Consider the following 55,691-nt stretch of genomic DNA (forward strand, 5'->3'; position numbering starts at 1 on the left):
CGGGTGGCACCGCGTTCGCTCACATCGGCAGACAGGGTTTCGATCACGATGTCGGCGGCTGTGGCGGCCGTGCTTTCCACCGGGCAGGTGCAGGTGATGTCGCCCACGGTGCGGAAGCGCACGTCGCGTGATTCCACCACTTCGCCGTCTTTCGGAGGCGTGAGCTCGGTCACGGGAACCAGCAGGCCCTTGCGTTCCACCACATTGCGCTTGTGCGTGTAGTAGAGCGAAGGCAGGGCGATCTTTTCGCGCTCGATGTACTGCCACACGTCCAACTCGGTCCAGTTGGAGATGGGGAACACGCGGAAGTGCTCGCCCGGCTGCAGGCGGGTGTTGAACAGGGTCCACAGTTCGGGGCGCTGGGCCTTGGGCTGCCACTGGCCGAAGCTGTCGCGGTGGCTGAAGATGCGTTCCTTGGCACGGGCCTTTTCTTCGTCCCGGCGGGCGCCACCGATCAGGGCATCGAAGCGGAATTCTTCAATCGCTTCCAGCAGCGTGACCGACTGGTGCACATTGCGGCTCTCGCCCGGATGGGCCAGGCGCACGGTGCCACGCGCCATGGAGTCTTCCACGCTGCGCACGATCAGCTCGGCACCGAGCTCCTTGGCGCGGAAGTCGCGGAAGTCGGTCACTTCGTGGAAGTTGTGGCCGGTGTCAATCATCAGCAGCGGGTAGGGGATGCGGCCCGCGCCAAAGGCTTTTTCGGCGCACTTGAGCATGACCAGTGAATCCTTGCCGCCGGAGAACAGCAGGGTGGGGCGCTCGAAGGCGGCTGCGACTTCGCGCAGGATAAAAATCGTTTCTTCTTCCAGCGCGTCCAGGTGCTGGTTGGAGAGACGCTCGAAGTGGTGTGGGTCTGTCATGGCGTTCATAAATGCTTTATGCGGTGGGCAGTGCCGAGACGGGCAGTGCAGAGACGGCGGCAGAATCGGTGCCGTCGGCGTGTTTGACGTGCAGGCCGCATTCCTTGGCGGCTTCGTCCTCCCACCACCAGCGGCCCGAGCGGAAATCTTCACCCATGCTGATGGCGCGGGTGCAGGGCTCGCAGCCGATGCTGGGGAAGAAGGCGTCATGCAGCGGGTTGTAGGCGACCTTGTTCTCTTTGATGTAGTGCCACACGTCGCCCCAGGTCCAGTTGGCCAGGGGGTTGATCTTGACGCGCTTCTCGGACACGTCCACCAGCGGCACTTCGGCGCGGGCGCCGCTTTGCTCGCGGCGCAGGCCGGTGATCCAGGCTTCCTTGCCTTTGAGGGCGCGCTCCAGCGGCTCCATCTTGCGGATGCCACAGCAGGCCTTGCGCAGGTCAATGCTCTTGTACATGGCGTCCAGGCCTTCCTTGGCCACGAACTGCACTACCGACTCTTCCACCGGCTTGTAGACGGTGACGGGTGCGCGGGAATCGGCCTTGAACTGCTCCAGGAGCTCCAGGGTTTCCTTGTGCAGGCGGCCGGTCTCCAGCACGAAGATGCCGATGTCGAGCTTGAGGCTGTTGATGATGTGGCTGATGACCACGTCCTCGGCGCCCAGGCTGGAGGCCTGGGTGATCAGGGCCGTGCCGCCCTCCGACGCCGCGTACTGGGCCGCCGCTTGCGAGAGCACGCTTTGGGCCTCGGCAATGTGCAGGCTGAAGTCGCGCGAGGGGCGGGCGTTGAGGTCTATGGCGCTCATACGGTGGCTCCTTCGCGGCTGAAGACCGGCTTGGCGGTCACTGCATCACCCTGGTAGAAGGCGCGGTAGCGGTCAAACTGCTTTTGCGCAAAGTCCAGGTTCTGGTCGGCACGCAGCACGGCCACGCTGAAGCCCTGGCGCTCCATCTGTACCAGCTGGTCAATCAGCACATCACCCGTGGCGCGGATTTCGCCCGTGAAGCCGGCGCGGCGGCGCAGGTAAAAGGCTTGCGTGTAAGCGCGGCCATCGGTGAACTTGGGGAAGTGCAGGTCGATGCGCGTCACGCCATCGAGCTTCAAATCACGGACGTCTTCGGTGTTGGCCACCACCAGGGTGTTGGCGGCGGCGTCCGAGGTGCTGGCGTCAGCCGCAGAGAGCAGTTTCATGGTCAGTTGGGTCATCTTGGTATCTACTCTTTCTCAGGCTTCCTGCGCGTCGCGGGCATAGCCGGGCGCCTTGGGCAGTTGGTTCAGTTCGGCATGCGGGTCGACCAGGCGTGCAGCGTTGGCCGCCACCTTGAAGGCATCGAAGCCGACGCGGCGCAGGGTGTCAATAAAGGTCTCGCGGCCCTGGCGTTCTTTGCGGAAAGTGTCCAGCACGGCTTCGATCACGCCGGGGATTTCGGACGCGCCAAACGACGGGCCCACCACTTTGCCGGCAAGGGCCGGGCCGCTGAGGGTGGATCCGTCCGAGCCGCCCAGCGACACCTGGTACCACTCCTTGCCGTCTTTGTCCACGCCCAGGATGCCGATGTGGCCGCTGTGGTGGTGACCACAGGAGTTGATGCAGCCGCTGATGTGCAGGTCAATCTCGCCCAGGTCGTGCAGTTCGTCCATGTCCTGGTAGCGCTCGGTGATGGCTGCGGCCACGGGGATGGAGCGGGCATTGGCCAGGGCGCAGAAATCGCCGCCGGGGCAGGCAATCATGTCGGTGAGCAGGCGCACGTTGGAGCGGGCCAGTCCGGCGTGGCTGGCGGCCACCCACAGGGCGGGCAGGTCGATTGCGCGCACCCAGGGCAGCAGCAGGTTCTGGTCGTGGGTGACGCGCACTTCACCTGCGGAGAACTGGTCGGCCAGGTCGGCTGCGGTGTCGAGCTGGTCGGCATCGGCGTCTCCCGGGGCCTGGCCCAGGCGCTTGTAGGAGAGGGTGACCGAGCGCAGGGCCGGGTTCTTGTGCGCGGCCACGTTTTGCTTGAGCCAGCGCTCATAGTCGCCTTGACGTTCGGCGGGCACCTTGGCAGTGGAGGCGGGTGCGGCGTTCAAGTCCAGCGTGGGCGGCACAAAGCTGGCGGTCACGCGGTCCAGCTCGGCCTGGGTGATGGTGTGGGGTGCGCCGTCAGCTGTGATGATCTGGGTGTACTCGGCTTCCACCTCGTCGATATAGCGCTGGCCCTCGGCCTTCACCAGGATCTTGATGCGGGCCTTGTACAGGTTGTCGCGGCGGCCCCAGCGGTTGTAGACGCGCACCACGGCTTCCAGGTAATTCATGATCTGGTTCCAGGGCAGGAACTCACGGATGACGCTGCCGATCACCGGGGTGCGGCCCATGCCGCCGCCCACCAGCACGCGGAAGCCCAGCTCGCCCGCCTCGTTGTGGATCAGGTGCAGGCCCACGTCATGCCAGTAGGTGGCCGCGCGGTCAGCGGTTGCGCCGGTGATGGCGATCTTGAACTTGCGCGGCAGGAAGGCGAACTCGGGGTGCAGCGTGCTCCACTGGCGCATGATTTCGGCGAAGGGGCGGGGGTCGGCCAGCTCGTCGGGCGCCACACCGGCCAGCTCGTCGCTGGTGATGTTGCGGATGCAGTTGCCGCTGGTCTGAATGCCATGCATGTCCACGGTGGCCAGCAGGTCCATCACGTCGGCGCTCTTGGTCAGCGGAATCCAGTTGAACTGCACGTTCTGGCGCGTGGTGAAGTGGCCATAGCCCACGGGCAGATGGGTAGTGCCCCAGGTGGCCTGGGTACCAATGGCCTTGTCAAACACTTCTTTGGAGGGGTGGTCGTACTCGCGGGCAATGCGGGCCAGCACGCGCAGCTGGCGGCTGGCCAGCTCGCCATAGGGAACGGCCACGCGCAGCATGGGGGCGTAGCGCTGGATGTACCAGCCGTTTTGCAGGCGCAGGGGGCGGAAGTCATCGTCACTCAGGGTGCCTGCCAGGTTGCGCTCCAACTGGTCGCGGTGCTGGTCGGCACGGGAGCGGATGAACTGGCGGTCAAAGTCGGTGTATTGGTACATGGTTCTTCAGGTCCTGTTTACAGGGCAATGAGTTTCAGGCCTGCATAGGCCAACAAAAAGGAAAGGAGCGAGCGTATCAGGCGTTCGGGTGCTTTTGGCGTGAGGTGCGAGCCCACCCAGATGCCGGGGAGCGATCCGCACAGCAGCGCGATCAGCATGGACCAGTCCACCGCACCCAGGGTGGCGTGGCCCAAGCCAGCAACCAATGTGAGTGGCACGGCATAGGCGATGTCGGCCGCAATGATGCGGTGCAGGGGCAGCAAGGGGTAGAGCAGCATCAGCGCGGTCACGCCAATCGCACCGGCGCCGACCGAGGTCAGGGTGACCAATGTGCCAATCACAGCACCAAACAGCAGCGGCAGGCTCCAGTGTTTGGGCGTGGCAGCCACCAGCTCCTGGCCCGCAGCAATGTGCGTCGGGCTGGCCTTGCCGCGCACGGCCTTGTAGAAGGTGGCCGCAGCCGTGAGCAGCAGGGCGCAGCCCAGTGTGGTGGTCATCACGGACTGCACCTGGGGGTTGGCCGGGCCCACGGTGTGCAGCACGTACAGAGTGATGAGCGAGGCCGGAATGCTGCCCATGGACAGATTGCGCACCACAGGCCAGTCAATGCGGTTGGCGCGCGCAAGCTTGACGGTGCCGCCCATCTTGGTGAAGGCTGCAAACAGCAAATCGGTGCCTACGGCCAGATAGGGCTTGATGCCAAAAACAAAGATCAGGATAGGCGTCATGAGCGAGCCGCCTCCCACACCGGTGAGGCCCACAATGGTTCCCACCACAAAACCCGCAATAACAAACGCTAATTCATGCATCCGGGCGACTGTAGTCAGCTAGGCTTAGATTGAAAACGATATTTTGGCTATACCGATATGCGGGAGATGAATAAGCTTCTGCGGAAATTGCAGAAGTGGTGTTCTTACGAGCCTGGTCACCGGCAACCAAGCCGATGTGGGGATTTATGTACCTATTTCCCAGACTGCTGCACAATTCAAGGCACATCCTCCGGAAGTTCCTCCATGTACCAAGCCATTGAAGCCATTTCCAAAGCCGGCGTTATTCAGCCGCTGGAACCCGTCAAGTTCGATGAAAACGAGCATTTGGTGATCCTGCGCCTGTCAAAAGCTTACGTTGACGAGGCAGGCAGCTCCGCGTCGCCTGCAGACTGGAAGAAGTGGTCGGGCGTTCTAAAAGACTCGCCGAATCTAAACGACGACCCAGTATCCACTCAGAACGCCTTGCGCAGTGACTGGGATTGAGTTCCTGCTGGACACCAATATGGTCATTGGCCTGCTCAAGGGCCATGGCCCTGCGTTGGTGCTGGCCGAACAAAGTGGCTTGGCCCTGGAAAGGGCAGCGGTAAGCCAGATCACCCGTATGGAGCTTTTGGGCTATCCGCAACTCACGGACGAAGAAGACAAGGCTATCCAGTCGTTTCTGGCGGCATGTCAGGTACGCATGTTGGACCCGCAAGTGGAAGCCCTTGCGATAACTTTGCGTCGCAGTGGCGCGTTCAAACTCCCTGATGCCATCGTTGCCGCTACGGCCATTTCTGGATCCCTGCGTCTGCTGACATTGGATCAGGCGATGGTCCGCAGGCTTCAGGCTCTTGGCCTATAGGCCAATGCTCTGTCAATAACTCCCCCGCAACTCCCGCATCCGCTCATCAAAATAGCTGCCCACCGTGTAGCGCTCCGACAGCACCACGTCGCGCACGGGGTGCAGGAACAGCGGCAGCGAGATGCGGGGCTTTTGGGCGGCCTCGCCCGTGGGGTTGAGCACCCGGTGCACGGTGGAGGGGAAGTAGTGGCCGGAAGCCTCCTCCAGCATGTCGCCGATGTTCACAATCAGCAGGCCAAAGTCGCAGGGCACGTCGTGCCAGGCGTCGTCCTTGCCCAGCACCTGCAGGCCCGGCTCGGTGGCGGCGGGCAGGATGGTCAGCAGGTTGATGTCGCCGTGGGCGGCGGCGCGCACGGCACCGGGCTCTTCCTGGCCGGTCAGGGGCGGGTAGTGCAGCACTCGCAAAAGCGTGTGGTCGCTGCCCTCCAGCATGCGCGACAGGGGCATGGAATAGCGGGCCTTCACCTCCGGAGGTGAGTTGTCGTCCACCCACTGCAACAGTGTGGTCGCCAGGTGACTGCCCAAGGCGTAGTAGCGGCGTGCGGCGTCCGACACCTCCGTGGGGTAGCGGCCCCAGGGGTAGATGTGAAAGAACTCCTTCACATCCTTCTTGGTGTGGTTCTTGGCGGTTTCCGATACCTTGGGTGAAAAGTAGCCGTCAAACTTCACCGGGTCTTGTGCGTACTTGTTCTTGGCGTCGCTCTGGAAGAAGGCCAACCACTCGTCGTAAATGCCCTGCACCAGGTTCTGGTCCAGCGGGTGGTTCTTGAGCACGCCAAAGCCGGTTTCGTGCAGGCTTTTACAAAAGTCCTGTGGCGCAGTGGGGCTGGTGAAATCAACAATGGGCAGGTGCATCATCGCGCGAGCCACTGGCCCATCAGCGTGGCTTCCAGCACCTGGCTGGCACCCACGGCATCGACTTCCATGCAGGCGTGGGTCATGGACTCTTCGGCTTCCCAACCGGCCTGCGGGTAGTCAATGCGCTTGCGCCGCAGCATGGTCTGGCCCTGGGCCAGGCCGTCCACGGCCACGCGCATGCGACCGCTCTCCAATTGAAAAAGCTCAGGGTTGGTGAGGTAGATAAAGGCCAGCACATCGTGGCCAAAGCAGCCGTGGATCTCGGCCACATGCGGGTACAGGTCGCTGTAGAAATTGGCGTAGAACTTCACCGCATGCAGCAAGGTGTCGGTGGCCACATGCTGCTGGTGTTGGGCAATCTTGCCAAACAGGGTGACCGGCAGGATCACCTGGTGCGTCACGTCCAGGCCCACCATAGTGAGCTTCCAGTCGGCGGTGAACACCAGATCGGCAGCGTGCGGGTCGTTCCAGATATTGGCCTCGGCCACGGGCGATACATTGCCCGGCTCCACCACGGTGCCGCCCATCAGAATCACTTCGCGCACCAGCGTGGGCAACTCGGGTGCGAGCTTCAGCGCGGTGGCTAAATTGCCCAGCGGGCCCACCGCCACCAGGGTGATTTCACCAGGGTGGGCGCGTGCCATGTCCACGATGAACTGGGCCGAGGAGCGCGGGTCCAGCGTGTTGCGGGTGACCTCGCGCACAGGCAGGTTGCCCAGGCCGTCGGCGCCGTGGATGTAATCCGGTGGCGGCTCGGAGGCCTTGACCCAGGGCCGGGCCACGCCCTTGGTCACGGGGATCTCAAAGCCGGCAATGGCGGTAAGGTAGAGCGCATTGGTGGCGGCCTGTTCCACAGTGACATTGCCAAAGGTGGTGGTGATGCCCACCACGTCCACACCGGCGTGGGCCAGTGCGTAGTACAGGGCCATGGCGTCGTCCACGCCGGGGTCGGTGTCGTAGATGACTTTGCGGGGCGCGTTCAGGCTGGCAGTGGGCATGCGGGCTTTCAGTTCAGGCCGCACAGGGCGCGCAGCGCGGCCAGTGCGGTGGGGTTGTTGGTGTCGGCTTGCTGTTGCAGCAGGGTGGCCACTTCAAGTGCAGTGGGTACGCTGCTTTGCGCGCCGAGTTTGGTGCAGGCCAGGGCTGCTGCTGCGCTGGCATACAACAGGGCGTCGGGCAGGCTTTGGCCCTGGCTCAGGGCGGCGCACAGGCTGCCGCAAAAGGTGTCTCCGGCGCCGGTGGTGTCCACCGGGTTCACGGCAAAGGCGGTTTGCCAATGCAGGGTGCCCTGGTGGCGGGCCAGGCAGCCGTGGGAGCCCAGCGTCACCACCACCGTGGGTACGTTCAGTTGGGCCAGGCACTCGGCAATGCTGCCGCTGTGCTGGGCCACGGTAGCCAACTCGCCTTCGTTCACCACCAGGATGTCCACCAGGGCCAGGAGTTCGGGCTCCAGCACCTGGGCGGGGGCGGCATTCAGCACCACAGCCACACCCGCGTGGCGCGCCGCCTGGGCATAGGCCCGCACGGTGTGCAGCGGGGTTTCCAGTTGCAGCAACAAGTGGGTGAAGCCCGTCAGCTTGGGCAAATGCTCAGGCCGCAGACAGGTATTGGCACCGGGCGCCACGGTGATGGCGTTTTCACCGGCCTTGGACAGGCAAATAAAGGCCGTGCCAGTGGGGTGGAAGGGTTCGCGCACGGTGTGCAACTGCACGCCTGCGCCATCCAGCGACTCTTCCAGCGGCTTGGCAAAGGCATCGTTGCCCAGGGCCAGCAGCATGTGGGTGGCGACACCTCCGGCGCGGGCGCAGGCTACGGCCTGGTTGGCGCCCTTGCCGCCGGGGAAGGTCTTGAAGTCGCGCCCCAGCACCGTCTCGCCGGGGGCAGGAATATGGTCGGCCCGCACCACAAAGTCCAGATTGGCGGAGCCTGCTACCAGAATCATTGCGAGCCTTCGTGTTACCTAAAGCGTTGTATTGTGCCGTCTAAACTTCTGTCTAATCTGGCCATGCCCCTGTCTCCCTGCAAACCGTATGTCGCTCTGATCGGCGGCGCCAATCTGGACATCTCTGCCCACTCTCACGCCGCGCCCGTGATGGGTGACTCCAACCCGGGCCGCATCCTGTGCAGCCCTGGCGGCGTGGCCCGCAATGTGGCGGAAAACCTGCTGCGCCTGGGGGTGGATGGGCGCCTGCTCAGCGTGCTGGGGGACGATGCGTTTGCGGCTGTGCTGCGCCAGGCCGCAGCTGCCATCGGTCTGGACCTGGCGGCCTGCGCGACGCTCCCGGGCGAGCGCACGGCCACCTACCTGTCCCTGCACGGGGTGGATGGCGACATGGGCGTGGCGGTGAATGACATGGGTATTCTGGAGCGGCTCACCCCCGCGCTATTGGCCCGGCACGCGGGCTTGTTGACGGCAGCGCAGGCCGTGGTGGTGGACTGCAATGTGCGCCCCGACGTGCTGCACTGGTTGTGCCACGACCTGGCGCACCCGGTGGTGTTTGCCGAAGCCGTTTCGGTGGCCAAATGCCAGAAGCTGCTGCCGGTGCTGGGGCGTCTTCACACGCTCAAGGCCAACCGCATGGAGGCGCAGGCACTCACCGGGCTGGAGATCGTTGACGTGCCCTCTGCCCAATCGGCAGCACAGGCACTGCACCAGCGTGGCGTGCGCCAGGTGGTGCTCAGTCTGGGGGCACAGGGGGCTGTGTGGTGTGATGCGGCGGGCGCCACCGGCCACCACCCGGCGCGGCCGGTACCCATGGCCAGCGCCACCGGGGCGGGCGACGCCTTGCTCAGTGGCCTGGTCTATGGCCATTTGCAGGCCATGCCATTGGAACTGTCGGTGCCATTCGCAATGGCCTGCGCCGAGCTCACCTTATCCAGTACATTCGCCAATGCACCTGAACTGAGTGTGGCCGCCATTCGCGCACACCTTGAAACACACAACACATGACAAGCCAAGCCTTTCTGGACATTGCACCCGAGGTGCAACAAGCCCTTGCCAGCGGCCAAGCCGTGGTGGCACTGGAGTCCACCATCATTTCGCATGGCATGCCCTATCCGCAAAACGTGGCCACGGCCCTGCAGGTGGAAGACGAAGTGCGCCAACACGGTGCCGTGCCCGCCACCATCGCCATCGTGAATGGCCGCCTCAAGGCCGGCCTGTCGCGTGACGAGATCGAGCAACTCGGAAAAGCCGGACACGCTGTCACCAAGGTCAGCCGGCGCGATATTCCTTTCATCGTGGCCAGCAAGGCAACAGGCGCCACCACCGTGGCCGCCACCATGGTGATAGCCGCCATGGCCGGCATACGGGTATTTGCCACCGGTGGCATAGGCGGCGTGCACCGCGGTGCGCAAGAGAGCTTTGATGTCTCGGCCGACCTGCAGGAGCTGGCCCATACGCCGGTGGCAGTGGTCTGTGCCGGTGCCAAGTCCATCCTGGATCTGCGTCTGACGCTGGAGTACCTGGAGACCCACGGCGTGGCTGTGGTGGGCTACCAGACCGATGCCTTGCCCGCCTTCTTTACCCGCGACAGCGCCTTCAAGGTGGACTACCGGCTCGACTCCCCGCAAGCCATAGCCGCCGTGCTCAAGGCCAAATGGACTATGGGCCTGCAGGGTGGCATGGTTGTTGCAAACCCGATTCCCGAGGCCTATGCCATGCCGCGCGCCGCCATTGACCAGGCCATTGAGCAGGCCTTGCAAGAGGCTGCGCAGCAGGGCGTTGCAGGCAAGGAGTCCACGCCGTTTTTGCTGGCGCGGGTAAACCAATTAACCGGGGGTGACAGTCTGGCGTCCAATATCCAACTGGTGCTGAACAACGCACGACTGGCGGCGGCCATTGCCATTGCCTTCAATGCCGGTTAAAGCGCCCGCAGGTATGGCACGCCAGAAAATCATCATTGACACCGACCCCGGGCAGGACGACGCGGTTGCCATTCTGCTGGCGCTGGCCTCACCCGAGCTGGAGGTGTTGGGTATTACCGTGGTGGCGGGCAATGTGCCGCTGCGCTGGACCGAAAAGAATGCGCGCAAGATTTGCGAGCTGGCCGGCAAGCCCCAGACCCGCGTGTTTGCCGGTGCCAGCCGTCCCCTGGTGCGCAACCTGGTGACCGCCGAGCATGTGCACGGACGCACCGGCCTGGACGGCCCGGACCTGCCCGAGCCCACCATGGCCTTGCAAGAGCAGCACGCGGTGGACTTCATTGTGGAAGAGGTCCGACGCCAGCCCGCAGGTGTGGTCACGCTGTGCACCCTGGGGCCGCTGACCAATATCGCCCTGGCCCTGCAGCGCGCGCCCGACATTGCCCTGCGCGTGCAGCAGATCGTCATGATGGGTGGCGGCTTCTCGGAAGGCGGCAACATCACACCGGCGGCCGAGTTCAACATCTATGTAGACCCGCATGCCGCGCATGTGGTGTTTGAAAGCGGCATCCCGCTGGTGGTGATGCCGCTGGATGTGACGCACCAGGTGCTGACCACCAGGAAGCGCATCGCCGCCATTGGTGCACTGGGCACACCGGTGGCCCAGGCCACGGTGGAGCTGCTGGAATTTTTTGAGCGCTATGACGAGCTGAAATACGGCAGTGATGGCGGCCCCCTGCACGACCCCTGCGTGATCGCCTACCTGCTCAAGCCCGAACTGTTTCAGGGCCGCGAATGCAACGTCACCATCGAATGCGGCTCCGAGCTGACCATGGGCATGACCGTGGTGGACTGGTGGGGTATAACCCATCGGCCCATCAACGCCACGGTGATGCGGGTGGTGGATGCCCAAGGGTTTTTCAAGCTGCTGACGCGGCGGCTGAAAACCCTATGAACCTGCAACGCGTTTAGTCTGTACTATCAATTTTTTCAACCTGCAATCAACGGAGATACTTCATGCAAATTCTGAGCAATGTGAAACTGGGAGTGCTGGCCGCGGCGATGGCCACGAGTTTTGCAGCCATGGCCGAACCCGCCATCATTTATGACATGGGCGGCAAGTTTGACAAGTCCTTCAACGAAGCCGCCTACAACGGCATGCAGAAGTGGAAGAAGGAAAGCGGCAAGAAGTACCTCGAATTCGAAGTGACTAACGAATCGCAGCGCGAGCAGTCGGTGCGCCGCATGGCCGAAAAGGGTGCCAGCCCCATCATCAGCGTGGGCTTCTCGCAAGCCTCTGCAGTGGAAAAAGTGGCCAAGGAATTCCCCAAGCTGAACTTCGTGATCGTGGACATGGTGGTGGACCTGCCCAATGTGCAGTCCGTGGTCTTCAAGGAACAGGAAGGCAGCTTCCTGGTCGGCACGATGGCCGCACTGGCCAGCAAGACCGGCAAGGTCGGCTTTGTGGGTGGCATGGACATCCCCCTGATCCGCAAATTTGAGTGCGGCTATGAGCAGGGCGCCAAGTACGCCAACCCCAAGGCCGAGGTGTTCCAGAACATGACCGGCACCACCGGTGCGGCCTGGAACGACCCGGCGCGTGGCGGTGAGTTGGCCAAGGCCCAGTTTGCCAAGGGTGCCGATGTGGTGTTTGCCGCAGCTGGTGGCACTGGCACCGGTGTCTACCAGGCCGCCAAGGACAGCAACATGCTGGCCATTGGTGTAGACAGCAACCAGAACCACCTGCAGCCCGGCACCATGCTCACTTCCATGCTTAAGCGCGTGGATGTGGCGGTGTACAACGTCTCCAAGAAATTCACGCCCGGCATGACCGTGCTGGGTCTGAAAGAGGGCGGAGTGGACTACGCCATGGATGCCAACAACGCCAAACTGGTTACGCCCGCCATGAAGAAGAAGGTGGAAGCCGCCAAGGCTGACATCATCAGCGGCAAGATCAAGGTGGCCGACTACATGGCCGACAACGCCTGCAAGTACTAAAGCAGTGACAGCAGCAGCACCGATTGCGGTGCACATGCGTGGCATCCACAAGCGCTTCGGCGCTGTGCGTGCCAATGTGGACGTGAGCCTCTGTGTGCGCTCGGGCACGGTGCATGGCCTCGTGGGCGAGAACGGCGCGGGTAAGAGCACGCTGATGTCGGTGCTGTACGGGTTTTACCGTGCGGATGCCGGCAGCATTGCGGTCAATGGGCAGGACGCCGACATCCGCAATGCCGACGACGCCATCGCGCTTGGCATTGGCATGGTCCACCAGCACTTCATGCTGGTGGACACACTCACCGCACTGGAAAACGTGATGCTGGGCGCCGAGCCGCACTGGCTGCTGCTGCGCGCCACTGCGCAGGTGCGCGGCAAGCTCGAAGCGCTGATGCAGTCCACTGGCCTGCACGTGCAACTGGACACCCTGGTGGCGGACCTGGCCGTGGGTGACCGGCAGCGACTGGAAATCCTCAAGGCCCTGTACCGTGGCGCCAAGGTGCTGATTCTGGATGAACCCACCGCGGTGCTGACGCCCCAGGAAACGGTGCAGCTCTTCGATGTGCTGCGCGGCCTGCGCGCGCAGGGCACCACCATCATTCTGATCACCCACAAGCTCAAGGAAGTCATGGCCTTGTGCGACTGGGTCACCGTTATGCGTGCTGGTGCGGTGGTGCAGGAGTTGCCCATTGCCCAGGCCACCATTGCCGGCCTGGCCGAGGCCATGGTGGGGCGCAAGGTGAATATGGGGCGTGTGGAGGGAGCCGCGCACACGCCCGGCGAAGTGCTGTTGGCAGCCCGCGGCCTGGAAGTGCGCGACAGCCTGAATGTGCTGCGCCTCTCGGGCATTGATGTGCAGCTGCGTGCCGGTGAAATGGTGGGCATTGCCGGTGTGTCTGGCAATGGCCAGAGCGAGCTGCTCGATGTGCTCAGCGGCCTGCTCACGCCCACGCAGGGCGAACTCACCGTGTGCGGCCAGCGCTTTACGCCACCGCACTGGCTGGACCCGCAAACCGCCCGCAGCCTGGGCCTGGCCCATGTGCCCGAGGACCGCCATGCGCGCGCCTTGGTGATGGCTTTTGCAGCCTGGGAGTCGGCGGTGCTGGGCTACGACGGCCTGCCGCAATACCGCAGCGGGCCCTGGATGCGGCACGTGGGCATGACGACGGCCACCGCCACCATGATGGAGCGATTTGACGTGCGCCCGCGCGATACCAGCCTGCCGTCCAGCAAGTTCTCGGGTGGCAACCAGCAAAAGCTGGTGCTGGCGCGCGAGCTGGGCCAAAGCCCCAAAGTCTTGTTGGTAGGCCAGCCTACACGCGGGGTGGACATAGGCGCCATCGAATTCATTTACAGCCAGCTGCGTGCCATGCGCGATGCGGGATGCGCCGTGCTGGTGGTGTCCAGCGAGCTGGACGAAATTCTGGCCCTGTCGGACCGGGTGATCGTGATGAACCAGGGCCGCATTGCCGGTGAGCTGGCCATTGGCGATTGCACCGAGGCCGGCCTGGGCCTGCTGATGACCGGAGGAAGCCAATGAGTGTGCCTTTGCCCCTGCCGCGCTGGGCCGATCTGGTGCTGCTGCCCGCCGTGTGCCTGGCCGTGGCCTTGCTGGCCGCCGCTGGCGTGGTGGCCATGGTGGGGCAAAGCCCGGTGGAAGTCATGACGGCCCTGGTGCAGGGCGCCTTTGGCACGCTGCGGGGCTTGAGCTATACGCTGTACTACGCCACCACCTTCATCTTTACCGGCCTGGCCGTGGCCGTGGCATTCCATGGCGGCCTGTTCAATATTGGCGGCGAGGGGCAGGCCGTGATGGGTGGCCTGGGCACTGGCCTGGCGGCACTTTTTCTTTCAGCCAGCCTGCCGGCCTGGGCCATGCTGCCCCTCATGCTGCTGGCGGGCATGCTGTTTGGCCTGCTGTGGGCGGCCGTGCCGGCCTACCTGCAGGCCTACCGCGGCAGCCATGTGGTGATCACCACCATCATGTTCAACTTCATTGCCAGCTCCATCCTGGTCTACCTGCTGGTGAACCACCTGCGGCCCAAGGGCATGATGGCGCTGGAGAGCGCCATTTTTGCCGATTCGGCCAAGCTGCCGGGCATGCAGCAGGCACTGGCCTGGGTGGGTGTGGAGTGGCCTGCCTCGCCCCTGAACCTGAGCCTGGTGCTGGCCTTGCTGGCCTGCGTGGGCGTGTACCTGTTTCTGTGGCGCAGCCGCGCGGGTTACCGCTTGCGCGCCGTGGGCTCCAGCCCGAGTGCGGCGGAATATGCCGGCATCAAGTCCCGGCACCAAACCCTGATTGCCATGGCGGTCTCGGGGGCACTGGCGGGCATGGTGGGCATGAACGAGATTGCCGGTGTCAGCGGCAAGCTGATTCTGGAGTTCGTGGGTGGTGCCGGCTTCACCGGCATTGCCGTGGCCCTGATGGGGCGCAACCATCCGGTGGGCATTGTGTTTGCCAGCGTGCTGTTTGGCGCGCTGTTCCAGGGCGGGGCCGAGGTGGCGTTTGACGTGCCGGGCTTCAGCCGCGACATGGTGGTGATGCTGCAGGGCTTTATCGTGCTGTTCTCGGGTGCCATGACCTATGTGATCGCGCCCCTGGTGGCAGCAGGCCTGCGGCTTGTTCCGGGCATTTCGGGAGCACGCCATGGATGAAGCCTCGCTGGGTGCCATGCTGGCCTCCACCTTGCGGCTGGCCACACCGCTGATCCTGTGCGCGCTGGCCGGTCTGTTCTCCGAGCGCTCCGGCGTGGTGGACATAGGGCTGGAGGGCAAGATGCTGTTCGCCGCCTTTGCCGCAGGCGCCGTGGGTGCCGTGTCGGGCTCCACCAGCCTGGCCCTGCTGGCTGCCATGGGCGTGGCGGTGCTGCTGTCCTGGATGCACGGCCTGGCCTGTGTCAGTTACCGGGGCGACCAGGTGGTGTCGGGCGTGGCCATCAACATCATTGCCGTGGGGCTGACGGTGGTGCTGGGCATCGCCTGGTTTGCCCAGGGCGGACAGACGCCGCCGGTGGACACCAGCGTACGCATACAGCCGCTGTTCCCGCAGGCCGGCACGCTGCTGGCCTTCATTCCCTTCATTGGCCGGGTTCTGGGCGAGGGCTTTTTGACGCACAACGCGCTGGTCTACTTTGCCTACGCGCTGGTGCCTGCGGTGTGGTGGCTGCTTTTTCGCACGCGCTTCGGCCTGCGCCTGCGCGCCGTGGGCGAGAACCCGCAGATGGTGGATGCCGCCGGTGTCTCGGTGCTGCGTCTGCGCTACACCGCGCTTGCACTCAACGGCATGCTGTGTGGCCTGGCCGGCAGCTACCTGGTGCTGGCCCAAAGCGCCAATTTCTCCGCCAACATGACGGCCGGGCGCGGCTTCATGGCACTGGCCGCTCTGATTTTTGGCCGCTGGCTGCCCTTTGGCGCGCTGTGGGCCTGCCTGCTGTTCGGCTTTCTGGACGCCGCAGCCATTCGTCTGCAAGGCGTGCCGCTGCCCCTGGTAGGCGAGGTGCCAGTGCAGTTCATCCAGGCCTTGCCCTACGTGCTGACGGTGGTGCTGCTGGCCGGCTTCATTGGCAAGGCAGTGGCGCCGCAGGCGCTGGGCAAGCCGTATCTGAAAGAGCGCTGAGCAGGTCAAGCGGCTCGCAAAGTCTGGCTCAGACAGGTAAGATCATTTGCGAAGGGCGTTCGCTGTTGTGGTCACGAAAATCTGGGGCGGCGAACACGTCTTTGGCCAAAGCTTAGGAGGTACCCATGGGCTATGCTGATCTGATTCGCCAACTGCAAGCTTTGCCTGAAGCCAAGCAGGCTGATGTGTTTGATTTTGTGGAATTGTTGGTTAAGCAAAATCAGACGGTGCAACCAAAAGCCGGTACTTTGGCGCAATCGCCTTTGGCAAAGTGGATTTTGAACCCATTGGTTGTGAATGACTTCAAGCCTCTGAGCCGGGAAGAGGCAAATGAGCGCTAACGTACTGGTGGATACCAATATTTGGCTCTATGCATTTGTCACCAACCCGTTGGACCAGAAACATCAGCGCGCGCAGGGTTTTGTCTTCAGCTTGGACAGGCCCAAAATCAACTCCCAAATCATTCGGGAAACCTGCTGCAATCTCTTGAAGAAGTTCAAGCGAACCGAAGATGACTTGCGGCAGTTTGTGCTCGACTGGAGTGCCACTTGTGAAATCGTGCACACGCCTGTCGCGCAATATGTGCTCGCATCTTAGCTGCGCAATAAAAATGCCTTCAGCTACTGGGACAGCCTGATCGTTGCAGCAGCCCTGGATGCCGGTTGCACCACCCTCTATAGCGAAGACATGCAGCATGGCCAGCGGGTGCTGGACCGGCTGACAATTACCAATCCTTTTCACCCGTGAAATCATGGGCCGTTGCGCCCGCTGTGCGGAAATTGCTGCTCAAGGCCAAGCAACTCAAAGACGCCTCAGAAAAAGCTGGTACGGTATCGGCCTTCTGGAGGTCTCATGAAAAAGTTCGTCGCTCTGCTGGCTCTGGCCGCATCCCTGGCCGCCGTGGCACAGCCCAAGCCCATCAAGATTGGGGAAATCAACAGCTACTCCAGCATTCCGCAGTTCACCGTGCCCTATCGCCAGGGCTGGCAACTGGCAGTGGACGAGGTGAACGCCGCAGGCGGCCTGCTGGGCCGGCCGGTGGAAGTGATCTCGCGGGACGATGCCGGCAAACCCGAAGAGGCCCTGCGCCACGCCATAGAGCTCTCCAGCAGCGAAAAGGTGGATGTGCTGGCCGGTGGCTATCTGTCCAATGTGGGTCTGGCGCTTTCTGACTACGCCAGCAAGAACAAACGCCTGTATGTGGCCAGCGAGCCGTTGACCGACGCGCTGGTATGGGACAAGGGCAACCGCTACACCTTCCGCCTGCGGCCCAGCACCGCCATGCAGGCCGCCATGCTGGTAGATGAGGCCGCCAAACTGCCGGCCAGGCGCTGGGCCACGATAGCCCCCAACTACGAATACGGCCAGAGTGCCGTGGCCACCTTCCGGGAGCAACTCAAGGCCAGGCGCCCGGATGTTGAGTTCGTGGCCGAGCAGTGGCCGGTGCTGGGCAAGCTGGATGCGGGCAGCACGCTGCAGGCCATCACCCAGGCCAAGCCGGACGCCATCTTCAACGTGACCTTTGGTGCGGACCTGGCCAAGCTGGTGCGCGAAGGCAACCAGCGCAATGTGTTCCCCAAAATACCGGTGGTGTCGCTGCTATCCGGCGAGCCGGAATACCTGGATGTACTCAAGGACGAAACGCCCAAGGGCTGGATCGTCACCGGCTACCCTTGGGACCAGATTGACACCCGCGACCATGCCTCCTTTGCCGCCAACTACTACAAGAAATACAACGAGAACCCCAAGATGGGCTCGGTGGTGGGCTATGCCACCCTGCAGGCGATTTTTGCCGCCATCCGCAAGGCCAAGACGGTGGACAACGACAAGCTGGTGCTTGCCATGCGCGGCCTGAAGTTCACCACGCCGTTTGGCGCCACCGAGTTCCGTGCGCTTGACCAGCAGTCCACCATGGGGGCCTATGTGGGCAAACTCGACCTGCGCGGCAACAAGGGCACCATGGTGCAGTGGCGCTATGCCGATGGACGTGACTACCAGCCCACGGACGCCTATGTGAAGAGCCGCCGTCCTGCTGCGGCCATGCAGTAGCCCGATAGACAAGCCTAAGAAACTCCCATGGGACAAACCATCGCCTGGATACGCCGCTTCTCCTGGAGGGACGCGCTGGTGTCGGCACTGCCGGTGGCGCTGCTGCTGGCCGCAGCCGTATGGGCGGCCCTGCACTTTATCGACCCGGCGCCGCGCATGAACGTGGTGATTGCCACCGGCTCCGAGGACAGTGCCTACCTGGAGTTCGCCAAAAGCTATGCCAAACTGCTGGCCGAAGACGGTGTAACGCTGGACGTGCAGACCACCGGCGGCAGCATGGACAACATCAAACGCCTGCGCGACCCGGAAGACTCTGCGCGCGTGGCGTTTTTGCAGGACGGCCTGTCCGACACCGAAGAGAGCCGGGCCAGTGATTCCGACGTGGACCTGGTGTCCCTGGGCGCCGTGTCCTATGACCCGATCTGGATTTTCTACCGCAGCAAGACGGTGCAGACGCGCCTCTCGGCTTTGTTGGGCAAGCGCATTGGTGTGGGCAACAAGGGCACCGGCACCCAGGTGCTGGCCCTGCGCCTGCTCAAGGCCCATGGGATTGACGAGAGCAACAGCCGCCTGGTCTACACGGACCGTGCCCAGGCCCGGCAGCAGTTGCAGGACGGCACGCTGGATGCGGCATTTTTTATAGGCGCGCCGGAGTCACCGCTGGTGCGCGCCCTCGTCGCCTATCCGGGCATCCGGGTGATGAATCTGGACCAGGCCGAAGCCATTGCCCGTCAATTCCCCTATTTGCATCCACTGGTGCTGCCCCATGGCGCCATGGACCTGGCAGGCAACGTGCCCGTTCGCGACCTGCACCTGCTGGCCACCACCACCACGGTGGTGGTAACGCGCAACCTGCACCCGGCCATCGTGGCCCTGTTGATGAAGGCCTTGCAGACCACCCATGCCAATGCCGCCCTGCTGAACGCACCGCACACCTTCCCGGCGGCCAAGGACAGCGACTTTCCGCTGAGCAAGGATGCCGAGCATTTCTACCAGTCGGGCCCGCCGTTTTTGCAGCGCTACCTGCCGTTCTGGCTGGCCACGCTGGTGGACCGCGCCGCCCTGGCCATCATTCCGTTGCTGGCCATCATGGTGCCGGTGTTCCGTGCGGCGCCGGCGCTCTATGGCTGGCGTATCCGCAGGCGCATTTACCGCTGGTATGGCGAGCTCAAATACCTGGAAATCCAGGCCCAGTCGCAACAGCCGGACGCGTCCCGCGAAGACCTGCAGAAGCAGCTCGACAGCATCGAGAGCAAGGTCACCAACGCCGTCATACCACTGGCGTTTTCGGAGCACGCCTATGTGCTCAAGGAACACATCGACCTGGTGCGGCGCAAGTTCCGCTCGTAATGCCAGCGCTGGTGGCGATCGCGCGGTCCTAGGGCGCCTGCGTCCGCTGCTGCGCGGCACGCGTGCGGCGTGGCCGACGGGTGTCCAGGGACCTGGCCAGATTGTTCTCTACAGGCAATGGCTCGCCACACATCCAGGCGGCCAGCAGTTCGGCGCACAGGGCCGAGAAGCTCAGGCCCCTGGCCCCCATGCCGGCGCACAGCCACAGCGCAGGTTGCTCGGCCTCTTGCAGCGGACCGACCAGGGGCAGGCGGTCATGGGTGACGCATCGGCTGCCCTGCCAGGCCTGCACCTGCTGGCTGTCGAACTGGGGCCACACCGCCCGGGCCACGTCAGGCAAAAGGGTCTGCAATTTGTGGAAGTTGGCGGCATGCTCCTGCGGGATATCTGCATGTTCTTGCGCATCGCTGCGGAAGGTGGATCCGGCATACCAGTGCGGCCCCGATTCGGTGTGAATGCCCGAAGCCCAGCTGCCGTGGCCGTTCACGGGGAAGGTCGGCCATGCGCTGGTGTGGTCTGCGCCAGACCCTGCAACCGGCATGGGCCCATGGCTCAGTGTGCCGTGCAGCGATTGCAGGGCCCGCAGCTTGTCCAGCACATCGGGCACCCAGGAGAAGCCCGCAGCGCCTTTGGCCTGCAGCTGCTGGGCCGTGCGCAAAACCAGGTCCGCAGAACCAGAGGCATTGGCCAGCACCACGTGGTCGGCGCGCCCCAGCTCCAGGCCTCCTGCACTGCGCAGCAGCCATTGCGCGGACGCACGCTCCAGCGTGTGCACAGCCGCCTGCCCGTGGTAGCGGATGTGGGGGTGGTCCAGCCACTGTTGCACCAGCGGCGCCGGCTTGATCCATGCGGCATGCGGGTGCCACAGGCCGGGTGCGTCACCATAGTCCATGGGACGTGCCCAACCGGTAGTGGCGGGCAGGGTGCCGGTCTGGGAGAGCACCTCTGCCTCGTCCTCGGCCAGTCCGTCCGGTCCCAGGGTGCGTTCCAGCACGCCGCCGGGGTTCCAATCCTGTCCTTGCAGCAGCAGCTGACGGGCCTGTTGCAGCATCAGCCGCGTGCCCTGGCGCGAGAGGCGCGAACGCGGGCTGTCATCGGCCGAATGGTGCGGCACCACCAGGCCTATGGGCAGGCCGGACGCGCCGCCTGCCGGGTGCGGCTGCGCGTCATACACGTCTACCCGAAAGCCGCGCAGGGCCAAGGCCCGCGCCACGCTGGCCCCGGCGATGCCCGCGCCTATGACGGCGCAGCGGGGTGCGCGTTCGCGGCCTGGCGCAGCCGCATCGGCAGTCGCGCCAGCGCCAGCGCCAGCGCCTGCGCCCTTGCGCTCGGAGCGCAGTTGCCAGCGCGGGTTGTAGACGGCAAGCGGCAGGCCCTCGGCGTCGGGCGCGAACCCGGCGTCTGCCAGCAGTTCCGGGTTCGGGTGTGTGCCATGGGCAAACAGCACACCCGCCCCCCGTTTGCAGCAGCGCGCCAGGGCCTTGATCTGCCATTTGTCCCAGTCTTGTGCGCCTGCCAGCAGCACGGTGTCGGCCTGCATGTCCTGCTTGGCCAGCATGGCAGCTGGCGTGCCCACGCACAGCGTCAGTGACAGCGTGCCGCCGTCCAGCAGCAGGCGCTGAAAGCCGGGCTCCAGGTCATAGCACTGCGCCGCGAGGGCGCTTGCCAGGTCTTGAAAGAGACTATGGGGAGTGGCGCCAGTGAGCCCGGACGCCAGTGCCTGGGCCTCTGCCAGTGACAGGATGCCCACGCAATGCAGCACGCCGGGCTTGTGCGCATGGGCACGCCAGGTTTGCCACAGGTTCAGGAAGGTGTGGCCGCTGCCAAAGCCGGTATCGAGTACCGTCCAGCTGGCTTGGGATGACCAGGCTGCAGCAACCGACGCGAAAGAAAAACCGTGCACCGGCTGCAGGGCAGGCACGGTGGCAGGCATGGGGCGCGTGTTCAGGCGGCGGGCGGCACGTAGCCCTGGGCGGCGTCGGCGCCGTCACCAAAGAAATGGTTTTCCATCTGGCGGGCCAGGTACTGGCGGGCGCGCAAATCGGCCAGGTTGAGGCGGTTTTCGTTCACCAGCATGGTCTGGTGCTTGAGCCAGGCGGCCCAGGCTTCCTTGCTGACGCTTTCCCAGATGCGTTTGCCCAGTTCGCCGGGATAGGGCGCAAAGTCCAAGCCTTCGGCTTCCTTACCCAACTTGATGCATTGAACCATACGTGCCATGAATAACCTCTGTAAAAACAACTGGCCCAATCTTATTCGCTTTGGAATGCACCCACTGGCTACGGGTACTGGCAAATCGCAAACAGCAGGGTCGCAGCACTGCGTTAAAGTCGGGCAGCCATGGCGCCTACCACCTCCCGCTTTTCAGTTGCTGCGGCATTGCTGATTCTCTGCAATCTGACCCTGCCGGTCCATGCGCAGGTGCAGGCGCCAGCCACTGCACCGGCTGTTGGCAGTGGCAGCGCCAGCGCTGTCGGCTTCACCCTCCAGATCCAGGCACCGGACGATATACGCAACCTGCTGCAACGCCACCTGGAGCTGCAGCGCTACCAGGTTCTGGTGGACCTCAGCGATGCCGAGATACAGAGCCTGCTGGCAAGCGCAGAGCAGGACGCCACCGACCTGCTGGCCACGCTGGGCTACTTTTCTCCTGAGATTCACATCACGCTGCAGCGCCCGGGTGCCACGGCTGGCAGCACGGCAAGCGCCGGCAAGGTCGTGCAGATCGAGGTGCTGCCCGGCACACAGACCCGGGTGGGCGCCGTGCATCTGGTGCTGGAGGGCGCGGTGGCAGAGGACCCCCGGGCACAAGAGCAGCGCCAGTCGGTGCAGGACCTGTGGACCCTGGCCAGCGGCGAGCCGTTCTCGCAGGCTGCCTGGGACACGGCCAAGGAGCGGGCCCTGAAGCTTTTGCTGGCGCGCCGCTACCCGACAGCGCGTGTGCTGGACTCGCGCGCCGAGGTGCACCCCGAGGAGGCCCGCGTCGATCTGGATCTGCAGCTGGATTCCGGCCCGGCCTACCGCTATGGCAAGCTGGAGGTGGAGGGCAACCAGCGCTACGGCGCCGACCTGGTGCGGCGCTTTGCACGGCTGCAGAGCGGCGATGACTACGAGCTGTCGCAACTGGTGGAAGCGCAGCAGCGCCTGACCGACAGCGGCTACTACGACTCGGCCTTCCTGAACCTCGACTTGGGCGGCGACCCGGCCCAGGCCACGGTGCGTGCACAGGTGAAGGAGGCCAGCATGCAAAAGGCGGTGTTCGGCATAGGCGCCAGTACCGACAGCGGTGCGCGTATCAGCGCAGAACACACCTACAACCAGGTGCCCGGCATTGACTGGCGTGCCGTCAACAAGATCACCCTTGCGCGTGACAGCAAGACCTTTGCCAGCGACTGGACCTCCCAGCCCGGGGAAAGCCGCTGGCGCTGGGCGGCATCGGCCCTGTTCGGGCAGGACAAGGTGGCCGAGATTGATGTCAACACCCAGCGCTACCGGGTGGGCCGCTTCACCACCGAGGCCAGCTTCGACCAAAGCTACTTCCTGCAATACGAACGCACCGAAGCCGTCCTGCGCGAAATCGACCAGAGCACCACCAACCAGGCCTTCAGTGCCAACTATGCCTTTGCCTTGCGCCGCTTTGACAGCACGCCGTTTCCCAGCAGCGGCTGGGGCCTGGGAGGCGAGCTGGCAGCGGGCGCGGTGCTGGGGGCAGGGCAGGAGCCCTATACCCGCGTGCTGCTGCACGCCAGCACCTACCAGCCACTGGGCCAGACGCAGGCCAATCTGTTTGCGCGCCAGCATGCGGGGCGCATGCTGTACCGGGCGCAACTCGGCGGGGTGTTTGTGGACAACGCCGCCAATGTGCCCTTCAACCAGTTGTTCCTGACCGGTGGCGACACCACGGTGCGCGGCTACCAGTACCAGGAAATCGGCACCACCCATGACGGCATCCTGAGCGCCGAGAGCGGCCGCTATGTCGCCACCGGCAGCATCGAGTGGCAGCGCCCCATCGTGCGCAATGGCCTGATGACGGATTGGGAGAGTGCTGTCTTCATCGACACGGGTGCTGTGTCGAACCGGGTAGAGGAATTCAGCTTCAAGGTCGGCGTGGGTGTGGGGGCGCGCTGGAAAAGCCCCATAGGCCCGCTGCAGATTGACCTGGCCTATGGCGTGGCCACCGAGGCCTTGCGCCTGCACCTGAACGTGGGCTTTGTGTTTTGATGCAGCGATTGCGGCACTTTCGGCCCCTGTTTCACGCCTTGGGTGCGGGCCTGAGCCTGCTGCTGACAGCCATGGCGGTGACGCTGGTGGGCCTGGTGTTGGGCCTGTGGCTGTGGGTGCGGTCTGAAGGCTCCATGGAGCATGCCCTGCGCCTGGCTGGCGCGCTGTTGCCCACGGGCCAGAGCTTGCAGGCCAGCGATGTCAGCGGCAGCCTGCGTGATGGTGGCAAGTTGGCGCACCTGGCCTGGAAGCAGGGGGACCTGACCGTGGAGCTGCAGGGGGTGGAACTGGCTTGGGACTGGCACGGCCTGCTCGATGGCGCCTTGCGGGTGGGAACCCTGCACGCGCAGCGCCTGCACATTGAAGACCGCCGCCCGGCGTCCCAAAGCCCGATGGCCGAGCTGGTCTTGCCGCTGCAGATGGATGTGCAGTTTGCGGTGGACCATGTCGAGTGGGTGGGCCCCCCCGCGCTGCAACTTGAGAGCTTGCGGGGCCGCTACCGCTATGACGGCCAGACCCACTTCCTGCAGGATGCCAGCGTGCAGATGGCCGCAGGCAGCTACCAGGGGCAAGCGCAGCTGCAGGCGCGCAGCCCCATGGCGGCCTCGGTGCAGGTGCAGGGCACGGTGCAGACACCGGTAAAAATTCAACAAGCCCCGCTCAGCGTGGCCGCAGAGGCCACCGCCCAGGGCACCCTGATGGGCCCGCACGCGCAGCTCAAGGTGGACATGTCGCTGCAACCCGCAGGCGAGCACAAGACCCGGCCCTTGGGTGCCATGCAGGCCACGCTGCAGGCCCTGCTCAAACCTTCCGAGGCGCAGCCGCTTGCCAGCGCCCAGGCGCAATGGAGCGCGCTGGACTTGTCCACGCTGTGGCCGCAGGCACCGCAAACCCGCCTGTCGGGCCAGGCCCAGGTGGCGCCCGATGGCAAAGGGTGGCGGGCCGACGTGCTGCTGCAAAACGCCCTGGAGGGCACGCTGGACCACCAGCGACTGCCACTGCGTGCAGCCCATGCCAACGTGCTCTACCGCGATGGGCAGTGGATGCTGTCCGCGTTGCAGGCAGCTCTGGCAGGTGGCACCCTGCAGGCCCAGGGCAGCTATGGCGGGAGCCCCGCCACATGGTCGGCGCAAGGAAGCCTGCAGGGCATAGAGCCGGTGCGGATCGATTCACGCTGGCAGTTGCCCACCCTGCAGGGCACGGTGTCGGCAAAGCAGTCGCCACAGGGCATTGCGTTTGATACCCGGCTGAACACCCCGCTGAAGGGCACGGCGGCCGGGCAGGAAGCATCGCTGCAGGCCAAGGGCCACTGGAAGGCGCCTCTGTTGCAGCTCGACACGCTGGAGCTGCACACGCCGCAGGCCCAACTGGCAGGCCAGCTGCAAGTCGATACGCAAAGCTACGCCAGCGCCGCGCACCTGCGCGCCAGCATGCCGGGTGCTGCCTTTGAAGTGGATGGCCAGGCGGCAGCCGCGGCCGGGCAGGGCAGCAGTGCCCTGCACATCAGCGATGCCCATGCCCTGCTGCAGTGGCTGGCCACCTTGCCTCTGCCCGTCGTCTCCAGCCTCAGCACCAGCCTGGGCCCGCTGGAGGCACAGGGTGCAGCCGAACTGACTGCCCGCTGGTCTGGCGGCTGGCAGCACCTGGGTGCGGACATGCAGTGGAACGCTGCCCTGCAAAGCCAGCGCCTTGACATCCAGGAGCGTTACCTGTTGCGCGATCTGCAGCTCGACGTGGCCGGCACGCTGCGTTCCCTGGCGCTGCAGCTGCGCGGCAAGGCGCAGGCAGGGGCCACCCAGGTGGCGCTGGAGGCGCAATCGCACGTCGCCCAGGTAGGTGAGGGGCAGTGGCATGCCCTGCTGGACACGTTGCAGCTCAAGGCCAGCAACGCGTTGTATGCCAAGCCCTGGACCATGGACCTGCAGCAGCCTGTCGCCCTGGACTGGCGGCGCGGCGCGCTGCAACAGTCCTTCACCCTGGCCGATGGAGCGCTGCGCCTGGGCGGGCCTGCACCCGGTGTGGCCACCATCCAGTGGCAGCCTGTGCAATGGACGCACCAGGGCGCAGCCGGCAATGCCAGCCCCTCGCGCTGGAGTACCCGCGGACAACTGCAGGGCCTGCCCCTGGCCTGGCTGGAGCTGCTGGGCCAGACCCAGTTGGCCAACCTGGGCCTGCGCGGTGACCTGCTGTTTGGCGGCCAGTGGGATGCCAGTGGTGGTGAGGCCTTGCGCGTGCGGGCCAGCCTGCGGCGCAGCAGCGGCGACTTGCAGCTATTGGCAGGCGAGCAGGCTGGCGGTGCCCTGCCAGCAGGCCTGCGCGATGCGCATGTGGACCTGGAGATCGACAACGACGCGCTGCGGGCCAATCTGGTGTGGGCCAGTGATGCCGGCGGCAATGCCCAGGCCGACTTTTCTACCCGGCTGCAAACCGTGGCCGGCAGCACCCGCTGGGCGCCAGATGCGCCACTGCAGGCCAAGGTGCATGCCAGCCTGCCCAAGGTGGGCGCCTGGTCACTGGTGGCACCCGTGGGCTGGCGCATACAGGGCACGCTGGATGCGGATGCCACGCTTGGCGGCACCCGTGCCAACCCGGCCTGGAAGGGCAGTGTGGAGGCGCGGGACATGTCGGTGCGCTCGGTGGTGGATGGCCTGGACTTCAGCCAGGGCACCATGCGCCTGGCCATCAACGGCCAGCACCTGGAGATTGCCGAGCTGACCCTGCTGGGCGCGGGCGGCGCGGCCGGTGGGCGGCTGCAAATCAGCGGCTCTGCCGACTGGCTGCCCGGCACGGCCACACCGGCGGCCAAGCGCCTGCGCATGGCGCTGGAGGCCAAGGCACAAAGCTTTCGGGTCAGCGCCAGGCCCGACCAGCGCCTGGTGGTGTCCGGCAACCTGAGCGCCCAGCTCAACCAGGCCAAGCTGCTGGTGCGCGGTGCGCTGGTGGCCGACCAGGCCCTGTTTGTGCTGCCCGACGACTCCACCCCCAAGCTGGGTGCGGATGTGGTGGTGGTGCGCAAGCTGCCAGCCGGCAAGACCAAGCCACTGCCCGCGGCCCCTGCGCCCCGGCTGGCAAGCACCGTGGTGCCGGACATCAGCATCACCCTGGATCCGGGCTCCAACTTCCAGCTGCAGGGCCACGGCATCAACACCCGCCTGGCTGGGCTGGTCACCCTCAAAGCCGAAGGCCTGAACGCCACACCCCGCTTGGTGGGCGAGCTGCATACCGTGAGCGGAACCTACCGCGCCTATGGCCAGAACCTCAATATCGAAGAGGGCACGCTGCGCTTCAGCGGTGCCTATGACAACCCGGCGCTCAACATCCGCGCCCTGCGCCCCAACCTGCAGCAGGAGGTGGGCGTGCAGATCAGCGGCACGGCGCAGCTGCCGGTGGTGCGCCTGTACTCCGACCCGGAACTGTCGGACGCCGACAAGCTGTCCTGGCTGGTGCTGGGCCATGCGTCGACTGCCGGTGGAGCCGAGACGGCCATGCTGCAGCAAGCCGCCCTGGCCCTGCTGTCGGGCAACGGCAAGACGCCCACGGAAGGCCTGATCAACGCCTTTGGCCTGGACGAGGTGTCCCTGGGCCAGACTGCCACCACCAATCTGGATGGCAGCACCGGTACGCAAGCTACGGTCAAGCTGGGCAAGCGCATCTCGCGCGACTTCTATGTGGCCTATGAGCGCAGCCTGGCGGGTACGCTGGGCACCCTGTATATTTTTTACGACCTGTCGCGCCGCTTCACCCTGCGTGCGGAGTCTGGCGCCCAGAGCGCGGTTGACCTGATCTTTACCACGCGTTTTGACTAGGGTCTGCGGCCCTGCACCCGGCATGGTGGAAAATGCCGGCATTGACTACATACAACCTACTGAGCCCGCATGTTCACCTTTCTCCTGGAAAACTTTGACTACGCGCCGCGCCGCGTGATGGGCCTGCTGGCCCTGGTCTGTGCCGCCATGCTGGCCTTCGGCATGTACCTGCAGCATGTGATCGGCCTGGAGCCTTGTCCCATGTGCATCGTGCAACGCTATGCCGATTTTCTGGTGCTGTTCTTCGCGATGGTGGTGGCGGCTACCAGCAAGCGGGTGCTGCAGTTGGGTGCGACTTTCGGTGTATTGCTGTTTGCCGGCGGCGGTGCCTTTGTGGCTGCGCGCCAGAGCTGGCTGCAGTGGTATCCGCCCGAGGTGGTGTCCTGTGGGCGTGACCTGTACGGCATGATCGAGACCTTCCCGCTCAAGCGCGTCTTCCCCATGGTCTTCAAGGGCAGCGGCGACTGCGCCAAGGTCGACTGGACCTTTCTGGGCGGGTCGATTGCCAACTGGTCGTTTGTCTGGTTCAGCTTTGCGGCTGTGGTGGCTTTGGTATTGCTGGTGCGTCAGGCGCGGCGCTAGACCGTATTTAGTTTGCTGCTGGGGCGTCCATCACCAGCCGGATGCCCACCAGCGTGTAGCGCGTCTGTGGCGAGTTCCAGTTGCGGTAGCTGGAGCGCGCATACAGGCTCCAGGTGTGCCACGAGCCGCCACGACGCACGTAGACATTGCCATCCTCCGGGCCCCGGGGGTCGTCCACCGGTGAATGGGCGTAATAGTCCTCACCATACAAATCCTGCGTCCATTCCCAGGCATTGCCGTGCATGTCGTACAGGCCAAAGGCGTTCGGTGCGAAGCTGGCCACGGGCGCGGTGAAGGCATAGCCATCGTTGCCAGGCAATGCGTTGGCGGCGAACTGCGGCCAGTAGGGCTTGGCCGCTTCGTCAAAGGTGTTGGCCACTGCCAGCAGGCATGTCGGGTCATCGCCGCAGTGGTAGCGCGTGCGGGTGCCTGCGCGGGCGGCATATTCCCACTCAGCCTCGGTGGGAAGGCGGTAGCTGCGCCCTTCTTTTTTGCTGAGCCACGCAGCCATTGCCTGTGCGTCGCCCCAGGTCACGTTGACCACCGGGTGTGCGTCGGTCTGGGCAAAGCCGGGGTTCTGCCAGCTGTAGCGCACATCACGCCCCTCAAAGGCATCGCCGCGTGCGCTCTTGGAGGCGTCGTACTGGGCGTTGTAGCCATAGCCACCGGTGCCGTCCGCTATCGACTCGGGCACATAGCCCGACAGCTGCACGAACTGGCGGAACTGGCCCACGGTGACTTCGGTGGCGGCCATGTAAAAGGGTTGGGTGATACGCACCGCGTGGGCTGGTGCTTCGTCGCTCAGGTTGTCCAGCCGGTAGTTTTCGGCCAGGGGATAGGCCTTGTGCAGCGATTCCACGGGCTCTTCGCTGCCCATCACAAAGGTTCCGGCCGGTAGGGCCACCATGGACATGCCCAGGGTGTTGGCAAACGCCCGGGGGGCGCTGCCGGGTAGTGAAGTACACGCACTTGCCATCAGGCAAAGGCCTAGTGCGAAGATCCGTTTGATGTTCATGGGTGCCCCTGGTATTGGTATCGGGGGCAGGCCTGGGCCCCAAGCAGTTTCGCGCTGTCTCAGGCTGTCAGTTTCTTCACCAGCACCTGGCTCTTGCGGTCCCAGTTGTACTTGCGCTTGCGCGCCTCGGGCAGCCATTCCGGGTCCACCTGCACAAAGCCGCGTTTGATGAACCAGTGCATGGTGCGGGTGGTCAGCACAAAAATGCTGTCCAGCCCGGCCGCCTTGGCGCGCTGTTCCACCCGCTTCAACACACGCTCGCCATCACCCTGGCCCTGCACATCGGGCGAGACCGTGAGCGCAGCCATCTCGGCCGTCTTGGCTTCGGGGTAGGGATACAAAGCGGCGCAGGCGAAGATCACGCCGTCGTGCTCGATGATGGTGTAGTTGCCCACGTCGCGCTCGATCTCGGTGCGGCTGCGCTTGACCAGGGTGCCGTCTTTCTCGAAGGGCTCGATCAGCTGCAGAATGCCGCCCACGTCATCGCTGGAGGCCTCTCGCAGCTCTTCCAGCTTTTCATCCACCACCATGGTGCCTATGCCGTCGTGCACATAGACTTCGAGCAGGATGGCGCCGTCCACCGAATACGGAATGATGTGGCTGCGCTCCACGCCGCTCTTGCAGGCCTTCACACAGTGCTGCAGGTAAAAGGCCACGTCGCTGGGCTGGTTGGCAGCGGGCAGGGCGGTCAGCAGCTTTTCGGCTGCGGCCAAAGGCAGCTCGGTGTCGATGGGGTTGTCTTCGCTGGCGGCCTCTTGCGGGCGCATGCGGATGCCGGGCACCTCGGTCAGGAAAATCAGTTTGTCGGCCTGCAGGGCAATGGCCACCGAGGTGGCCACCTCTTCCATGGCCAGGTTGAAGGCGTCGCCCGTGGGGGAAAAGCCAAAGGGCGACAGAAGCACCATGGCGCCCATGTCCAGTGTCTTGGTAATACCTGCAATATCCACCTTGCGCACCACGCCGCTGTGCTGGAAGTCCACCCCGTCCACAATGCCCACGGGCCGTGCGGTCAAAAAGTTGCCCGACATCACGCGCACCGTGGAGTCGGCCATGGGCGTGTTGGGCAGGCCCTGGCTGAAGGCCGCTTCGATCTCGTAGCGCAATTGGCCTGCGGCCTCTTGCGCCGAGTCCAGTGCCACCTCATCGGTGATGCGGATGCCGTGCGAGTATTTGGGTTCATGGCCCTTGGCCTTGAGCTGCTCGGCCACCTGCGGCCGAAAGCCGTGCACCAGCACAATCTTCACGCCCATGCTCTGGATCATGGCCAGGTCCTGCGCCAGGCTTTGCAGCTTGCCCGCAGCAATGGCCTCGCCCGCAATGCCCACCACAAAGGTCTGGTTGCGGAACTTGTGGATGTAAGGCGCCACCGAGCGGAACCAGGGCACAAAGGTGAAGTTGAAGACGGAGGTCATGGGTGGGGAGGGCGGCAATTGATGGGCAGTAAAACGCTAATGTAACGAAGGACCGATTGCGTAGCGGACCAAAGTTGGAGTCCGGTGGCAGTGGCCGGCTCAAAAACTTCCAGGTTCGGCTGGGTTTGGGCTGGATATAGCAGGCACTGGCTGGCATTGTCTGCACCGGCGAGACCTACAAACAGGTAGTCAAGCTGACCTTCACGAAGGGCGCGGCCCTGCCAGACCCGGCGCGGCTCTTCAATGTCAGCCTGGATGGCAACGCCCGCCGCGCCATCGATATCCGTGAGGGCGAGGTGCTGGATGCAGACGCCTTCAAGGCCTTGGTGCAGGCGGCCGTGGCCTTGAATCTCCAAGCAGCGGCCAAGAAGCCTCAGAAGCAGGGACAGCCTTGAGCACAGGGATAATCACCGGGTGAACGCACCCTTTTCCCCTTCCCCCGCCGTCCCCCTGCATATCGAGTTCCCCGAGTCCCTGCCCGTGTCGGGCAAGCGCGAAGAGATCATGGCCGCCATGCAGCAGCACCAGGTCATCATCGTCTGCGGCGAGACCGGCTCGGGCAAGACCACGCAGCTGCCCAAGATCGCCCTGGCCATGGGACGGGGCAAACTCAATTACCCCACGACCCTGCCGGACGGCCGACCGGCGCCGCGCGGCAAACTGATTGGCCACACCCAGCCGCGGCGGATTGCTGCGAGCTCCGTGGCCAAGCGCATTGCCGAAGAGCTCAAGACGCCGCTGGGCGAGGTGGTGGGCTTCAAGGTGCGATTTCAGGATCGCCTCTCCAAGGACGCCTCGGTCAAGCTGATGACGGACGGCATCTTGCTGGCCGAGACGCAGACCGACCCGCTGCTGACCGCCTACGACACCATCATCATCGACGAGGCACACGAGCGCAGCCTGAACATCGACTTCCTGCTGGGCTATTTGCGCCAGATCCTGCCGCGCCGCCCGGATTTGAAAATCGTTGTCACCTCGGCCACGATTGATGCGGACCGCTTTGCGCGGCACTTCGCGTCCAAGAACGGACCGGCCCCCGTCATCCTCGTGTCCGGGCGCATGTTCCCGGTGGAGCAGCGTTACCGGCCCTTTGAAGAGTCGCGTGAATACGATCTGAACAGCGCGATAGCAGATGGTGTCGATGAGCTTTGGCGCGATGCCCACAATGCCGGTGACATCCTGGTCTTCCTGCCCGGCGAGCGCGAAATCCGTGAGGCGGCTGACCACCTGCGCCGCCACCTGAGCCACCAGCCCCTGATGCGCAATGCTGAGGTGCTGCCCCTGTTTGCCCGCCTGTCCCCGGCCGAGCAGGACCGCATCTTCGAGGGCCACCACGGGCGGCGCATTGTGCTGGCCACCAACGTGGCCGAAACCTCGCTCACCGTGCCGGGCATCCGCTATGTGATCGATGCCGGCACCGCCCGCGTGAAGCGCTACAGCTTCAGAAGCAAGGTGGAGCAGCTGCTGGTGGAGCCCATCAGCCAGGCGGCGGCCAACCAGCGCGCCGGGCGCTGCGGCCGCGTGGCCAACGGCATCTGCATACGCCTGTACGACGAAAAGGAGTTTGCCGGGCGCGAGCGCTTTACCGATCCGGAAATTCTGCGTTCCTCGCTGGCCGGGGTGATTCTGCGCATGAAGTCGCTGCACCTGGGCGTGGTGGAAGATTTTCCGTTTATTGACATGCCTTCGGGCCGCGCCATTGCCGACGGATACCAACTGCTCAACGAGCTGGGCGCGGTGGACGACGGCAACGAAATCACGCCCCTGGGCCAGGAGCTCTCGCGCCTGCCGCTGGACCCGCGCGTGGGCCGCATGATTCTGGAGGCGCGCACGCGCAGCGCGCTCGACGAGGTGCTGGTGATTGCCTCGGCGCTGAGCGTGCAAGACGTGCGCGACCGCCCCATGGACGCGCAACAGCAGGCCGACCAGCAGCACGCCAAGTTTGACGATGAAAAAAGCGAGTTCAGCGGCTACCTGAAGCTGTGGAAGTGGATACACGACGCGCGCGGCGAGCGCCACCCCACGGGTGCTACCGGCGTGGTTGGCCAGCACAAGGTAACCAACCGGCAGTACGAGCAGTTGCTGCGCCAGAACTTCGTCAACATGCGTCGCGTGCGTGAGTGGAAAGACATCCACACCCAGTTGCACACGGTGGTGGCGGAGCACAAGTGGCGCTTGAATACCGCGCCCGCAAGCTACGAGCAGTTGCACCTGTCCATGCTGTCGGGCCTCTTGGGCAATGTGGGCTGCAAGCTGGAGACCGATGGCGCTTCCGGCGAGTACCTGGGCGCACGCAGCATCAAGTTTTACCCGCACCCCGGCGCGCATTTGGTGAAGAAGCCGGGCCGCTGGATTGTGGCCGCCGAGCTGGTGGAGACCACGCGCCTGTTCGGCCGCGGCATTGCGGCCATCGAGCCACAGTGGCTGGAGCAGGTGGGCGGCCATCTGCTGAAGAAGCAGCTGCTGGACCCGCACTGGGAAAAAAAGGCTGCCGAGGTGGTGGCCCTGGAGCGGGCCACGCTCTACGGCATCGTGGTCTACAGTGGCCGCAAGGTGAACTACGGCCGCGTGGACCTGGTGGGCGCGCGCGAAATTTTTATCCGCGAAGCGCTGGTGAACAACCAGTGGGAGACGCCGCTGCCTTTCCTGGCCGCCAATGAAAAATTGATCAAGCAGGTGGAAGACCTGGAGCACAAGGCGCGCCGCCAGGACGTGCTGGTGGATGACGAGCTGATCTACGCCTTTTACGACCAGCAGCTCCCCGCCGACGTATGCAGCGGTTACAGCTTCGAGAACTGGTACCGCGAAGAATCCAAAAAGCCGCAATACAACCCGCAGCACGCGGGCGGACGGCGTGAGAGCACGCTGCTACGCCTGACCCGCGAGGAGCTGATGCGCCACGAGGCCGCAGGCATCACTACTGCCTCCTTCCCCAAGACCATCCGGCTGGGTGGTGTGGACTGCGCGGCCACCTACCTGCACCAACCCGGCGACGCCCACGACGGCCTGACCGTGACCGTGCCGCTGTTTGTGCTGAACCAGGCCAGTGAAGAGCGTTGCGAATGGCTGGTGCCCGGCATGCTGCGCGAGAAGGTGCAAGCCCTCATCAAGACGCTGCACCAGCGCCCACGCTCGCGCCTGGTGCCGCTGCCCGATACTGCGGCCAAGTTCGCCGAGGTGCTGAACGCGCCCGAGCGGTTTGGTGCGGGGTCCTTGCTGGATGCAGTGCTGAAGCTGGTGCGCGATGCCACCGCCGTGGACGTCGCTAAAGCCGACATCAAGGTGGACATGCTCAGCCCCCACTTCTTCATGAACTTCCGCGTGGTGGACGAGCACGGCCGCGTGCTGGGCCAGGGCCGCAACCTGGGTGCCTTGAAGGCCGAGTGGGGCAAGCAGGCGCGCGGGGCGTTTCAGGCGCTGGCCAATTTGAAGCTGGGCGAGGGGGCCAAGCCGCCTGCCGAGCAAGCGCCAGTGGCCGTGGCCCAAGCAACGTCTGCAGGCGCAAAACCTGCCCTCAGCAAAGCGACAACGCCACCCGTGGCCAGCGACAAACGCCACACCGCCTGGACTTTTGGCGAGCTGCCCGAGCTGCTGGAAATCCGCAAGGGCGGCCAGACGCTGATTGGCTTTCCTGCCCTGATCGACGCGGGCGATGCCGTCACCGTGGAAGTGTTTGACGAGCCCGAAACCGCCAACGCCAAACACCGCGCCGGCCTGCGCCGCCTGTTTGCGCTGCAGATCAAGGACGCGCTCAAGTACCTGGAAAAGAACATCCCTGACCTGCAGAAAATGGCCGTGACCTTCATGCAGGTCGGCAAGACCGAAGGCAAGGACAGCGCCACCTCCGGCGGCACGATCGAAGAACTGCGCGAGCAGATCATCGCGTTGGCACTGGACCGCGCCTTTCTGATCGAGCCTTTGCCCACCGACGAATTCGCCTTCAAGAAGCGGGTAGAAGAGGGCCGTGGCCGCCTCACGCTGATTGCCAGCGAAGTGGCCCGCATGGCCGGCATCATCCTGCTGGAATACGCCGCAGCCGCGCGCAAGATCAAGGACAGCAAAGCCGCGGGCGAGGCCGCCGTGGATGCGGCCCAGCAACTGCAGCGCCTGATGCCTAAACGCTTTTTGCACGCCGCCCCCTGGGATCGGCTGCAGCACCTGGCGCGCTACCTGAAAGCCATCACCCTGCGCCTGGACAAATACCGCGCCGACCCGGCCCGCGACGCTACGCGTCTGGCCGAGCTGCGACCGCTGGAGCAGCGCTACTGGCGCCTGGTGGCCGAACGCAAGGGAGTGGTGGATGAGCGCATGCTGGAGTTCCGCTGGCTGCTCGAAGAACTGCGCGTGAGCTTCTTCGCGCAGGAGCTGCGCACACCGCAGCCGGTGAGCGTGAAGCGGCTGGACAAGGCCTGGGCGCAGCTTACTTAGTTGCAGCTCAGACCTTGGTCTGAAAGGAATGCGACACCGGTCCACCCAAAACGCGGCTTTGTGGCCTCGCAGAAATGCCTGCCGCCCCGTAGCATCGAGCCATCGATTGACAGCCCTGTCGCCTTGCTTCAAGGCAGGGGCCTATCGAGAGTGCTGGCGGCCATGGGGGCCGTAAGCGGCTGGTTTCAAATCTTCAAAGGGATGTGCAATGAAAGTTCAAACAGGTATCAAGGCGGGAAGTCATGGCGTGGAGGGTGTTCGCAGTCACCCCCGGCCGGTAGGCAAGGGCGCTTGAGTACTGGCGGAGTTCCGCCGGTTCTAGAGTTTTTGAAGGCGCTGCAGAGCACTCTGCAGCGTCTGGTCCTGCTTGGCAAAGCAGAAGCGCACCACGCGCTGGTCAAAGCCGTTGCCGTAAAAGGCGGATAGCGGAATGGCCGCCACGCCGATCTCGCGGGTGAGCCATTGGCAAAAGTCTGCTTCGCCCAGGTCGCTCACTTCCGAGATGTCCACGCACTGAAAATAGCTGCCTTCGCTGGGCAGCAGCTTCAAGCGCGTCTTCGCAAGGCCTGTGCGAAACAGGTCGCGCTTGCGCTGGTAAAACGCGGGCAACTCCAGATAAGGCGCCGGGTTTGCCATGTACTGGGCCAACCCGTATTGCACCGGGGTGTTGACGGTGAACACATTGAACTGGTGCACCTTGCGGAACTCGGCCATCAGGAAGGCCGGGGCTGCCACATAGCCAATCTTCCAGCCGGTCACATGGTAGGTCTTGCCAAAGCTGCTGACGATGAAGGCGCGTGCCGCCAGACCGTCAAAGCGCGCGGCGCTCTGGTGCTGTTGCCCGTCAAACACCATGTGTTCGTAGACCTCGTCGCTGATCAGCAGCACGTCGGTGGGTGCCAGCATGTTCTGCAGTGCCTGCATGTCGGCGTCGCTCCAGACCGTGGCACTGGGGTTGTGCGGCGAGTTGATGATGATGGCGCGGGTGCGCGGCGTCATGGCAGCCGCTATTTTGGCGAAGTCCGGACGGAACGTTCCCGGCGTGAGCGGCACGCGCACCGCCACGCCACCGGCCAGCTCGATATTGGGCACATAGCTGTCGTAGCAGGGCTCCAGCACGATCACTTCATCGCCCGCGCGCACGATAGCCAGGATGGCGGTGATGATGCCCTGCGTGGCTCCGGCGGTGATGGTGATCTCGGTGTCGGCGTTGTACTGTCGCTGGTGCAGGGCCACGATTTTGTGGCAAATAGCCTGGCGCAGCACCGGCACGCCCACCATGGGCGGGTACTGGTTGTGGCCGGCCTGCATGGCCTGGGTCACGGCATCCACCAGGGCCGGGTCGCAGGCAAAGTCCGGAAAGCCCTGGCCCAGGTTCACGGCCTTGTGCTCGGCGGCCAGTGCCGACATCACCGTGAAGATGGTGGTGCCTATGCTGTCCAGGCAGGGCTTGGAGCTGAAGGCGGGCTGGCGGCCTGCGCTGGTGGAGGCTTCCATGGTCAGAGCTCGTAGTCGTTTACGTGGCCGGTCATGGCCTTGATGATGAGGTCGCGGCTCAGGCGGTTGCTGAGCAGTTCCGCAAAGGTGTAGACAAAGTTGCGCAGGTAGGCGCTGCGCTTGAAGGCCACGCGCGTGATGTTGTTGCCAAACAGATGGCCAGCGGGCTTGGCCACCAGGCCGCCTTTGCCGCCGTTGTTGGCGCAGTCGTCCAGCACGTCCTGCACCGCCATTTCAGCGGCAATGCCTATACCCAGCCCCAGGCGCACATAGGTCTTGATCACGTCCGAATCAATGGCCTCAAGCGCAATGCGCGGCTCCAGGTGGGCATGCGCAAAGGCCAGGTCGATCTTGGTGCGGCCGGTGAAGGACGGGTGGTAGGTGATCAGCGGTTCCTTGGACACGTCTTCCAGGGTGATGCGGTCCTTCCTGGCCAGGGGATGGTCCACCGGCAGCACCAGCATGTGCTGCCATTCGTAGCAGGGCAGGGTGACCAGCTCGGCAAAGTCGGCCAGTGACTCGGTGGCTATGCCGATCTCGGCCACATCGTCTATCAGCATGCGCGCCACCTGGCCCGGTGCGCCCTGGTGCATGCTGATGTTGACCTTGGGGTAGGCTGCGCGCAGGGCCGCCACTTTCTCCGGCAGCACGTAGCGGGCCTGGGTGTGGGTGGTGGCAATGGAGAGGGTGCCGCTGTCCTGGGTGCTGTACTGCTCGCCGATGCGCTTGAGGTTGCCCACCTCGCCCATGATCAGCTCGATGCTTTTGAGCACATGCATGCCCGGCTCGGTAATGCGCTTGAGGCGTTTGCCGTGGCGCGCAAAAATCTCGATGCCCAGCTCCTCTTCCAGTTCGATGATGGCCTTGGAGACGCCCGGCTGCGAGGTATGCAGCGCCTTGGCCGCCTCGGTCAGGTTCAGGTTGCGGCGAGCGGCTTCCTGGACAAAGCGGAATTGGTGGAGATTCATAAATGGATTATTCCGCTGAGATCTGCGCCAACAGAGCGATCAATCGAGTGTCTTCTCCCACGGCTGCCTTGAGTTCAAACAGCACCTGGGGGTATTGCGTGCGCAGTTCCTGCACCAGCAGTGGCAGGTCTTCGCGCGCATGGCGCCCCACGCCCAGGAACATGGGTACCACCGAGATGTTGGTGATACCTAGCGCAATAAGCTCCAGGCAGACGGTGGGCAGGTCGGGGGTGCTCAGCTCCAGGTAGGCACAGCGTACGGCCAGTTCGGGCTGGCCTTTCAGCAGTTGGGCCGCCACCGCCTCCATGGGCTTGTGCCACAGGGGGTCGCGCGAGCCATGTGCAAATAGAACTACGGCGCGTTGTTGGGGAATGCTCATCGCTTGAGGACCAGCCAGCTAAAGGCCGTGAGTGAAAGAATGGAGTAAATCAGCCCCGGCAGGGCCGCGGTAAACCAGGGCTGCCAGCCCTGCAGCGTGCCCAGGTCGCTGAGCACATTGTTGAGCAGCACAAAGCTGATGCCGGCCATCACGCCGCCAAACACATAGCTGGCAATGCCGCCGGCCCGGAAGTGAAAGTAGGCAAAGGGCAGGGCCAGCACCACCATCACCAGGCAGCTCAGGGGATAGAACACCTTCTTCCAGAACTGCACTTCGTACTTTTGCGCCGACTGGTTGTTGGAGCTCAGGTGCTGCATGTACTGGAACAGGTCAATCGTGCCCATGCGCTCGGGCTTGAGCACGGCCGCGGCCACCATCTCGGCCGTGACCCCGGTGGGCCATCGAAAGCTGTCGGAAATAATGCGCTCCACCCGCGCCGCCTTGGTGTCGGCGGAGGTGAACTCGGTGCGGTCCACGGTGTGCAACAGCCAGTCATCGTGTTCGCCGAACTGGGCGGTCTGCCCCTGGGTCATGGAGACCAGGTGACCCTGGTTGTCAAATTCGAAGATGCGCACTTCCTTCATGGTGCCGTCGCTGGCCAGCGCACCCACATTCACCGCGTAATTGGCGTAGGGCTGCTTTTCCTTCAGCCAGGCCCCGGTCTTGCCGACCGTCACCTGGCCCTGAAACTGTGCCTTGAGCAGCTGCGCCGTCTTGTCGGCCAGTGGGGCCAGGTAGTCGCCCACCGCAAAAGTAAAGAGCACGAACAGCAGGCCCAGGCTCAGCAGGATGCGCAGGGCGCGCCAAGGCCCCAGTCCACTGGTGCGCAGAATGGTGAATTCCGAGCTTTGCGCCAGGCGCGCCATCACAAAGATGGTGCCGATCAGCACGGTGATGGGCATGAGCTCGTAAACATGGCTGGGCATCATCAGGCCGATGTAGATCAGGGCCTGGGGAATGCGGTAGCCAATCGAGCCGATGTGGTTGACCGACTGCAGTTCCTCGACAAAGTCAAAGAAGAAGAACAGCGCCACAAAGCCCAGGGTGACCAGGCCCACGGCAATGAGCACCTCGCGGAACAACAGGCGGCGAACGGTCTTCATGCCTTGGCCTCCCCGGGGCTGGTTGCACGCTTGCGCAGACGCAACACCCAGTTGTTGTTGCGCTTGGCCAGCCACAGCAGGCTCAAGACCAGGGCGCCGCCATGCAGCACCAGCAGGTAGGGTCCGAACTGCACCTGGCCCGACTCGACCCAGCTTTTGCCCAACACCAGAAAGTTGAAATACGCCACAAAAATCAGGAAGGCAAAGCCCAGGTTGGCGGTGCGGCCCACACGCGGATTGGTGCCGGCCGCGGCGATGCCAATCACGATGAAATTGAGGGCGGCCAGCACCAGGCCAATGCGCCAGGACAGCTCTGCCAGATTCTTGGGATTGGGCTCGCCCAACAGCTCCTGGGTCGTCAAGGAACTGGCCGGGATGTAGCTGCGTGCGGACACATCGTCGCCGCCCACGCGGGCACCATAGCGCTCAAACATGCTCACCGTCAGTTCGGGCTTGCCGCTGGTCTTTTCCAGGCGCTGGCCGTTTTCCAGCACCAGCATTTTGTCGGAGCCCATGATCTCTATATGGCCGCTGCGTGCCGAGGTGACAGTCTCCTTGCCCTGCTCATAGGTGGCGATGAAGACGTTGTTGCCCACCTGCTTGTTGTCCGAGTTCTTTTCGATAAAGAAGACGCGGTCGCCATTGGCCGATTCCTGGAACTGCCCGGGCTCGATGCGGGCAATGTCGCCGCGCTTCTCGTAGCGGTCGCGCAGGTCCTCAATGCGGCCAAAGGCCCAGGGCAATATCAAAAATGCCAGCACGGCAATCACCACCAGAATCGGCCAGGCGAAGCGGAACAAGGGGTTGAGCAGCGAGGCCAGGCCGCGCCCGCTGCCAAACCAGATCACCATCTCGCTGTCCTTGTACATACGGGTGAGCACGCTCAGAATGGCAATGAACATGCTCATGGACAGAATCGTGGGCATGTCGGAGAGCACGGTATAGCCCATGATGATCATCACATCGGTGGGGTTGAAGGTGCCGCGCGAGGCTTCGCCCACGGTGCGGATCAGCGTCATGGTCATGACCACGGTGGCCAGTACGACCAGCGTGGCCCCGAAACTGCGGGCTAATTCTTTGCGGATAGAGGAATGGAATAACATTGCGTGAACGTAGATAGGCGAATTATGAACTTTGAATTGAAGCCCCTGAGCCTGGTCGAAGCGGCCAGCGAAAAATGCGACGCACTGCTGGTGCTGGTGTCCGATGCCCACAAGCCCGCCAAGGACGGCTTCTCCGCATTGGTAGCCCGTGCCCTCAAGGACGGTGATGCCCATAGCAAGGCGGGCAAAATATTGGCCCTCTACAAGACCCCATTGTCCCAGGCTACCCGGGTGGTGATCGCCGGGGTGGGTGATGGCAGCGCCAAGCAGGTACGCGCTGGCGTGGCCGCAGCCCTGGCCAGTGTCAAGTCGGACAAGCTCAAGTCGCTGGTCGTGGCCTTTGCCAGCCCGGCCTCCGAGCCCGCCCTGCGTGCCGCCGTGTCTGCCGTGGCCGATGGCAGCTACAGCTACACCACCACCAAGTCCAAGCCGGAAGCGCGCGTACTGCAAACCGTGTTGCTCGCCACCGGCAATGCCGCTGAGCTGAAGGCCGTCTTCGAGCGCGCCGTGGCCGTGGTTGCGGGGGTGGAGTTGGCCAAGGAATGGGCCAACCGCCCGGCCAACCACGCCACACCCACTTTGTTGGGCAAAGCAGCACAGGCCCTGGCCAAGCACGGCAAGATCAGCTGCGAGGTGTTGGGCCCCAAGGAAGTGGCCAAGCTCGGCATGGGCTCCTTCATGGCGGTGGCCCAGGGCTCAGACGAGCCCTTGCGCTTCATCGTGCTGAAATACAGCGGTGCCGCCAAGAGCGTGGCGCCCACCGTGCTGGTGGGCAAGGGCATTACTTTTGATTCCGGTGGCATTTCCATCAAGCCCGCGGCCGAGATGGACGAGATGAAGTTCGACATGTGCGGTGCGGCCAGCGTGCTGGGCACCTTCCGCACCCTGGCCGAGCTCAAGCCCGCCATCAATGTGATCGGCCTGATCCCCTCGTGCGAGAACCTGCTCAATGGCCGCGCCGTCAAGCCTGGCGATGTGGTGACCAGCATGAGCGGGCAGACCATCGAGATCCTCAACACCGATGCCGAAGGCCGCCTGGTGCTGTGCGACGCGCTGACCTATGCCGAGCGCTTCAAGCCGCGTGCCGTGGTGGATATCGCCACCCTGACAGGCGCTTGTGTGGTGGCCCTGGGCAGTGTGCGCAGCGGCATGTTCTCCGCCAACGTGGCATTGGCCGAGGCCCTGAGCACTGCGGGTGACGTGGCGCAGGACCTGTGCTGGCAAATGCCGCTCGATGACGAGTACGCCGAAGGCCTGAAGACTTCTTTTGCCGATGTGGCCAATGTGGCGGGCCGCGCGGGCGGTGCCATCTCGGCAGCCAAGTTCCTGCAACGTTTTACCGACAAATACCCGTGGGCGCATCTGGACATCGCCGGTAGCGCCTGGAAGAGCGGTGCCGCCAAGGGCGCCACCGGCCGCCCTGTGGGTCTTTTGGTGGAGTACCTCTTGGCCACTGCCAACGCGCCTTCTTCTGCCAAGTAGCCCGGCCTCTGAGACTGTGACCGACGTCGCCTTCCACTTTGGAGCGCCTGACCGGCTGGCCTACACCTGCAGACTGCTGCGCAAGGCCACGGCCACGGGCGTGCGCCTGCTGGTGCGCAGCAGCCCGGCCGAGGCAGCGGCGCTGGACGCTGCCCTGTGGGCCCTGTCGCCCACCGACTTCATCACCCATTGCGATGCCGCGGCAGCCGATGCCGTGCGCAGCCGTTCGTCTGTGCTGCTGGTGCAGGCCGGCGACGCAGAAGAGGCGCTGGACACCCGCTTCCCGATACTGGTGAACCTGGCCGACGATGTGCCGGAAGACTTTGAGCAGTTTCAGCGCGTGATTGAGGTGGTCAGCACCGATGAGCAGGACCGCAGCCTGGCCCGCGTGCGCTGGAAGCAGTACACCGAACGTGGCTACACCATCACGCGCCACGACCTCAAGGCCCGTGGAGAGGGCGCATGAGCAGCCGCCCGCCGCCGCGCTACCTGCCCACGCTGACCGAGGTGGTGGACCCGCGAACGGTATCGCTTGCTGCATCGGCTCCGATCTCCGATCCGGCGATGGCACAGCCGGTTGTGGCACCTGTTACCGAGCCTTTTGCCGAGCCTTTCGCCGAGCCTGTGCCGGAGCCAGCTTTTGCCGTTGCCCCGCCACCGCACGCAACACCGGCCTCGCAGGAGCCCACACATAACGCAACGCCAAGCTACAGCGCAGCTCCGGTGTCCGCAGCACCTGACAAGCAGGCGCTGGCTCAGCAACTCATCAAGCTGGTAAAGCCCCAGTTGGAGGCGGAGCTACGCAATATTGCGCAGGAACTTTTCGAGGCCCAGTTCAGTGCCTTGCTGCCCTCCATGCACCTGCATATTGAAGAGGCCGTGCGCGAGGCCATTGAACAGGCCTTGCCCGAGCCGCCCGACGCGGTGAATTGACGCATTTGATTTGCAGTGCAGGGCAAAGTCGCTCTCGCTTGATGCTAGAATACGAGGCTCTGGAGCGGTGGATGAGCGGTTTAAGTCACACGCCTGGAAAGCGTGCGTGGGGTTAAACCCACCGCGGGTTCGAATCCCGCCTGCTCCGCCAGAAATAGGTTCTCAACGGTTTCCAACCGTGTCAGTAGAATCCCTGAAAGCCCTAGTTTCCTTGTGAAGCTGGGGCTTTTTTGTTGGTTCGCTATTTCCCGGTCTGGATCATCTTCATGGCCGTAGCGATCAGCGTGGACACCTCGCTCATATTGCCGGGGATGATCAGCGTGGTGGTGGCGTCGCTGGCTACCTTGCTGTAGGCCTCTACCGCGCGCTCGGCCACCTTGAGTTGCACGGCCTGCTCGCCACCGGGCAGGCGGATGGCGGCCGCAATGCGCTCAATGGCACCTGCCGTGGCGTCGGCCACGGCGGTGATGGATGCGGCTTCGCCCTGGGCCTTGTTGATCACGGCCTGCTTCTCGCCTTCGGAGCGGGCAATGAAGGCTTCACGTTCACCGGTGGCGATGTTGATCTGTTCCTGACGGCGGCCCTCGGAGGCGGCAATCAGGGCACGCTTCTCGCGCTCGGCCGTGATCTGCGCCTGCATGGCATGCAGGATTTCTTTGGGTGGTGTGAGGTCCTTGATTTCGTAGCGCAGCACCTTCACACCCCAGTTCAGCGCAGCCTCGTCAATGGCGGCCACCACCTGGGCGTTGATGATGTCGCGCTCCTCGAACGTCTTGTCCAACTCCAGCTTACCGATCACCGAGCGCAGGCTGGTCTGGGCCAGTTGCGAGATGGCCACGATGTAGTTGCTCGATCCGTAGCTGGCGCGCATGGCATCGGTCACCTGGAAGTACAGAATGCCGTCCACCTGCAGTTGCGTGTTGTCGCGCGTAATGCAGACCTGGCTGGCAATGTCCAGCGGAATTTCCTTGAGCACATGCTTGTAGGCCACCCGATCGACAAAGGGCACCAGGATGTTGAGGCCGGGTGTGAGGGTGCCGTGGTATTTGCCCAGCCGCTCGATCACCCAGGCGTGCTGTTGGGGCACCACCTTGATGCTGCGGGTGACAAAAATAATGGCGATAACCAGCAAGAGAATTGCGATTTCCATGGTGTTTCCTGGGTTGAATAAAAAGGGTCAGGCCTTGTCGACCAGCAGGCGGTTGCCCACCAGCTCGGCCACACGGTGCGGCCCTGTGCTGGGCGACACGCCCGGGCGGTGAATGGCCGTCCAGCGGGCGCCGCGGTAATGCACGTCGGCCGTGCCATCCGGGTTCCACAATTCGATCTGGATGGTTTCGCCAATGTCCAGATTGACATTCGCATTGGCTTGGGCGGGTGCCTCCTGCTGGCGGCGCCCGGTCTGGCGCAGGTGCCAACCTACTACGGCGCCTCCACCCACCACGGCCGCGGTCACGATCTGTGTGGTCATGCCGTAGCCCAGGTGGGCCGCCACGGCAGCCACCGCAAAGCCGATGGCCAGCATCAGCAAATAAAAGGTGCCGGTGAGCAGCTCCACGGCAACTGCGCCGCCGGTAGCCAGCCACCAGAGGGTTGATTCAGCCATATCCGCGTACTCCGTGTGTTGATGACGCCACATTGTGGGCCAAAAGGTTTGCACTGCAACAAATCCCACACTTTTAGTACTTACACTCGCGGCTATTTGCTACGAATCTGCCCGTCGTTGGAGGCCCTGCCATGAAGTTCCGTTTCCCCATCATCATCATCGATGAAGACTTTCGCTCCGAGAACACCTCGGGCCTGGGCATCCGTGCCCTGGCGCAGGCCATTGAATCCGAGGGCTTCGAGGTGCTCGGCGTTACCAGCTATGGCGACCTGAGCCAGTTTGCCCAGCAGCAGTCACGTGCCAGCGCCTTCATCCTGTCCATTGATGACGAAGAGTTCACACCCGGGCCGGACCTGGACCCGGCTGTGCTGAACCTGCGCCACTTCATTGAAGAGGTGCGGCGCAAGAATCTGGACGTGCCTATCTACGTGTACGGGGAAACCAAGACCAGCCGCCACATTCCCAACGACATCCTGCGCGAGCTGCACGGCTTCATCCACATGTTTGAGGACACGCCCGAGTTTGTGGCGCGCCACATCATCCGCGAGGCCAAGAGCTATCTGGAAGGCGTGCAGCCGCCGTTCTTCAAGGCCCTGCTGGACTATGCCGAAGACGGCTCATACTCCTGGCATTGCCCCGGCCACTCCGGCGGCGTGGCCTTTTTGAAGAGCCCGGTGGGCCAGATGTTCCACCAGTTCTTTGGTGAGAACATGCTGCGCGCCGACGTCTGCAATGCGGTCGAAGAATTGGGCCAGTTACTGGACCATGACGGCGCCATTGGTGCCAGCGAGCGCAATGCCGCGCGCATCTTCAATGCCGACCACTGCTTCTTCGTCACCAACGGCACCAGCACCTCCAACAAGATGGTCTGGCACCACACGGTGGCACCCGGCGACGTGGTGGTGGTGGACCGAAACTGCCACAAGTCCATCCTGCACAGCATCATCATGACCGGTTCCATCCCCGTCTTTTTGAAGCCCACGCGCAACCACTTCGGCATCATCGGCCCCATCCCCAAGGAAGAGTTCGAGATCGCCTCCATCCAGGCCAAGATCCGGGCCAACCCCCTGCTCAAGGGCGTGGATGCCAAGAAGGTCAAGCCACGCGTGCTGACACTCACCCAAAGCACCTACGACGGTGTGCTCTACAACACCGAGACCATCAAGAACATGCTGGACGGCTATGTGGAGAACCTGCACTTTGACGAGGCCTGGCTGCCGCACGCGGCCTTCCACCCTTTCTATGGCAGTTACCACTCCATGGGCAAAAAGCGCGCACGTCCTGTGAACGCCATGGTGTATGCCACCCAATCCATCCACAAGCTGCTGGCCGGCATCAGCCAGGCCAGCCATGTGCTGGTGCAGGACTCGCAGACGGTCAAGCTCGACAGGCCGCTGTTCAACGAGGCCTATCTGATGCACACCAGCACCTCGCCGCAGTACAGCATCATCGCCAGCTGCGATGTGGCCGCTGCCATGATGGAGCCACCCGGTGGCACCGCGCTGGTGGAAGAAAGCATTGCCGAGGCGCTGGACTTCCGCCGCGCCATGCGCAAGATCGATGAGGAATACGGCGACGACTGGTGGTTCAAGGTCTGGGGCCCTGAGAAGTTTGCCGAAGAGGGCATAGGCCGGGCCACCGACTGGATCCTCAAGGGCGAAAGCAAGGCGGCCAAATCGGTCAAGGTGAACTGGCATGGCTTTGGCAAGATGGCCACCGGCTTCAACATGCTGGACCCGATCAAGGCCACCATCGTCACCCCCGGCATGGACCTGAACGGCACCTTTGCCAAGACCGGCATCCCAGCCAGCATCGTCACCAAGTTTTTGGCCGAGCACGGCGTGGTGGTGGAGAAGACCGGCCTGTACAGCTTCTTCATCATGTTCACCATCGGCATCACCAAGGGCCGCTGGAACAGCATGCTGACGGCCTTGCAGCAGTTCAAGGACGACTACGACAAGAACCAGCCTATGTGGCGCATCCTGCCGGAGTTCTGCCAGAAGCACCCGCGCTACGAGAAGATGGGCCTGGCCGACCTGTGCCAGCACCTGCACGCCCTGTACGCCAAGTACGACATCGCGCGCCTGACCACCGATGTCTACCTGAGCGACCTGACCCCGGCCATGAAGCCCAGCGATGCCTACGCCCACATTGCCCAGCGCAAGACCGAGCGCGTGGAGATTGACAAGCTCGAAGGCCGCATCACCGTGGGCCTGGTCACACCGTACCCGCCCGGCATTCCGCTCCTGATTCCCGGTGAAGTGTTCAACAAGAAGATCGTGGACTACCTCAAGTTTGCGCGCGAGTTCAACACCCGCTGCCCGGGCTTCGAGACCGATGTGCACGGCCTGGTGGAAGAGCTCGATGCCGATGGCAAAGTGCATTACTTTGCAGACTGCGTGCGCGAGTAGGGGCGGCGTGCCCAAATAGCCGTGGTTTCACCGGCTTTTCGGGCTTTAAGGCGCTGAGGCTGCCGGGAAAATCCAGCAACGGCAGCTTCCATGTGGATGACTTTGCCGCCTATATAAGCAAAGGTCGTTGCGCACCATGAATGATTCAGCTGCCATATTGGGCCAGCAAGGCGGTTTGGAATACCTGGGCCTGGCGCCCTTTTTGCGTGCCAGCATTGCAGGGGCAGACCTGCGTCAGGCTACGCAGCAGATGCTGCAGGAGCTCGCCGAGGACAGCAGCAACCCCAACCTCCTGATGAACCTGGCCATCGCGGTGCAGTGCCTGAACCAAAAGGAGCTGGGCTTGGGGTTCATGCAGGAAGCACTGTCCCTGCAAGCCACCTATGTCCTGCCGGCCCGGGTGCAGCCCGCACGGCTGCGCCTGCTGGTGCTGGCAACCCAAGGCAGCATCCAGGCCAATACGCCGCTGGAGTGTTTGCTGGAGGTGTCCGATATCGAACTGGTGCTGCATTACATCGAAGCCGGTGAGCACATGCTGGCCGATGTGCCAGCGCATGATGTGCTGTTTGTCGGCATTTCGGATTCCGACGCCAACCGCCCCTTGCTCAAAGCCTTGCAGAAGCAGCTTGAAGGCTGGAGCCGTCCGGTGCTGAACGCGCCCCAATACATTCCCCACACCGGGCGGGACCAGGCCAGCAGCCTGCTCAGCGGAATTCCGCAGCTGTTGGCGCCACCGACTGTGCGCGTCTCAGTGGCCGACCTGTATGCGCTGGTGATGGGGCAAACCGGAGAATCGCAACTTGCCGGCGACTGCAGCTTTCCCATCATTCTGCGGCCCGTGGGTTCGCAGGCCGGGGCAGACCTGCAAAAGATTGACAACGCTGCCGAGGTAGCCCACTACCTGGCCGGGCTGGAGGACACCGAATTCTTCCTGGCCCCGTTTATTGACTACAGCGATGCCGAAGGCCAGTTCCGCAAGATCCGTATCGCCTTCATCAAGGGCCAGGCCTTTGTCTGCCATATGGGTATCTCATCCAACTGGATGATTCACTATGTGAACGCGGGCATGTACGAGGACGACTGGAAGCGCCAGGAGGAAGCCCGCTTCATGCGGGACTTTCCGGACTTTGTGCAAAGGCATCGGGCCGCGCTGGACACTATTTGCCAGCGCATGCAGCTGGACTATCTGGTGATGGACTGCGCCGAAACCCGGGACGGAGAGCTGCTGCTGTTTGAAATCGACCATGGCGGCGTGGTGCATGCCATGGATGTGGAACAGATTTTTCCCTACAAGAACGAACACATTCACAAGGCCCAAATGGCGTTTCGGGAACTGCTGTACGGCCTGCTTCCCCGGACGGTATCGGCCGGGCTTTGAAAATATCCAGAAAATAGTCCTCAAGATTGCTTCGGAACTTCCGAAGATGAGGCTATGGCTACCGTTTCGTCCACCCAATCGCAACCCAGCTTGCCTCAGGTTCTGGTGCCTGTGGCAGTGCGGCCGGATGTGGGGGCGGTTGCGATCGAGGTGAAAACGGGTGCAATGGCAAGCGATGCCAGCAAGCCTGAGGTGCAGAGCAGCACCAGCAAGACCATCAAGCAAGCGGCCAAGGCCCTTTCCAAGGAAGAACTGGCCAGCCAGGTGCAAGATCTGCAGGCGAAGATGGACAAGCTGAACCCGGCGCTGGCCTTTGTGGTGGACCAAACCACGGGCAAAGCCTTGATCCAGCTGACGGACAGGGCCACCAAAGAGGTAATCCTGCAGTTCCCCTCGGAAGCCGCCCTGCAAATTACCCGGGCCTTGGACCGTTTTCAAAAGGGTCAGCTGGTTAGTCGTACGGTTTAGTGTGCGGAAGCGTGGAAAGACATAAAAAAGAGCGCCCAAGGCGCTCTTTTTTTTGGCTGTGTGACTTCAAGCGTGCAGCAGATTGAGCTGGCGCGCAATGATGTCATGGTTGAGCCACAGCACCGGGCCGGTGGGCGCCGAGGACTCGCGGAAGATCAGTGGGCCGGTGGCTTCAATCACCAGTCCACTGAGCAGGTCAGTCACCAAGGCCTTGCTGTCGCGGTGCATTTTCTGCACCTCGTCCGAGGTGCCAATGGTCAGGTCGGCCTGCAACTGGCTGTTGGGCATGGGCCAGGCAGCGAAGTTGCGGAAGGGCAGCATGACCGGGTTGCGCTGGAAGTCCAGCACCTTGTCCAGCACCTGCTCCAGCGTGATGCCGTCGGCCAGCAATGCCTGGCTGGCTTCGAACTGCGCCTGGGCCCAAGCGCCACCGTTTTCCTTCTTGAGGGCGTTGAGCAGCGGGATCAATGGCAACTCCACGCCGGCAAAAATGTCGGACGAGTTGGTGCGGATTTCCGGGCAGTTGTAGACGGTGGCCTTGATGCCCCGGCTCCACGCTTCCTCGGCAATGCGCTCCAGGCGCATCTTGGCCAGGCCCTGGGTGTAGTTGGTATAGGTCTGCCAGTGGTAGCTGCCGTCAATCAGGATCTCGGTGCCGTGGTAGCCATAGGCCGAATAGCGCACCTGGGCTCCCGAGCCTTCCGCACGGGCGCGGATGGCGGCGCTGGCTTCAATCAGGTGCCCGAAGGTGTTGGCCGACACTTCATCAAAATTTTTCAGGATCAGCTTGCCCAGGTCGCTGTCCAGCAGCGTTTGCGAGGACATGAAGCGCTCGCCACGGCCCTTGTACACGCGGTTGGCAATGGCCAAAAACACCTTGGCCTTGGGAATGCCGCCGGCCATGGTGTGGGCAAAAAATACATTGCGGCCTGCGGGAATCATCTCGCCCAGGGTGGCCATCACCTCAGCCAGCGCATCGGTGAAGCGCTTGACGCCAATGGCCTGGCACTTGTCGATATGGGCCCAGTCTAGTTTGTCCTCGGTCCAGGTCTTGAGGGTGAGGGCGCCCAGCAGGTCGGTGGGGGTGGGCTCACCGGCGGGCGCATCGGCATCAAAGCCGGCCATCAGCGGCACATTGATGATCGTGCCGCCCAGTGCCAGTTCGGCTGCAGTCAGTTCCTCCGCGTTCAGAGGGCGCAGCGCGTTGCCGGCGTCGCGTCGGCCCACGGTGATGCCGATGATCTGCATGCCCGCCTGACGCGCTTCATTCACCAGGCCATTGGCGTAGCCGCGTCCAAAGAGTTCGCCAAACAGCACGAACACGTCGCCTGCCTTAAAGATGTTCTGTTGGGGAAGTTGGTGCAAAGGGATAGGTGTGTTCATGTCTGTATTATTACTTTTCAATTGGTGCAGTCGGCCTTACTCGGCCTCGCTCGACTTAGTCAGCCGCAACGGCGCCCATGGTCTTGCTGTGGCCGCCGTCCACATAGGTGATTTCAGCGGTAATGCCGCTGGCCAGGTCGCTCAGCATGAAGGCGGCCACATTGCCAACCTCTTCGATTGTCACATTGCGGCGCGTGGGTGCGGCCGCTGCCACGTAGTTCAGTAGCTTGCCAAAGTCCTTCACGCCGCTGGCGGCCAGCGTTTTGATCGGGCCGGCGCTGATGCCATTGACGCGGATGGCGCGGCCATCGGGCATGCAGCCCACAGCCTCGGCCAGGTAGCGCACCGAGGCTTCAAGAGATGCCTTGGCCAGGCCCATGGTGTTGTAGTGCGGAATGATGCGTTCGGCACCCAGGTAACTCAGGGTCAGCAGGGCGGCCTTGTCGTTGAGGTAGGGCAGGGCGGCTTTGGCCATGGCCGGAAAGCTGTAGGCGCTGATGTCATGGGCCACCTTGAAGCTCTCACGCGAGAGCCCGTCCAAAAAGTTGCCGGCAATGGCTTCACGCGGCGCAAAGCCGATGCTGTGCACAAAGCCGTCGAAGGTGGGCCAGCTGGCAGACAGGTCTTTGAAGAGTGCGGCGATCTGCTCATCGCTGCCCACATCGCAATCAAACACCAGTTCAGATTCGAATTCCGCTGCAAACTCGGTGATGCGCTCCCGGAAGCGCTCTCCCGCATAGCTGAAGGCCAGCTCGGCCCCTTGTTGGCGGCAGGCTGTGGCAATGCCATAGGCAATGGAGCGGTTCGAAAGCACGCCGGTAATCAACAATTTTTTGCCAGCTAAAAAGCCCATAGGTCCTCGGGAAGATTGCATTGTCTGGTGCAGAATTGTCGCATGCGTCTTTTGCTGTCCATGCTGCTCTGTGTCTGTGCCTTTCCCGGCTGGGCCGCGCACGGGTATGCCCTGTGGGACGACTTCAAATACGCCCCGGGCTTTGACCACTTCGACTACGTCAACCCAGCTGCCCCCAAGGGGGGTGAGCTGCGCCTGGTGAGCAACCTGCGCGTGTCCACCTTTGACAAGTACAACCCCTTCACCATCAAAGGCTCGGCCCCGGCGTATCTGAGCAGCCTGATGTTCGACACCCTGCTCACCGGCTCCCTGGACGAAACTGCCACCGCTTACGGCCTGCTGGCTGAGGACGTGCAAGTGGCGCCGGACCGCTTGAGTGCCACGTTTCGCCTGCGCGCCAACGCCCGTTTCCACAATGGCGACGCGGTGCTGGCAGCCGACGTGAAGCACAGCTTTGACACCCTGAACGGCCCGCTGGTATCGCCCAGCATCCGCAGCAATTTGGAGGACGTAGCGGGCGTGGACGTACTGGATACGCGCACCGTGCGCTACCGCTTTAAAAAACCCAACCGCGAGCTACCGCTCACCGTGGGCGGCCTGCCGGTGTTCAGCCAGCGCTGGGGTCAGGGCAAGCCCTTTGACCAGGTGGTGATGGACATCCCCATTGGCAGCGGCCCCTACAAGATCGGCCCGGTGAACTTTGGCAAAGACATCACCTACGTGCGTGACCCATCGTACTGGGCGCGGGACCTGAGTGTGCGCAAGGGCACGGCCAACTTTGACCGCATCACCGTCAAGATTTACAAGGACAACACGGCCAAACTCGAGGCCCTCAAGGCGGGCGAATTTGACCTGATGCGTTTTTTCTCGGCCGGTGACTGGGCCCGGCGCGTCAACGGTCGCAAGTTCGACACCGGCGAGCTGGTCAAGGCCGAACTGCCGCACCGCCTGCCCACCGGTTTTCAGAGCTACGTGCTCAATACCCGCCGCCCGCTGCTGCAGGATGTACGCGTGCGCCAGGCCCTGGGCCTGGCCCTGGACTACGAGTGGATGAACCGCCAGATGTTTTACGGCGCCTACCAGCGCGTGCAGGGCCTGTTTGGCAACACCGACTGCCAGGCCAGCGGCGAGCCGGATGCCGCGCAGTTGGCATTGCTGCAACCCTGGCGCAGCAAGATTCCGGACGCAAGCTTCGGCCCCATGGCCACAGCACCGCGCACCGATGGAACCAACAGCCTGCGCGGCAACCTGCGCCAAGCCCAGCAACTGCTCAAGGATGCGGGCTGGGAATACCGCGACGGCGCCCTGCGCAACAGCAAGAATGCGGTGCTGGAGTTGGAGATGCTGGACAGCAACGAGGGCGGTGCCCGCGTGGTCAGCCCCTGGGCGCGCAACCTGGAAAAAATTGGCGTGAAGCTCAACTTCCGCACCGCTGACTTCTCGCTCTACCAGCAGCGCCTGCAGAAGTTTGATTTCGATATCGTCTCGCTGGCCTATGGCGGCACCAACAACCCCGGTCAGGAATTTGCCGACCTGTTTGGCAGCAAGGCCGCCACACAGGAAGACTCGGGCAACCACAGCGGCATCCAGAGCCCGGCGGTGGATGCGCTCATCACCGCGATGGTGAGCGCCAAATCCAAGGCCGAACTGCTGCCCGCCTGCCGCGCGCTGGACCGCTTGATTGCCCATAGCCACATCCTTATCCCCCAATGGTCGGCCTCCACCCACCGCATGGTCTTTAATGCCTGGCGCCTGGCCAAGCCGGACACCGTGCCTCCGTATTCCCCGGGCGAGAGCTGGGCCATTGAAACCTGGTGGGCACGCTGATGGCGGCCTACATCCTCAAGCGCCTAGCGCTGATGCTGCCCACGCTGTTTGGCGTGCTGTTCCTCACCTTTGTGGTGGTGCAATTCGTGCCCGGTGGCCCGGTGGAGCAGTATCTGGCCGAGGCCAAGGCCGGCAAGGGCACCAGCGCCGAAGGGGGTTTGAGCTACCGCGGCTCGCAGGGCGTGGACCCCAAGCGCATTGAACAGGCCAAGGCCTTGTATGGGTTTGACAAACCGGCCCCCGAGCGCTTCTGGCGCATGCTGCAGCAGTTTGCGCGCTTTGACCTGGGCACCAGCTTCTTCCAGAACCGCGCCGTCTCGCAACTCATCTGGGAAAAGCTGCCGGTGTCCATGAGCCTGGGCCTGTGGACTTTTTTCCTGAGCTACCTGGTGGCCGTGCCGCTGGGCGTGGCCAAGGCGGTGCGCGCCGGCAGCCGCTTCGACTTTGTCACCACGCTGCTGATTCTGGTGGGTTATGCCATTCCCGGCTTTGTGCTGGGCGTGGCGCTCTTGGTGGTGTTTGGCGGGCAGTTGCAGTGGTTCCCCCTGCGCGGCCTGGTATCGAGCAACTGGGAGCAGATGGCCTGGGGGGCGCGCATCGTCGATTACCTCTGGCACATCGCCATGCCGGTTACGGCCATGGTGCTGGGCAGCTTTGCCGTGACCGCCATGCTGACCAAGAACGCTTTTTTGGAAGAGATCCGCAAGCAGTACGTGGTGACGGCCCGGGCCAAGGGCCTGTCCGAGCAGCGCGTGCTGTGGAAACATGTGATGCGCAATGCGCTCATCCCCATCGTCACTGGCTTTCCGGCGGCGTTCATTGGCGCCTTCTTCACCGGCTCGCTCTTGATTGAGACGCTGTTTTCGCTCGACGGCCTGGGGCTGCTCAGTTACGAGAGCGTGATCCGGCGCGACTATCCGGTGGTGATGGGTACGCTGTTTTTATTCACGCTGATCGGGCTGGTGACCAAACTCATCTCCGATCTTTGCTATGTCTGGGTGGACCCGAGGGTACGTTTTGACTAAGCCCACCGCATCCCTGTCACCCACGCGCCGCGCCTGGCTGCGTTTCAAGCGCAACCGCCTGGGCTTTGTGAGCCTGGTGCTGTTCTGCACCCTGGTGCTGCTGAGTTTGGCCGCCGAACTGGTGTCCAACGACCGGCCGCTGCTGGTGGTCTACCAGGGTCAGGCCTACTGGCCGATTGCCCGTGATTATCCGGAAACAACCTTTGGCGGCGACTTTGCCACCCCCACCGACTACCTGGACCCTTTCATTCGCCAAAAGCTCGCTGAGCCCGGCAACTGGGCCGTTTTCGCACCCAACCGCTACGGCCCCAAGACGCTGAACTACTTTGCCAAGTTCCCCAACCCGGCACCGCCCAGCGCCGACAACTGGCTGGGCACGGATGACCGGGGGCGTGACCTGTTGGCCCAGCTGATTTACGGCTTTCGGGTCAGCGTGCTGTTTGCACTGGCCCTGACGGTGACCGGAGTGGCCCTTGGCGTGCTTACCGGCGCAGTACAGGGGTTTTTTGGCGGCAAGATTGACCTGGCCTTTCAGCGCTTCATCGAGATCTGGGGCTCCATGCCGGAGCTCTACTTGTTGATTATTTTCAGCGCGGTGTTTGCGCCCAGCGTGGCCCTGCTCTTGGCCTTGCTCAGCCTGTTTGGCTGGATGGGCCTGTCGGACTATGTGCGTGCCGAATTCCTGCGCAACCGGCAGATGGACTATGTGCGCGCCGCCCGCGCGCTGGGCGTGTCCAACTGGAAGATCATCACCCGCCATGTGCTGCCCAACAGCCTGACACCGGTGGTGACCTTTTTGCCCTTTCGCATGAGCGGCGCCATCCTGGCCCTGACCTCCCTGGACTTTCTGGGCCTGGGTGTGCCGCCCGGCACGCCTTCCTTGGGTGAGTTGCTGTCGCAAGGCAAGAACAATATCGACGCCTGGTGGATCTCCATTGCCACCTTTGCTGTGCTGGTAGTCACCCTGCTGCTGCTGACCTTTATGAGCGACGCCCTGCGTGACGCCGTGGATCCGCGAAAGGCTGAGCAATGAGTTTGCTGGAAGTCCGCGATTTGGACATCGCCTTTGGAGATCAGGCCGTGGTGCATGGCGCCAGCTTTTCGCTGGCAGCTGGCGAGAAGCTGGCCCTGGTGGGCGAATCTGGCTCGGGCAAGACGGTGACGGCGCTCAGCTTGCTGGGCTTGGCTGAAGGTGCCCAGGTGAGTGGCCAGGTCTTGTTTGATGCTGGCGCCATTGCTGGCGCACCACAGGCTGACGCAGCTGGGCTTGCTGAGGCAAAGGCAGGCTCGGCTGGTACTGCGGTCGACCTGCTGCGCCTCGCGCCACGCGCGCTGCGCGCCATCCGCGGCCAGGACATTGCCATGGTGTTTCAGGAGCCCATGACGGCGCTCAACCCCTTGTTCACCATAGGCGAGCAGATTGCCGAGGTTTTGCAGCTCAAGATGGGCCTCTCAAAGCGCGAGGCCGTGCAGAAAAGCATCAGCCTGCTGGCCGACACCGGAATCGCCGAGCCCGAGCGCCGCGCTGGTGCCTTCCCGCACCAGCTCTCAGGCGGCCAGCGCCAGCGCGCCATGATGGCCATGGCCCTGGCCTGCAGCCCCAAGCTGCTGATTGCCGACGAGCCGACTACTGCCCTGGACGTGACGGTGCGCCAGCAGATTCTGGATTTGCTGGACAGCCTGCAAAAGAAAATGGGCTTGGCTGTGCTCCTGATCACACACGACCTGAACATGGTGCGCCGATTTGCAGACCGGGTGGCGGTAATGGAGCGCGGCCACATCGTAGAGCTTGGGCCGGTGGCCGATATCTTCGCCAACCCCGCCCATGCCTACACGCGCAGCCTGCTGGCCAGTCGCCCGGTGCGCAACGTGGTGGCAGCCAAGCCCGAGGCCGAAGAAGCCGTGGTCACCAAGAACCTGCGCGTGGGTTACCCCATTCCCAAGCCAGGCTTTGCCGGCTGGTTTGGACGGGACGAGTTTGTGGCCGTGCAGGGGGCCGACCTGTGCCTGCGCGCCGGGCAGACGCTGGGCATTGTGGGCGAGTCGGGGTCTGGCAAATCTACGCTGGCTTTGGCCGTGCTGGGCTTGTTGAAATTTTCCAATGAAGTGCACCTGTTCGGACAGGCCTGGGGGCAGGGCAGGGCGCTGGACCTGCATATGCGCAGCCAGTTGCAGGTGGTGTTTCAGGATCCGTTTTCTTCGCTCTCGCCGCGCATGACGGTGGAAGAAATTGTGGGCGAGGGTCTGTCGGTGCATGCGCCTGAATTGGTACCTGCCCAGGTGCGTGAGCGTGTCATTGCCGCCCTGCAGGAGGTGGGCCTGGAAGATGCCCAGTTCCCTGGCCTGCTGCAGCGCTATCCGCACCAGTTTTCCGGCGGCCAGCGCCAGCGCATCGCCATTGCCCGCGCGCTCATCGTGCAGCCGCGCGTGCTGGTGCTCGACGAGCCCACCAGCGCGCTGGACGTCACCATGGCCCAGCAAATTTTGCAGCTGCTGCAGCGCCTGCAGGCCGAGCACGGCCTGGCCTACCTGCTCATCACCCACGATGTGGACGTGATCCGGGCTA

Annotated in this window: 48 protein-coding genes, 1 tRNA gene and 1 pseudogene (2 of these 50 only partly in view); 28 read left to right on the plus strand and 22 right to left on the minus strand. The window is 63.6% G+C overall.

From position 1 onward, the window contains the following. The 5 genes in view from cysD to DIC66_RS01350 are tightly spaced (at most 33 nt apart) and all read right to left on the minus strand, a layout consistent with a single transcriptional unit that may run on beyond the window. Positions 1-872, minus strand: the 5' portion of a protein-coding gene (gene cysD / locus DIC66_RS01330) for a sulfate adenylyltransferase subunit CysD (RefSeq protein WP_117173280.1). It extends 61 nt beyond the left edge of the window; 872 of the gene's 933 nt are visible here — the first part of the coding sequence; its start codon is at positions 870-872; its stop codon lies off the left edge, out of view. 7 nt (positions 873-879) lie between these two features. Continuing rightward, entirely contained in the window at positions 880-1,668 is a 789-nt protein-coding gene (locus DIC66_RS01335; RefSeq protein WP_117173282.1) for a phosphoadenylyl-sulfate reductase, read from the minus strand. Beyond that, positions 1,665-2,054 (minus strand): DUF934 domain-containing protein, encoded by a 390-nt coding sequence (locus tag DIC66_RS01340; RefSeq protein ID WP_117174100.1) that lies wholly within the window; start codon positions 2,052-2,054, stop codon positions 1,665-1,667. The genes DIC66_RS01335 and DIC66_RS01340 overlap by 4 nt, the downstream gene beginning before the upstream one ends. A gap of 33 nt (positions 2,055-2,087) precedes the next feature. Then, complete coding sequence (locus DIC66_RS01345; RefSeq protein ID WP_117173284.1) at positions 2,088-3,902, minus strand: nitrite/sulfite reductase; 1,815 nt, start codon at positions 3,900-3,902, stop codon at positions 2,088-2,090. 17 nt (positions 3,903-3,919) lie between these two features. Next, complete coding sequence (locus DIC66_RS01350) at positions 3,920-4,711, minus strand: sulfite exporter TauE/SafE family protein (RefSeq protein ID WP_117173286.1); 792 nt, start codon at positions 4,709-4,711, stop codon at positions 3,920-3,922. A gap of 204 nt (positions 4,712-4,915) precedes the next feature. Between DIC66_RS01350 and DIC66_RS01355 the strand changes: the two genes are divergently transcribed. Together DIC66_RS01355 and DIC66_RS01360 are read left to right on the plus strand one after the other, a co-directional pair. Beyond that, the gene (locus tag DIC66_RS01355; protein WP_117173288.1) at positions 4,916-5,155 is read left to right on the plus strand and encodes an antitoxin family protein; all 240 of its coding nucleotides are present in this window, start codon (positions 4,916-4,918) and stop codon (positions 5,153-5,155) included. After that, positions 5,142-5,516, plus strand: coding sequence for a type II toxin-antitoxin system VapC family toxin (locus tag DIC66_RS01360; protein ID WP_275405198.1), 375 nt, complete (start codon positions 5,142-5,144; stop codon positions 5,514-5,516). Before DIC66_RS01355 ends, DIC66_RS01360 begins: the two co-directional genes overlap by 14 nt. Positions 5,517-5,528: 12 nt before the next feature. On the opposite strand, the gene DIC66_RS01365 is transcribed toward DIC66_RS01360, so the two are convergent. From DIC66_RS01365 to DIC66_RS01375, 3 genes are read right to left on the minus strand one after another with little or no spacing between them, the layout of a single operon-like run. Beyond that, a complete protein-coding gene (locus DIC66_RS01365) occupies positions 5,529-6,374 on the minus strand; it encodes an isopenicillin N synthase family oxygenase (protein ID WP_199534636.1) in 846 nt (281 codons plus the stop codon). Further along, positions 6,371-7,372: a nucleoside hydrolase gene (locus DIC66_RS01370; RefSeq protein WP_117174106.1), complete on the minus strand. Its 1,002-nt coding sequence runs from the start codon at positions 7,370-7,372 to the stop codon at positions 6,371-6,373. The genes DIC66_RS01365 and DIC66_RS01370 overlap by 4 nt, the downstream gene beginning before the upstream one ends. An 8-nt stretch (positions 7,373-7,380) precedes the next feature. After that, on the minus strand, positions 7,381-8,316 hold the full coding sequence (locus DIC66_RS01375) for a ribokinase (protein ID WP_117173290.1): 936 nt from the start codon (positions 8,314-8,316) through the stop codon (positions 7,381-7,383). 63 nt (positions 8,317-8,379) lie between these two features. Between DIC66_RS01375 and DIC66_RS01380 the strand changes: the two genes are divergently transcribed. The 8 genes from DIC66_RS01380 (at position 8,380) to DIC66_RS01415 (ending at position 16,190) form a co-directional block, all read left to right on the plus strand. Then, positions 8,380-9,324 (plus strand): PfkB family carbohydrate kinase, encoded by a 945-nt coding sequence (locus tag DIC66_RS01380; protein WP_158558821.1) that lies wholly within the window; start codon positions 8,380-8,382, stop codon positions 9,322-9,324. Next, complete coding sequence (locus DIC66_RS01385) at positions 9,321-10,241, plus strand: pseudouridine-5'-phosphate glycosidase (RefSeq protein ID WP_117173294.1); 921 nt, start codon at positions 9,321-9,323, stop codon at positions 10,239-10,241. The genes DIC66_RS01380 and DIC66_RS01385 overlap by 4 nt, the downstream gene beginning before the upstream one ends. A 13-nt stretch (positions 10,242-10,254) precedes the next feature. Further along, positions 10,255-11,193, plus strand: a complete 939-nt coding sequence (locus DIC66_RS01390) for a nucleoside hydrolase (RefSeq protein WP_117173296.1) — start codon at positions 10,255-10,257, stop codon at positions 11,191-11,193. A gap of 62 nt (positions 11,194-11,255) precedes the next feature. Beyond that, positions 11,256-12,236 carry a BMP family lipoprotein gene (locus DIC66_RS01395; protein WP_117173298.1) on the plus strand — a complete coding sequence of 327 codons (981 nt, stop codon included), beginning with the start codon at positions 11,256-11,258 and terminating at the stop codon, positions 12,234-12,236. A 4-nt stretch (positions 12,237-12,240) separates the two neighbouring features. Further along, positions 12,241-13,773, plus strand: coding sequence for an ABC transporter ATP-binding protein (locus DIC66_RS01400; RefSeq protein ID WP_338052470.1), 1,533 nt, complete (start codon positions 12,241-12,243; stop codon positions 13,771-13,773). Next, the gene (locus DIC66_RS01405) at positions 13,770-14,888 is read left to right on the plus strand and encodes an ABC transporter permease (protein ID WP_117173302.1); all 1,119 of its coding nucleotides are present in this window, start codon (positions 13,770-13,772) and stop codon (positions 14,886-14,888) included. Before DIC66_RS01400 ends, DIC66_RS01405 begins: the two co-directional genes overlap by 4 nt. After that, positions 14,881-15,849, plus strand: a complete 969-nt coding sequence (locus tag DIC66_RS01410; protein ID WP_117173305.1) for an ABC transporter permease — start codon at positions 14,881-14,883, stop codon at positions 15,847-15,849. The genes DIC66_RS01405 and DIC66_RS01410 overlap by 8 nt, the downstream gene beginning before the upstream one ends. Positions 15,850-15,974: 125 nt before the next feature. Beyond that, complete coding sequence (locus DIC66_RS01415; protein ID WP_117173307.1) at positions 15,975-16,190, plus strand: DUF2281 domain-containing protein; 216 nt, start codon at positions 15,975-15,977, stop codon at positions 16,188-16,190. Here DIC66_RS01415 and DIC66_RS22830 read toward each other — a convergent pair. Continuing rightward, complete coding sequence (locus tag DIC66_RS22830) at positions 16,153-16,602, minus strand: hypothetical protein (protein WP_147321217.1); 450 nt, start codon at positions 16,600-16,602, stop codon at positions 16,153-16,155. The genes DIC66_RS01415 and DIC66_RS22830 overlap by 38 nt on opposite strands. 99 nt (positions 16,603-16,701) lie before the next feature. Here DIC66_RS22830 and DIC66_RS01425 point away from each other — a divergent pair, with 99 nt between their 5' ends. Further along, positions 16,702-17,898, plus strand: coding sequence for an ABC transporter substrate-binding protein (locus DIC66_RS01425; protein WP_117173311.1), 1,197 nt, complete (start codon positions 16,702-16,704; stop codon positions 17,896-17,898). Positions 17,899-17,925: 27 nt separating this feature from the next. Then, positions 17,926-19,248: a TAXI family TRAP transporter solute-binding subunit gene (locus tag DIC66_RS01430; protein ID WP_117173313.1), complete on the plus strand. Its 1,323-nt coding sequence runs from the start codon at positions 17,926-17,928 to the stop codon at positions 19,246-19,248. A gap of 28 nt (positions 19,249-19,276) precedes the next feature. On the opposite strand, the gene DIC66_RS01435 is transcribed toward DIC66_RS01430, so the two are convergent. Further along, the gene (locus DIC66_RS01435) at positions 19,277-21,181 is read right to left on the minus strand and encodes an FAD-dependent oxidoreductase (RefSeq protein ID WP_117173315.1); all 1,905 of its coding nucleotides are present in this window, start codon (positions 21,179-21,181) and stop codon (positions 19,277-19,279) included. 11 nt (positions 21,182-21,192) lie between these two features. Continuing rightward, the gene (locus DIC66_RS01440; protein ID WP_117173318.1) at positions 21,193-21,465 is read right to left on the minus strand and encodes an oxidative damage protection protein; all 273 of its coding nucleotides are present in this window, start codon (positions 21,463-21,465) and stop codon (positions 21,193-21,195) included. A 120-nt stretch (positions 21,466-21,585) separates the two neighbouring features. Between DIC66_RS01440 and DIC66_RS01445 the strand changes: the two genes are divergently transcribed. The 3 genes from DIC66_RS01445 (at position 21,586) to DIC66_RS01455 (ending at position 27,854) form a co-directional block, all read left to right on the plus strand. Continuing rightward, a complete protein-coding gene (locus DIC66_RS01445; protein WP_147321218.1) occupies positions 21,586-23,466 on the plus strand; it encodes an autotransporter assembly complex protein TamA in 1,881 nt (626 codons plus the stop codon). Beyond that, the gene (locus DIC66_RS01450; RefSeq protein WP_117173322.1) at positions 23,466-27,272 is read left to right on the plus strand and encodes a translocation/assembly module TamB domain-containing protein; all 3,807 of its coding nucleotides are present in this window, start codon (positions 23,466-23,468) and stop codon (positions 27,270-27,272) included. Before DIC66_RS01445 ends, DIC66_RS01450 begins: the two co-directional genes overlap by 1 nt. 69 nt (positions 27,273-27,341) lie before the next feature. Next, on the plus strand, positions 27,342-27,854 hold the full coding sequence (locus DIC66_RS01455) for a disulfide bond formation protein B (protein ID WP_117173324.1): 513 nt from the start codon (positions 27,342-27,344) through the stop codon (positions 27,852-27,854). A 7-nt stretch (positions 27,855-27,861) separates the two neighbouring features. Here the strand turns inward: DIC66_RS01455 and DIC66_RS01460 are convergent, their stop codons facing one another. Together DIC66_RS01460 and argA are read right to left on the minus strand one after the other, a co-directional pair. After that, positions 27,862-28,869, minus strand: a complete 1,008-nt coding sequence (locus DIC66_RS01460; RefSeq protein ID WP_117173326.1) for a formylglycine-generating enzyme family protein — start codon at positions 28,867-28,869, stop codon at positions 27,862-27,864. A gap of 59 nt (positions 28,870-28,928) precedes the next feature. Beyond that, positions 28,929-30,281 carry an amino-acid N-acetyltransferase gene (gene argA / locus DIC66_RS01465; protein WP_117173328.1) on the minus strand — a complete coding sequence of 451 codons (1,353 nt, stop codon included), beginning with the start codon at positions 30,279-30,281 and terminating at the stop codon, positions 28,929-28,931. Between the two features lie 152 nt (positions 30,282-30,433). Between argA and DIC66_RS01470 the strand changes: the two are divergent. Together DIC66_RS01470 and hrpA are read left to right on the plus strand one after the other, a co-directional pair. Further along, positions 30,434-30,676 (plus strand): annotated as a pseudogene (locus DIC66_RS01470) (DUF1801 domain-containing protein); the annotation flags it as partial. A 109-nt stretch (positions 30,677-30,785) separates the two neighbouring features. Continuing rightward, a complete protein-coding gene (gene hrpA, locus DIC66_RS01475; RefSeq protein WP_420820475.1) occupies positions 30,786-34,709 on the plus strand; it encodes an ATP-dependent RNA helicase HrpA in 3,924 nt (1,307 codons plus the stop codon). Positions 34,710-35,027: 318 nt separating this feature from the next. On the opposite strand, the gene DIC66_RS01480 is transcribed toward hrpA, so the two are convergent. Genes DIC66_RS01480 through lptF form a run of 5 tightly spaced genes read right to left on the minus strand, consistent with a single transcriptional unit; the run spans position 35,028 to position 39,759 of the window. Next, the gene (locus DIC66_RS01480; protein ID WP_117173334.1) at positions 35,028-36,206 is read right to left on the minus strand and encodes a pyridoxal phosphate-dependent aminotransferase; all 1,179 of its coding nucleotides are present in this window, start codon (positions 36,204-36,206) and stop codon (positions 35,028-35,030) included. Positions 36,207-36,208: 2 nt separating this feature from the next. Next, on the minus strand, positions 36,209-37,174 hold the full coding sequence (locus DIC66_RS01485; RefSeq protein ID WP_117173336.1) for a CysB family HTH-type transcriptional regulator: 966 nt from the start codon (positions 37,172-37,174) through the stop codon (positions 36,209-36,211). Positions 37,175-37,181: 7 nt separating this feature from the next. Next, positions 37,182-37,553, minus strand: coding sequence for a sirohydrochlorin chelatase (locus DIC66_RS01490; RefSeq protein ID WP_117173338.1), 372 nt, complete (start codon positions 37,551-37,553; stop codon positions 37,182-37,184). Beyond that, the gene (gene lptG, locus DIC66_RS01495) at positions 37,550-38,656 is read right to left on the minus strand and encodes an LPS export ABC transporter permease LptG (RefSeq protein ID WP_117173340.1); all 1,107 of its coding nucleotides are present in this window, start codon (positions 38,654-38,656) and stop codon (positions 37,550-37,552) included. The genes DIC66_RS01490 and lptG overlap by 4 nt, the downstream gene beginning before the upstream one ends. Further along, positions 38,653-39,759 (minus strand): LPS export ABC transporter permease LptF, encoded by a 1,107-nt coding sequence (lptF, locus tag DIC66_RS01500; protein ID WP_117173341.1) that lies wholly within the window; start codon positions 39,757-39,759, stop codon positions 38,653-38,655. The genes lptG and lptF overlap by 4 nt, the downstream gene beginning before the upstream one ends. A gap of 24 nt (positions 39,760-39,783) precedes the next feature. Here lptF and DIC66_RS01505 point away from each other — a divergent pair, with 24 nt between their 5' ends. From DIC66_RS01505 to DIC66_RS01520, 4 genes are all read left to right on the plus strand, one after another. Next, positions 39,784-41,241 (plus strand): leucyl aminopeptidase, encoded by a 1,458-nt coding sequence (locus DIC66_RS01505; protein ID WP_117173342.1) that lies wholly within the window; start codon positions 39,784-39,786, stop codon positions 41,239-41,241. Between the two features lie 16 nt (positions 41,242-41,257). Beyond that, positions 41,258-41,707 carry a DNA polymerase III subunit chi gene (locus DIC66_RS01510; protein WP_117173344.1) on the plus strand — a complete coding sequence of 150 codons (450 nt, stop codon included), beginning with the start codon at positions 41,258-41,260 and terminating at the stop codon, positions 41,705-41,707. Further along, positions 41,704-42,174 carry a hypothetical protein gene (locus DIC66_RS01515; protein ID WP_117173345.1) on the plus strand — a complete coding sequence of 157 codons (471 nt, stop codon included), beginning with the start codon at positions 41,704-41,706 and terminating at the stop codon, positions 42,172-42,174. The genes DIC66_RS01510 and DIC66_RS01515 overlap by 4 nt, the downstream gene beginning before the upstream one ends. 61 nt (positions 42,175-42,235) lie before the next feature. Next, positions 42,236-42,325 (plus strand) — tRNA-Ser (locus tag DIC66_RS01520). 90 nt (positions 42,326-42,415) lie between these two features. Here DIC66_RS01520 and DIC66_RS01525 read toward each other — a convergent pair. Beyond that, positions 42,416-43,324 (minus strand): SPFH domain-containing protein, encoded by a 909-nt coding sequence (locus tag DIC66_RS01525; protein ID WP_117173347.1) that lies wholly within the window; start codon positions 43,322-43,324, stop codon positions 42,416-42,418. A gap of 27 nt (positions 43,325-43,351) precedes the next feature. Next, complete coding sequence (locus tag DIC66_RS01530) at positions 43,352-43,780, minus strand: NfeD family protein (protein ID WP_117173348.1); 429 nt, start codon at positions 43,778-43,780, stop codon at positions 43,352-43,354. 131 nt (positions 43,781-43,911) lie between these two features. Here DIC66_RS01530 and DIC66_RS01535 point away from each other — a divergent pair, with 131 nt between their 5' ends. The 3 genes from DIC66_RS01535 (at position 43,912) to DIC66_RS01545 (ending at position 48,037) form a co-directional block, all read left to right on the plus strand. Next, a complete protein-coding gene (locus DIC66_RS01535; RefSeq protein WP_117173349.1) occupies positions 43,912-46,191 on the plus strand; it encodes an arginine/lysine/ornithine decarboxylase in 2,280 nt (759 codons plus the stop codon). Positions 46,192-46,327: 136 nt separating this feature from the next. Continuing rightward, positions 46,328-47,569 carry an ATP-grasp domain-containing protein gene (locus DIC66_RS01540; RefSeq protein WP_117173351.1) on the plus strand — a complete coding sequence of 414 codons (1,242 nt, stop codon included), beginning with the start codon at positions 46,328-46,330 and terminating at the stop codon, positions 47,567-47,569. A 165-nt stretch (positions 47,570-47,734) separates the two neighbouring features. Continuing rightward, positions 47,735-48,037, plus strand: coding sequence for a flagellar protein FlaG (locus DIC66_RS01545; protein ID WP_233505741.1), 303 nt, complete (start codon positions 47,735-47,737; stop codon positions 48,035-48,037). 66 nt (positions 48,038-48,103) lie between these two features. On the opposite strand, the gene DIC66_RS01550 is transcribed toward DIC66_RS01545, so the two are convergent. Continuing rightward, on the minus strand, positions 48,104-49,420 hold the full coding sequence (locus tag DIC66_RS01550) for an enoyl ACP reductase FabMG family protein (RefSeq protein ID WP_117173354.1): 1,317 nt from the start codon (positions 49,418-49,420) through the stop codon (positions 48,104-48,106). A 55-nt stretch (positions 49,421-49,475) separates the two neighbouring features. Continuing rightward, positions 49,476-50,273: an enoyl-ACP reductase FabI gene (fabI, locus tag DIC66_RS01555; protein WP_117173356.1), complete on the minus strand. Its 798-nt coding sequence runs from the start codon at positions 50,271-50,273 to the stop codon at positions 49,476-49,478. Between the two features lie 42 nt (positions 50,274-50,315). On the opposite strand from fabI, the gene DIC66_RS01560 reads away from it, so the two are divergent. The 4 genes in view from DIC66_RS01560 to DIC66_RS01575 are tightly spaced (each overlapping or abutting the next) and all read left to right on the plus strand, a layout consistent with a single transcriptional unit that may run on beyond the window. Then, positions 50,316-52,100, plus strand: a complete 1,785-nt coding sequence (locus DIC66_RS01560) for an extracellular solute-binding protein (RefSeq protein ID WP_117173358.1) — start codon at positions 50,316-50,318, stop codon at positions 52,098-52,100. Beyond that, on the plus strand, positions 52,100-53,125 hold the full coding sequence (locus tag DIC66_RS01565) for a microcin C ABC transporter permease YejB (RefSeq protein ID WP_117174108.1): 1,026 nt from the start codon (positions 52,100-52,102) through the stop codon (positions 53,123-53,125). The genes DIC66_RS01560 and DIC66_RS01565 overlap by 1 nt, the downstream gene beginning before the upstream one ends. After that, positions 53,091-54,158, plus strand: coding sequence for an ABC transporter permease (locus DIC66_RS01570; RefSeq protein ID WP_117173360.1), 1,068 nt, complete (start codon positions 53,091-53,093; stop codon positions 54,156-54,158). Before DIC66_RS01565 ends, DIC66_RS01570 begins: the two co-directional genes overlap by 35 nt. Continuing rightward, positions 54,155-55,691, plus strand: partial view of an ABC transporter ATP-binding protein gene (locus DIC66_RS01575; protein WP_117173362.1) — the 5' portion only. Its footprint extends 119 nt past the window's final position; only the first 1,537 of its 1,656 coding nucleotides appear in the window; it begins with the start codon at positions 54,155-54,157; the stop codon falls past the right edge of the window. Before DIC66_RS01570 ends, DIC66_RS01575 begins: the two co-directional genes overlap by 4 nt.

Origin of the sequence: Rhodoferax lacus (assembly GCF_003415675.1) — a bacterium.
Taxonomy (GTDB): domain Bacteria; phylum Pseudomonadota; class Gammaproteobacteria; order Burkholderiales; family Burkholderiaceae_C; genus Allorhodoferax; species Allorhodoferax lacus.

What these genes read in the sequence shown, in the direction of transcription:
- DIC66_RS01335 (WP_117173282.1), bottom strand. Translation starts at nt 1,668, where the DNA reads ATGAGCGCCATAGACCTCAACGCCCGCCCCTCGCGCGACTTCAGCCTG.
- DIC66_RS01340 (WP_117174100.1), bottom strand. Translation starts at nt 2,054, where the DNA reads ATGAAACTGCTCTCTGCGGCTGACGCCAGCACCTCGGACGCCGCCGCC.
- DIC66_RS01345 (WP_117173284.1), bottom strand. Translation starts at nt 3,902, where the DNA reads ATGTACCAATACACCGACTTTGACCGCCAGTTCATCCGCTCCCGTGCC.
- DIC66_RS01350 (WP_117173286.1), bottom strand. Translation starts at nt 4,711, where the DNA reads ATGCATGAATTAGCGTTTGTTATTGCGGGTTTTGTGGTGGGAACCATT.
- DIC66_RS01355 (WP_117173288.1), top strand. Translation starts at nt 4,916, where the DNA reads ATGTACCAAGCCATTGAAGCCATTTCCAAAGCCGGCGTTATTCAGCCG.
- DIC66_RS01365 (WP_199534636.1), bottom strand. Translation starts at nt 6,374, where the DNA reads ATGATGCACCTGCCCATTGTTGATTTCACCAGCCCCACTGCGCCACAG.
- DIC66_RS01370 (WP_117174106.1), bottom strand. Translation starts at nt 7,372, where the DNA reads ATGCCCACTGCCAGCCTGAACGCGCCCCGCAAAGTCATCTACGACACC.
- DIC66_RS01375 (WP_117173290.1), bottom strand. Translation starts at nt 8,316, where the DNA reads ATGATTCTGGTAGCAGGCTCCGCCAATCTGGACTTTGTGGTGCGGGCC.
- DIC66_RS01380 (WP_158558821.1), top strand. Translation starts at nt 8,380, where the DNA reads ATGCCCCTGTCTCCCTGCAAACCGTATGTCGCTCTGATCGGCGGCGCC.
- DIC66_RS01385 (WP_117173294.1), top strand. Translation starts at nt 9,321, where the DNA reads ATGACAAGCCAAGCCTTTCTGGACATTGCACCCGAGGTGCAACAAGCC.
- DIC66_RS01390 (WP_117173296.1), top strand. Translation starts at nt 10,255, where the DNA reads ATGGCACGCCAGAAAATCATCATTGACACCGACCCCGGGCAGGACGAC.
- DIC66_RS01395 (WP_117173298.1), top strand. Translation starts at nt 11,256, where the DNA reads ATGCAAATTCTGAGCAATGTGAAACTGGGAGTGCTGGCCGCGGCGATG.
- DIC66_RS01405 (WP_117173302.1), top strand. Translation starts at nt 13,770, where the DNA reads ATGAGTGTGCCTTTGCCCCTGCCGCGCTGGGCCGATCTGGTGCTGCTG.
- DIC66_RS01410 (WP_117173305.1), top strand. Translation starts at nt 14,881, where the DNA reads ATGGATGAAGCCTCGCTGGGTGCCATGCTGGCCTCCACCTTGCGGCTG.
- DIC66_RS01415 (WP_117173307.1), top strand. Translation starts at nt 15,975, where the DNA reads ATGGGCTATGCTGATCTGATTCGCCAACTGCAAGCTTTGCCTGAAGCC.
- DIC66_RS22830 (WP_147321217.1), bottom strand. Translation starts at nt 16,602, where the DNA reads ATGATTTCACGGGTGAAAAGGATTGGTAATTGTCAGCCGGTCCAGCAC.
- DIC66_RS01425 (WP_117173311.1), top strand. Translation starts at nt 16,702, where the DNA reads ATGAAAAAGTTCGTCGCTCTGCTGGCTCTGGCCGCATCCCTGGCCGCC.
- DIC66_RS01430 (WP_117173313.1), top strand. Translation starts at nt 17,926, where the DNA reads ATGGGACAAACCATCGCCTGGATACGCCGCTTCTCCTGGAGGGACGCG.
- DIC66_RS01435 (WP_117173315.1), bottom strand. Translation starts at nt 21,181, where the DNA reads ATGCCTGCCACCGTGCCTGCCCTGCAGCCGGTGCACGGTTTTTCTTTC.
- DIC66_RS01440 (WP_117173318.1), bottom strand. Translation starts at nt 21,465, where the DNA reads ATGGCACGTATGGTTCAATGCATCAAGTTGGGTAAGGAAGCCGAAGGC.
- DIC66_RS01445 (WP_147321218.1), top strand. Translation starts at nt 21,586, where the DNA reads ATGGCGCCTACCACCTCCCGCTTTTCAGTTGCTGCGGCATTGCTGATT.
- DIC66_RS01450 (WP_117173322.1), top strand. Translation starts at nt 23,466, where the DNA reads ATGCAGCGATTGCGGCACTTTCGGCCCCTGTTTCACGCCTTGGGTGCG.
- DIC66_RS01455 (WP_117173324.1), top strand. Translation starts at nt 27,342, where the DNA reads ATGTTCACCTTTCTCCTGGAAAACTTTGACTACGCGCCGCGCCGCGTG.
- DIC66_RS01460 (WP_117173326.1), bottom strand. Translation starts at nt 28,869, where the DNA reads ATGAACATCAAACGGATCTTCGCACTAGGCCTTTGCCTGATGGCAAGT.
- argA (WP_117173328.1), bottom strand. Translation starts at nt 30,281, where the DNA reads ATGACCTCCGTCTTCAACTTCACCTTTGTGCCCTGGTTCCGCTCGGTG.
- hrpA (WP_420820475.1), top strand. Translation starts at nt 30,786, where the DNA reads ATGGCCGCCATGCAGCAGCACCAGGTCATCATCGTCTGCGGCGAGACC.
- DIC66_RS01480 (WP_117173334.1), bottom strand. Translation starts at nt 36,206, where the DNA reads ATGGAAGCCTCCACCAGCGCAGGCCGCCAGCCCGCCTTCAGCTCCAAG.
- DIC66_RS01485 (WP_117173336.1), bottom strand. Translation starts at nt 37,174, where the DNA reads ATGAATCTCCACCAATTCCGCTTTGTCCAGGAAGCCGCTCGCCGCAAC.
- DIC66_RS01490 (WP_117173338.1), bottom strand. Translation starts at nt 37,553, where the DNA reads ATGAGCATTCCCCAACAACGCGCCGTAGTTCTATTTGCACATGGCTCG.
- lptG (WP_117173340.1), bottom strand. Translation starts at nt 38,656, where the DNA reads ATGAAGACCGTTCGCCGCCTGTTGTTCCGCGAGGTGCTCATTGCCGTG.
- lptF (WP_117173341.1), bottom strand. Translation starts at nt 39,759, where the DNA reads ATGTTATTCCATTCCTCTATCCGCAAAGAATTAGCCCGCAGTTTCGGG.
- DIC66_RS01505 (WP_117173342.1), top strand. Translation starts at nt 39,784, where the DNA reads ATGAACTTTGAATTGAAGCCCCTGAGCCTGGTCGAAGCGGCCAGCGAA.
- DIC66_RS01515 (WP_117173345.1), top strand. Translation starts at nt 41,704, where the DNA reads ATGAGCAGCCGCCCGCCGCCGCGCTACCTGCCCACGCTGACCGAGGTG.
- DIC66_RS01525 (WP_117173347.1), bottom strand. Translation starts at nt 43,324, where the DNA reads ATGGAAATCGCAATTCTCTTGCTGGTTATCGCCATTATTTTTGTCACC.
- DIC66_RS01530 (WP_117173348.1), bottom strand. Translation starts at nt 43,780, where the DNA reads ATGGCTGAATCAACCCTCTGGTGGCTGGCTACCGGCGGCGCAGTTGCC.
- DIC66_RS01535 (WP_117173349.1), top strand. Translation starts at nt 43,912, where the DNA reads ATGAAGTTCCGTTTCCCCATCATCATCATCGATGAAGACTTTCGCTCC.
- DIC66_RS01540 (WP_117173351.1), top strand. Translation starts at nt 46,328, where the DNA reads ATGAATGATTCAGCTGCCATATTGGGCCAGCAAGGCGGTTTGGAATAC.
- DIC66_RS01545 (WP_233505741.1), top strand. Translation starts at nt 47,735, where the DNA reads ATGGCAAGCGATGCCAGCAAGCCTGAGGTGCAGAGCAGCACCAGCAAG.
- DIC66_RS01550 (WP_117173354.1), bottom strand. Translation starts at nt 49,420, where the DNA reads ATGAACACACCTATCCCTTTGCACCAACTTCCCCAACAGAACATCTTT.
- fabI (WP_117173356.1), bottom strand. Translation starts at nt 50,273, where the DNA reads ATGGGCTTTTTAGCTGGCAAAAAATTGTTGATTACCGGCGTGCTTTCG.
- DIC66_RS01560 (WP_117173358.1), top strand. Translation starts at nt 50,316, where the DNA reads ATGCGTCTTTTGCTGTCCATGCTGCTCTGTGTCTGTGCCTTTCCCGGC.
- DIC66_RS01565 (WP_117174108.1), top strand. Translation starts at nt 52,100, where the DNA reads ATGGCGGCCTACATCCTCAAGCGCCTAGCGCTGATGCTGCCCACGCTG.
- DIC66_RS01570 (WP_117173360.1), top strand. Translation starts at nt 53,091, where the DNA reads ATGTCTGGGTGGACCCGAGGGTACGTTTTGACTAAGCCCACCGCATCC.